49 protein-coding genes and 4 riboswitches (1 of these 53 running past the window's edge) are annotated in these 57,671 nt (G+C 38.2%); of the genes, 14 read left to right on the top strand and 35 right to left on the bottom strand.

Features of this window, described 5'->3' with window-relative positions; all coding sequences use genetic code 11:
* Both J5G60_RS00245 and J5G60_RS00240 read right to left on the bottom strand, forming a co-directional pair.
* Positions 1-257: the 5' end (the start) of an amidohydrolase family protein gene (locus tag J5G60_RS00245; protein WP_236035002.1), read on the bottom strand. The gene continues 1,072 nt to the left of window position 1, outside the view; 257 of the gene's 1,329 nt are visible here — the first part of the coding sequence; the start codon lies at positions 255-257; its stop codon lies beyond the left edge, outside the window.
* A 56-nt stretch (positions 258-313) separates the two neighbouring features.
* Positions 314-1,489: a pyridoxal phosphate-dependent aminotransferase gene (locus tag J5G60_RS00240; RefSeq protein WP_150355531.1), complete on the bottom strand. Its 1,176-nt coding sequence runs from the start codon at positions 1,487-1,489 to the stop codon at positions 314-316.
* A gap of 190 nt (positions 1,490-1,679) precedes the next feature.
* Here J5G60_RS00240 and J5G60_RS00235 point away from each other — a divergent pair, with 190 nt between their 5' ends.
* Positions 1,680-2,378 (top strand): flavodoxin family protein, encoded by a 699-nt coding sequence (locus tag J5G60_RS00235; protein ID WP_150355532.1) that lies wholly within the window; start codon positions 1,680-1,682, stop codon positions 2,376-2,378.
* A gap of 111 nt (positions 2,379-2,489) precedes the next feature.
* On the opposite strand, the gene J5G60_RS00230 is transcribed toward J5G60_RS00235, so the two are convergent.
* The 5 genes from J5G60_RS00230 to J5G60_RS00210 all read right to left on the bottom strand — a co-directional run bounded on the left by J5G60_RS00230 (position 2,490) and on the right by J5G60_RS00210 (position 7,570).
* Positions 2,490-3,626, bottom strand: a complete 1,137-nt coding sequence (locus J5G60_RS00230) for a DUF1648 domain-containing protein (RefSeq protein WP_150355533.1) — start codon at positions 3,624-3,626, stop codon at positions 2,490-2,492.
* A 16-nt stretch (positions 3,627-3,642) separates the two neighbouring features.
* Positions 3,643-4,029, bottom strand: a complete 387-nt coding sequence (locus tag J5G60_RS00225; RefSeq protein WP_150355534.1) for a GntR family transcriptional regulator — start codon at positions 4,027-4,029, stop codon at positions 3,643-3,645.
* Between the two features lie 222 nt (positions 4,030-4,251).
* On the bottom strand, positions 4,252-5,424 hold the full coding sequence (locus tag J5G60_RS00220; RefSeq protein WP_150355535.1) for a pyridoxal phosphate-dependent aminotransferase: 1,173 nt from the start codon (positions 5,422-5,424) through the stop codon (positions 4,252-4,254).
* Between the two features lie 98 nt (positions 5,425-5,522).
* A riboswitch (SAM riboswitch) is annotated at positions 5,523-5,626 on the bottom strand.
* 52 nt (positions 5,627-5,678) lie between these two features.
* A complete protein-coding gene (locus J5G60_RS00215; protein ID WP_150355536.1) occupies positions 5,679-6,548 on the bottom strand; it encodes a DegV family protein in 870 nt (289 codons plus the stop codon).
* A gap of 65 nt (positions 6,549-6,613) precedes the next feature.
* A complete protein-coding gene (locus J5G60_RS00210; RefSeq protein ID WP_150355537.1) occupies positions 6,614-7,570 on the bottom strand; it encodes an AEC family transporter in 957 nt (318 codons plus the stop codon).
* Between the two features lie 152 nt (positions 7,571-7,722).
* On the opposite strand from J5G60_RS00210, the gene J5G60_RS00205 reads away from it, so the two are divergent.
* Positions 7,723-9,309: a glycosyltransferase 87 family protein gene (locus J5G60_RS00205; RefSeq protein WP_150355538.1), complete on the top strand. Its 1,587-nt coding sequence runs from the start codon at positions 7,723-7,725 to the stop codon at positions 9,307-9,309.
* 126 nt (positions 9,310-9,435) lie between these two features.
* Positions 9,436-10,308, top strand: coding sequence for a UTP--glucose-1-phosphate uridylyltransferase GalU (gene galU / locus J5G60_RS00200; protein WP_150355539.1), 873 nt, complete (start codon positions 9,436-9,438; stop codon positions 10,306-10,308).
* A gap of 85 nt (positions 10,309-10,393) precedes the next feature.
* Here the strand turns inward: galU and hemL are convergent, their stop codons facing one another.
* The 5 genes from hemL to J5G60_RS00175 form a co-directional block, all read right to left on the bottom strand.
* On the bottom strand, positions 10,394-11,668 hold the full coding sequence (gene hemL / locus J5G60_RS00195) for a glutamate-1-semialdehyde 2,1-aminomutase (RefSeq protein ID WP_150355540.1): 1,275 nt from the start codon (positions 11,666-11,668) through the stop codon (positions 10,394-10,396).
* A gap of 14 nt (positions 11,669-11,682) precedes the next feature.
* Complete coding sequence (gene hemA / locus J5G60_RS00190; protein ID WP_236034999.1) at positions 11,683-12,897, bottom strand: glutamyl-tRNA reductase; 1,215 nt, start codon at positions 12,895-12,897, stop codon at positions 11,683-11,685.
* Positions 12,898-13,014: 117 nt separating this feature from the next.
* A riboswitch (cobalamin riboswitch) is annotated at positions 13,015-13,193 on the bottom strand.
* Between the two features lie 49 nt (positions 13,194-13,242).
* Positions 13,243-15,525 (bottom strand): glycosyltransferase family 39 protein, encoded by a 2,283-nt coding sequence (locus J5G60_RS00185; RefSeq protein WP_150355541.1) that lies wholly within the window; start codon positions 15,523-15,525, stop codon positions 13,243-13,245.
* Between the two features lie 11 nt (positions 15,526-15,536).
* The gene (locus J5G60_RS00180) at positions 15,537-15,956 is read right to left on the bottom strand and encodes a GtrA family protein (RefSeq protein ID WP_150355542.1); all 420 of its coding nucleotides are present in this window, start codon (positions 15,954-15,956) and stop codon (positions 15,537-15,539) included.
* A 6-nt stretch (positions 15,957-15,962) separates the two neighbouring features.
* A complete protein-coding gene (locus J5G60_RS00175) occupies positions 15,963-16,907 on the bottom strand; it encodes a glycosyltransferase family 2 protein (protein ID WP_150355543.1) in 945 nt (314 codons plus the stop codon).
* Between the two features lie 181 nt (positions 16,908-17,088).
* Between J5G60_RS00175 and J5G60_RS00170 the strand changes: the two genes are divergently transcribed.
* Positions 17,089-17,766, top strand: coding sequence for a response regulator transcription factor (locus J5G60_RS00170; protein ID WP_150355544.1), 678 nt, complete (start codon positions 17,089-17,091; stop codon positions 17,764-17,766).
* A 2-nt stretch (positions 17,767-17,768) separates the two neighbouring features.
* A complete protein-coding gene (locus tag J5G60_RS00165; protein ID WP_150355545.1) occupies positions 17,769-18,989 on the top strand; it encodes a sensor histidine kinase in 1,221 nt (406 codons plus the stop codon).
* 26 nt (positions 18,990-19,015) lie between these two features.
* On the opposite strand, the gene J5G60_RS00160 is transcribed toward J5G60_RS00165, so the two are convergent.
* The 9 genes from J5G60_RS00160 to J5G60_RS00120 all read right to left on the bottom strand — a co-directional run bounded on the left by J5G60_RS00160 (position 19,016) and on the right by J5G60_RS00120 (position 30,836).
* Complete coding sequence (locus tag J5G60_RS00160; protein WP_150355546.1) at positions 19,016-20,383, bottom strand: MmgE/PrpD family protein; 1,368 nt, start codon at positions 20,381-20,383, stop codon at positions 19,016-19,018.
* Positions 20,383-21,138, bottom strand: a complete 756-nt coding sequence (locus tag J5G60_RS00155; RefSeq protein WP_150355547.1) for an amino acid ABC transporter ATP-binding protein — start codon at positions 21,136-21,138, stop codon at positions 20,383-20,385. The genes J5G60_RS00160 and J5G60_RS00155 overlap by 1 nt, the downstream gene beginning before the upstream one ends.
* A gap of 13 nt (positions 21,139-21,151) precedes the next feature.
* A complete protein-coding gene (locus J5G60_RS00150) occupies positions 21,152-21,823 on the bottom strand; it encodes an amino acid ABC transporter permease (protein WP_150355548.1) in 672 nt (223 codons plus the stop codon).
* 218 nt (positions 21,824-22,041) lie between these two features.
* Positions 22,042-22,842 (bottom strand): transporter substrate-binding domain-containing protein, encoded by an 801-nt coding sequence (locus tag J5G60_RS00145; RefSeq protein ID WP_150355549.1) that lies wholly within the window; start codon positions 22,840-22,842, stop codon positions 22,042-22,044.
* Positions 22,843-22,899: 57 nt separating this feature from the next.
* Complete coding sequence (locus tag J5G60_RS00140; RefSeq protein ID WP_150355550.1) at positions 22,900-23,418, bottom strand: GNAT family N-acetyltransferase; 519 nt, start codon at positions 23,416-23,418, stop codon at positions 22,900-22,902.
* Positions 23,419-23,450: 32 nt separating this feature from the next.
* Entirely contained in the window at positions 23,451-24,809 is a 1,359-nt protein-coding gene (gene purB, locus J5G60_RS00135) for an adenylosuccinate lyase (RefSeq protein WP_150355551.1), read from the bottom strand.
* A gap of 229 nt (positions 24,810-25,038) precedes the next feature.
* A riboswitch (SAM riboswitch) is annotated at positions 25,039-25,145 on the bottom strand.
* Between the two features lie 88 nt (positions 25,146-25,233).
* A complete protein-coding gene (locus tag J5G60_RS00130) occupies positions 25,234-26,430 on the bottom strand; it encodes a M20 metallopeptidase family protein (RefSeq protein WP_150355552.1) in 1,197 nt (398 codons plus the stop codon).
* 29 nt (positions 26,431-26,459) lie between these two features.
* The gene (gene carB, locus J5G60_RS00125) at positions 26,460-29,672 is read right to left on the bottom strand and encodes a carbamoyl-phosphate synthase large subunit (protein WP_150355553.1); all 3,213 of its coding nucleotides are present in this window, start codon (positions 29,670-29,672) and stop codon (positions 26,460-26,462) included.
* A 114-nt stretch (positions 29,673-29,786) separates the two neighbouring features.
* On the bottom strand, positions 29,787-30,836 hold the full coding sequence (locus tag J5G60_RS00120) for a carbamoyl phosphate synthase small subunit (protein ID WP_150355554.1): 1,050 nt from the start codon (positions 30,834-30,836) through the stop codon (positions 29,787-29,789).
* 350 nt (positions 30,837-31,186) lie between these two features.
* Positions 31,187-31,293: riboswitch (SAM riboswitch) on the top strand.
* A 110-nt stretch (positions 31,294-31,403) separates the two neighbouring features.
* On the opposite strand from J5G60_RS00120, the gene proC reads away from it, so the two are divergent.
* The 5 genes from proC (at position 31,404) to J5G60_RS00095 (ending at position 37,593) form a co-directional block, all read left to right on the top strand.
* Positions 31,404-32,246, top strand: a complete 843-nt coding sequence (gene proC, locus J5G60_RS00115; RefSeq protein ID WP_150355555.1) for a pyrroline-5-carboxylate reductase — start codon at positions 31,404-31,406, stop codon at positions 32,244-32,246.
* Positions 32,247-32,316: 70 nt separating this feature from the next.
* The gene (locus J5G60_RS00110; RefSeq protein WP_150355556.1) at positions 32,317-32,775 is read left to right on the top strand and encodes an L-2-amino-thiazoline-4-carboxylic acid hydrolase; all 459 of its coding nucleotides are present in this window, start codon (positions 32,317-32,319) and stop codon (positions 32,773-32,775) included.
* A 411-nt stretch (positions 32,776-33,186) separates the two neighbouring features.
* Positions 33,187-35,109 carry a PrkA family serine protein kinase gene (locus tag J5G60_RS00105; RefSeq protein ID WP_150355557.1) on the top strand — a complete coding sequence of 641 codons (1,923 nt, stop codon included), beginning with the start codon at positions 33,187-33,189 and terminating at the stop codon, positions 35,107-35,109.
* 4 nt (positions 35,110-35,113) lie between these two features.
* Positions 35,114-36,322: a sporulation protein YhbH gene (yhbH, locus tag J5G60_RS00100; RefSeq protein WP_150355558.1), complete on the top strand. Its 1,209-nt coding sequence runs from the start codon at positions 35,114-35,116 to the stop codon at positions 36,320-36,322.
* On the top strand, positions 36,274-37,593 hold the full coding sequence (locus J5G60_RS00095) for a SpoVR family protein (RefSeq protein ID WP_150355559.1): 1,320 nt from the start codon (positions 36,274-36,276) through the stop codon (positions 37,591-37,593). Before yhbH ends, J5G60_RS00095 begins: the two co-directional genes overlap by 49 nt.
* A gap of 47 nt (positions 37,594-37,640) precedes the next feature.
* Here the strand turns inward: J5G60_RS00095 and J5G60_RS00090 are convergent, their stop codons facing one another.
* From J5G60_RS00090 to J5G60_RS00080, 3 genes are all read right to left on the bottom strand, one after another.
* Complete coding sequence (locus J5G60_RS00090) at positions 37,641-38,477, bottom strand: HAD family hydrolase (RefSeq protein ID WP_150355560.1); 837 nt, start codon at positions 38,475-38,477, stop codon at positions 37,641-37,643.
* 70 nt (positions 38,478-38,547) lie between these two features.
* Positions 38,548-39,489, bottom strand: a complete 942-nt coding sequence (locus J5G60_RS00085) for a hydroxyacid dehydrogenase (protein WP_150355561.1) — start codon at positions 39,487-39,489, stop codon at positions 38,548-38,550.
* Between the two features lie 124 nt (positions 39,490-39,613).
* The gene (locus J5G60_RS00080) at positions 39,614-40,852 is read right to left on the bottom strand and encodes a dicarboxylate/amino acid:cation symporter (protein ID WP_150355562.1); all 1,239 of its coding nucleotides are present in this window, start codon (positions 40,850-40,852) and stop codon (positions 39,614-39,616) included.
* 157 nt (positions 40,853-41,009) lie between these two features.
* Between J5G60_RS00080 and J5G60_RS00075 the strand changes: the two genes are divergently transcribed.
* Complete coding sequence (locus J5G60_RS00075) at positions 41,010-41,861, top strand: AraC family transcriptional regulator (RefSeq protein WP_150355563.1); 852 nt, start codon at positions 41,010-41,012, stop codon at positions 41,859-41,861.
* Positions 41,862-41,933: 72 nt separating this feature from the next.
* On the opposite strand, the gene arcC is transcribed toward J5G60_RS00075, so the two are convergent.
* The 6 genes from arcC to guaD form a co-directional block, all read right to left on the bottom strand.
* The gene (arcC, locus tag J5G60_RS00070; RefSeq protein ID WP_150355564.1) at positions 41,934-42,884 is read right to left on the bottom strand and encodes a carbamate kinase; all 951 of its coding nucleotides are present in this window, start codon (positions 42,882-42,884) and stop codon (positions 41,934-41,936) included.
* 60 nt (positions 42,885-42,944) lie between these two features.
* Complete coding sequence (locus tag J5G60_RS00065; RefSeq protein ID WP_150355565.1) at positions 42,945-44,165, bottom strand: YgeY family selenium metabolism-linked hydrolase; 1,221 nt, start codon at positions 44,163-44,165, stop codon at positions 42,945-42,947.
* Positions 44,166-44,291: 126 nt separating this feature from the next.
* The gene (locus J5G60_RS00060) at positions 44,292-45,908 is read right to left on the bottom strand and encodes an N-acyl-D-amino-acid deacylase family protein (protein ID WP_150355566.1); all 1,617 of its coding nucleotides are present in this window, start codon (positions 45,906-45,908) and stop codon (positions 44,292-44,294) included.
* 123 nt (positions 45,909-46,031) lie between these two features.
* Positions 46,032-47,561, bottom strand: a complete 1,530-nt coding sequence (locus tag J5G60_RS00055) for a methyl-accepting chemotaxis protein (RefSeq protein WP_150355567.1) — start codon at positions 47,559-47,561, stop codon at positions 46,032-46,034.
* An 81-nt stretch (positions 47,562-47,642) separates the two neighbouring features.
* Positions 47,643-49,061: an NCS2 family permease gene (locus J5G60_RS00050; protein ID WP_150355568.1), complete on the bottom strand. Its 1,419-nt coding sequence runs from the start codon at positions 49,059-49,061 to the stop codon at positions 47,643-47,645.
* Positions 49,062-49,088: 27 nt separating this feature from the next.
* Complete coding sequence (gene guaD / locus J5G60_RS00045; RefSeq protein ID WP_150355569.1) at positions 49,089-50,372, bottom strand: guanine deaminase; 1,284 nt, start codon at positions 50,370-50,372, stop codon at positions 49,089-49,091.
* A gap of 260 nt (positions 50,373-50,632) precedes the next feature.
* On the opposite strand from guaD, the gene J5G60_RS00040 reads away from it, so the two are divergent.
* Positions 50,633-50,932: a hypothetical protein gene (locus J5G60_RS00040; protein ID WP_150355570.1), complete on the top strand. Its 300-nt coding sequence runs from the start codon at positions 50,633-50,635 to the stop codon at positions 50,930-50,932.
* Positions 50,933-51,010: 78 nt separating this feature from the next.
* Entirely contained in the window at positions 51,011-51,895 is an 885-nt protein-coding gene (locus J5G60_RS00035; protein WP_150355571.1) for a DNRLRE domain-containing protein, read from the top strand.
* A gap of 101 nt (positions 51,896-51,996) precedes the next feature.
* On the opposite strand, the gene J5G60_RS00030 is transcribed toward J5G60_RS00035, so the two are convergent.
* Complete coding sequence (locus J5G60_RS00030; RefSeq protein WP_150355572.1) at positions 51,997-52,650, bottom strand: HAD hydrolase-like protein; 654 nt, start codon at positions 52,648-52,650, stop codon at positions 51,997-51,999.
* 238 nt (positions 52,651-52,888) lie between these two features.
* Here J5G60_RS00030 and J5G60_RS00025 point away from each other — a divergent pair, with 238 nt between their 5' ends.
* Positions 52,889-53,458, top strand: coding sequence for a nitroreductase (locus J5G60_RS00025; RefSeq protein WP_150355573.1), 570 nt, complete (start codon positions 52,889-52,891; stop codon positions 53,456-53,458).
* 116 nt (positions 53,459-53,574) lie between these two features.
* Here J5G60_RS00025 and J5G60_RS00020 read toward each other — a convergent pair whose 3' ends face one another.
* From J5G60_RS00020 to J5G60_RS00005, 4 genes are all read right to left on the bottom strand, one after another.
* Positions 53,575-54,921: an aspartate aminotransferase family protein gene (locus J5G60_RS00020; RefSeq protein WP_150355574.1), complete on the bottom strand. Its 1,347-nt coding sequence runs from the start codon at positions 54,919-54,921 to the stop codon at positions 53,575-53,577.
* A gap of 26 nt (positions 54,922-54,947) precedes the next feature.
* Positions 54,948-55,664, bottom strand: a complete 717-nt coding sequence (locus J5G60_RS00015) for an alanyl-tRNA editing protein (RefSeq protein ID WP_150355575.1) — start codon at positions 55,662-55,664, stop codon at positions 54,948-54,950.
* A gap of 153 nt (positions 55,665-55,817) precedes the next feature.
* The gene (locus J5G60_RS00010; RefSeq protein WP_150355576.1) at positions 55,818-56,189 is read right to left on the bottom strand and encodes a P-II family nitrogen regulator; all 372 of its coding nucleotides are present in this window, start codon (positions 56,187-56,189) and stop codon (positions 55,818-55,820) included.
* Between the two features lie 90 nt (positions 56,190-56,279).
* Positions 56,280-57,509: an ammonium transporter gene (locus J5G60_RS00005; RefSeq protein WP_150355577.1), complete on the bottom strand. Its 1,230-nt coding sequence runs from the start codon at positions 57,507-57,509 to the stop codon at positions 56,280-56,282.
* Positions 57,510-57,671: the final 162 nt, after the last annotated feature.

The raw sequence follows: 57,671 nt of genomic DNA, 5'->3' as shown, positions 1-57,671 counted from the left end.
TCTGTAAAAGGATTCCCATCCCCGAAAAGATGCACATGAGCATCTATAAGTCCAGGAACCACATATTTATTCTTTAAATCAAATACCTTACAGTCCTTAGGTATACCAACCTCCATTTTATTCCCCAGAGATTTTATCTTTCCTATACCATCTACATTCTCTACTAGCATTACACCTTCATTTATCATATTGCTTTCAAATCTGCCATCAATTATATTACAGTTTATAAAAGCACAAACTTCTTTTTGCTCATTCACAATAATTATCTCCCTTTTTTTAGGGGTCTGACCCCCTGACATTTTTTGGAATGGGGTCAGACCCCTAGCTTATCAAAACTATCCAGTGATTTTTCTATTTTATCATATGAAATACAGTAAGAAAGTCTGAAATAGCCCGGACATTTGAAAGATGATCCCGGGACTATAAGAAGATTGAATTTTTTTGCCCGCTGTGCAAATTCAACATCATCCGGTATCAACGATTTTGGGAACAGATAAAAGGCACCATCTGGTTTGACACAGGAGAATCCTATTTTTACAAGATGGTTGTACAAAAGATCCCGATTTTTTTTGTATATGTTCACATCCACTTTTGAATCCACACATTTTGCAATGACCCTTTGAAACAGTGAAGGCGCATTTACAAATCCCAGGATTCTGTTGGCTACATTCAAAGATTGCATTATGTTATCAAAATCATCTGCATCACTGCTGCAGACTACATATCCTATTCTCTCTCCGGGAAGAGAAAGTGATTTGCTGTAAGAATATCCGACAAATGAATTTCTGTAGTAATTCAATATATAGGGTACTTCCACTCCGTCATATACTATTTCCCTATAGGGTTCGTCGGAAATCAAATATATACTGGTATTAAACTTCTGCTGTTTTCTATTCAAGACTTCTGCCATGCCTTTAATGAGATTTTGCGAATATACAACCCCCGTCGGGTTATTTGGTGAATTTATTATTACAGCTTTAGTCCTGGAATTCACTTTGTCCTCCAGTTCATTTAAATCGGGCTCAAAAGTTTCACTGTCCGAGGGTATAATGACAAGCCTTCCATCAAAATTTTTTACATAGTTTTCATATTCCCCAAAGAACGGCGAAAATACAATAACTTCATCTCCAGGATTTAAAAGAGTTTTCAAAATAATATTTAATCCGCCTGCAGCCCCGCAGGTCATTACTAAATTGTTTTTAGTGAGTTTCACATTATATTTTTTGTTGATATTTTCAGCAATTTTGGCCCTTACATCTTCATAACCGGAGTTGTTCATATATCCATGGACTAAATTAGGAGGCTCTTCCCTCAATATTTCATATACAGCCTCTCTTATAGATTCAGGCGGTTTTACATTGGGATTGCCCAGACTGAAATCAAATACATTTTCTTCTCCATAAATTGAAGAGAGCTTTTTTCCCTCCTCAAACATAGCCCTTATTATGGAGCTTTTAGATACATATTCCTTCATTTTATCAGATATCACCTATTTTACCCCCTACCTCAATAATTTTAAATTATATTTGATTAATTATATAAAATATTCTAACACAACCATTGCCAATTCACAATTCACAATACACAATTTACAATTATGCTTGCAATTAAACTGTAATATTGGTAAACTCACTTTATAGTTTTTGAGATCAATCAATATATAAAACAAGGAGAATCTTATGAAAATTGCAGTGATATACGGTACAGAACATCGAGGAAGTACTTATAGTATTTGCCAGCTATTTTTAGAAAGACTACAACCGGAGACAAGTGAAATTACAGAATTTTTTCTGCCAAAAGATATGCCAAATTTTTGCCGCGGATGCAGTTCATGTTTTACTATAGGTGAAAAAGCATGTCCTCATTATAATCAAGTCAATCCAATAAGAGAGGCAATTGAAAAAGCAGATTTAATTATTCTTACAAGTCCCGTATATGTATTTCACGTGAGCGGGCAGATGAAGACATTACTGGATCATTTCGGCTTTCAGTGGATGGTACACCGTCCTAATAAGACAATGTTCTCCAAAATGGCCTTAGTTATTTCAACGGCTGCCGGCGGCGGAATGAAATCTACAATTAAAGATATTGTGGACAGCTTGACCTTCTGGGGAACAGGTAAGATATTTACCTACGGCAGGGCAGTTGCCGCCGTAGACTGGGAGGGTGTAAGTGAAAAGAAAAAAGTAAAAATTCATGGGGATGTAAAAAAATTATCCGATAAAATCCTGCACAGATGCGGTAAGGTAAAACCCAGCCTAAAAGTAAAGGCCCTCTTTTACGCTATGCGCTTTGTCCAGAAAAAATTTACCTTCAATGCTGTTGATAAAAAATATTGGGAAGAACAGGGATGGCTAGAACATAACCGTCCCTGGTAGTTTTATTCAATGAACAGTGCACAATGCACAACTGACAGCACAAAATGCACGATGGGCAATTGACAGCGCACAACACACAACTGACAATTCATGGTGCACAATTGGCGGTTTTTAATTTTGGGCAAAGATTGAAAAGCCTATAACTGCTATTATAAATACAATCAGACCTATATATATGGCCATTCCTGCAGGTCTCCCTGCATTTATTGTCCAGCCTATGCCAAACCTCTTTTCCACAAAGAGGGATGGATCATCAGGGTTGTAATATATGGTGTTCGCCAGCTTCCAAAAATTATCATCATCTTTATCCGTAAATTCAGATTCGATTTTCCCAAAGTCCTGTTTTCCTATTTCTATATTGCTTCCTCCCTGTCCTATCTTTATAGACAGCACCACGCTGATCAAAGTTATAAATATGACAAAGACTATGGTGAAGATGAGCACAAACAGGTGTGAAATTTCAATTATATCAAATATTTGAATGGTTCCAACAGTCAAAATCAAATTCACCGCTACCGCAGAAAACACCGCGTATATGGACCATATTCTCCTGAATCTCCTGTTTTTTTTCACGGAAATTTCAGGGTTTGAAACATTTGTCTGCTGTTTTGACCAGCCTATGATCTTATACACTATGAAAAGCATGAGAGTCACTGCCATTTCAGTAAGAGGCATTTCCCAGATCAAAAATATGGATTTGGTCTGATAACCGTTGATATTTCCTGAAAGATCCCAGTGAGTGGGCACCCTATTGGGCAAAGGTGCATAATTTGCATATCCCAAAATTATATTTATCAAAATTATTGATACGGGAATCAGAAAAAACCATGGCGATACCAGAGTTTTTCCCTTGTCCCTGGAGTAACCTACATCCACTGCCACAGCCTGCTTTTTTCCCTCAAACCAGGAATTCTTCAATTTAAGAGCTTTAACAGCCCTGTTGGATATCATATATACCAGAAAATCTATAAAGACAAAGGCAAAAACAGTAAACAAAATCACAGCTGCACTCAGGAATTTGTAATTTAGAAAACTAAACAGCAGCATAAATGGAATCCCTATTATCAGATTATTTTTTATAAACTGCCTTTTTATATCTTTGATTTCAGCACTGTCCATTTTATCTCCAGGTATTCTTACTCCAAATACAATTTCCTTTCTGGTAAAATTCGGTGTCAGCATGTTGATGACAAGTATCAATAAAAATATAAAGCACAAATATATACATAAAAATAAATTTTCCTTCATTAACATTCACCTGCCTTTATTTATTTTGCAAATCGTATTTTTGATATATACCGGAACATAATTTCAATATATCTTCCAATTTATCATCCCTCAAATAGGCTTCTGCCAGCAGATAGGTCAATTCCCTCACCAGCTTTTCATTAAATTCCTCACTATTTTTAGGATAGTTTTGATTTATAACAGCTCCTGTTCTTCTGTCTATATTCAAGTATCCATCAGATTTCAATATATTATAAGCTTTATTCACGGTGTGCAAATTTATCCCTATATCCTCCGCCATCTGTCTCACAGAAGGCAGGCTTTCCCCCGGCTTCAGATCTCCAGCTGCCATTCCCTCTATAATACTCCTTTTAAGCTGTTCATAGATGGGCATTTCAGATTCAAAATCAATTTTAATTATCATAACTACCCTCCTATTCTATTTGTTATATATAATATATAACAAATAGAATAAAATTGCAACATTTATTCAATTGACAATTGACAATGAACAATTGACAGTTGACAATTCACAGTGCACAATTCACAATCGACAAAAAAACAGAGTTCAAAGCATAAACATCAGATGATGAGGTTTGATATTTAAGCCTTGAACTCTGTTTATTACCCCCGGGGATAACCTGGACTACTCTTTATAAAATCTGGCTTTTTCCCTCAGGGTTTTCAGCTTTTCAATGGACTTTAAAAGTGTGTCATCCTTCTTTGCAAAATGAAGCCTTATCAGATAATTCACATCTTCTTTAAAGAAGCTTGACCCAGGAACCGCCCCTATTCCAACTTCTTTTGCCAGCCACTCACAAAATTTCAAATCATTTTTTACATTAAATTCCGAAACATCTATGAGCACATAATAAGCTCCCTGGGGCTTCACATATTTAAGTCCTGCCTCGCTCAATCCCTGGAGAAACAAATCTCTCTTTTTCGTATATAAATTCTTCAGCCAGTCATAGTACTCCATAGGCAGTTTAAGCCCGGCCACAACTGCTTCCTGAAGAGGTGCCGCCGCCCCCACCGTAAGAAAATCATGTACTTTTCGCACATTTTCTATTACCCTCTCGTCACCTATAACATAGCCTATTCTCCACCCGGTTATGGAATAAGTCTTGGAAAAGGAGCTGCAGCTCAAGGTTCTGTCAAACATTCCCGGAAGTGAAGCAAAATAGACATGTTTATGGGGATCCATTACAATATGCTCGTACACTTCATCCGTTATTACGAAAGAATCATATTTTTCTGCTAGACGGGCTATGAATTTCAATTCCTCAAGTGTAAACACCTTTCCTGAAGGATTTGACGGGTTACAGAGTATAAGGGCCTTCGGCCTTTGCTTAAAGGCATTTTCAAGTTCAGTCTTGTTGAAAGAAAAATCAGGCGGATAAAGAGAAACATATATGGGCTCAGCTCCGCTCAATATGGCATCTGCAGCATAATTTTCATAAAAAGGCGAGAATACTATTACCTTATCTCCCGGATCACAGACAGTCATGACAGAAGCCATCATAGCCTCAGTACTGCCGCAGGTAATTACAATCTGGGTATCCGGATCTATGTCAAGTCCCATGAATCTGGACTGTTTTTCTGCAAGAGCTTCTCTCAAATTCTGTGCGCCCCAGGTGATGGCATACTGATGAGGTCCCTTGACTGCTGCTGTTCTAAGTGCTTCCTCTATCTCCTTAGGAGGATCAAAATCAGGAAAACCCTGAGACAAATTAATTGCTCCATATTTGTTCGATATTCTCGTCATTCTTCTTATAACAGAATCGGTAAAATTAATTAATTTTCTGCTCAATTCAGGCACTACAGCCACATCCTTTCAAATTATCAATACATCAAATAACATCTGAGAATAAAGTAAAAGTCTGGGGATATACCTCAGACTTAAAATCGCAAAATATATTCTCATCTTTCAGCTTCCGCTGCAGGACTTAGCACCAATATACAACAACGTACTGGTTGCCGGGTTTCAAAGGGCCTGTTCCCTCCACCTCTCTTGATAAGTTCAAGATTTATATTAAATTATGCTATTAATTATAATCATTTAGATATGTCCTGTCAATATACCTGATTTTCCCCATTTCGTTCTACATAGCATACACCGACAGTTCCCGGTCCTGAATACACACCTACTATAGGACTTATCTGACCTATCATGTATATATTTTCCACGTTGGGAAGTCCAGAAATCCTGTTATAAATATTTTCGGCTTCTTCTCTGGCATTGCCGTGAACTACATATACGTCACAGGGGGATTTAGCTAAAAAATCATTACCTATGTCTATCATTTTACTTAAAGATCTCTTCCTTCCCCTCACCTTATGACGGGTAAAACATATGCCCTGATCATCGTCAAAGTACACTATTGGCTTTATATCCAAAATCTCACCTATTGTACCCGACAGTCTCCCTATACGCCCTCCTTTTCTGGCATACTCCAGAGTGCCGAATACGAAAAAAAAGTGCATCCTCTTCTTTATCCCAGGTATGCAGTTTACAATTTCACTAAAACTTCTGCCCTGATCCAAAAGCCTTCCACACTCTTTTAAAACTATACCCTCTCCCAGGGAAGTGGATTTGGAATCATAAACATACGATGACAGTTTATTATGTTTTTTGCTTACCATTTTCAAAGCATTATATGTACCTGAAAGTCCGCTGGAAATCGTAACAGCTACCACATGAGTATAGTTTTCCCTTTCCAGCCTGTCAAAAACACTTTCCATATCGTCTATTGAAGGTAGAGAAGATTTTGGAATTTCATATTTCATGCTGTCATATACTTCTTTTGGAGTGATCTCAACTTTATCTATATATTCCCTATCCTTATATATAATCCTAAAAGGCAATATTTCTATGCTGTACTTTTTTATGGTTTCATCATCTATGTCACAAGCAGAATCTGTCAAAAGTGCAATTTTTTCCATAAGGTTTCTCCTCCTACTCATACTTACCATAAATTATATCATACCGAGGGAAAATTATTCAAATTCTACAAAAGAGACAGGCTTTTAAGCAGATATATGCCTATAAATATAGTAAACATTGAGAAAAAAGTGGTCAAGATCACAACATCTCCCGTGAGCTTGTAATCAGAATTCATTTCCTCAGCCATTACATAACAGGAAATAGCAGAAGGTGAAGAAAACAATATAAATATGGCACCTAGATCATATTTTCTAAATCCCATTAAAAACGCCAATGTGACAACTATACAGGGAACTACTATGAGCCTCCCCACAGAAGCTGTTATGGAGTATTTCAAATTTTCCTTTACACTCTTAAATTCCAGCTGGGCACCTAGTGTTATAAGGGCCAGAGGAGTACCAAGGGAAGCAACATCGGAAACAGCCCTTTCCATAAACAAAGGCAGTTTTATGGAAAACAGCTGAAAGACTATGCCCAGAAACGATGCTATGATAAGCGGGTTTTTCACTATTCCTACAAGAGTATACTTTATTTTACTTCCTATACCGCTTTTGTCACCTCTTTCGTCAAAAGCCGCAAGTACCAGCACCGCAAAAAAATTATAGGTGGGAATGACTATGGGCAGCAAAAGAGAAATAGGTCCCATATGGGATTTTCCAAGCATGTACATTCCCATGGGAACTCCAAGGAGCACAAAATTGCTCCTATATATAGTATGTATCACAGCAGAAGCCCTTTTCCTGTCCTTAATAAACAACGGTACAATAAGCCAAAGTACCAATACTGAACCGAATATACATAAAAATACAAATATCATGAGTTTAGTGTTGGCTATATCGCTCAATTTGGAGACATATATATTTTCAAAAAGCAGTGTGGACAATCCAACTCTAAAATTAAATTTGACAGCAGTATTTATAAACCTGTCATCTATAAGTCCTACTTCCTTTATGAAATATCCCAGTGCAATTACAATAAATATAGGCATTATCACGTTAAAACTAAATATTAAATTATCCAATTGTCCAACCCCCAAGTCTGTTAAGAAAGCTAGTCCTATCAATCTGAATCAACAACCATCTGGTTATTTTTAAGATTATTTTAAGCTTTATCCTAGAAGATATATATAATTATATTCCCATACTAGATTTTAGGAAAGGAGTTTCAAGATATATGAAAAAAATTTTTTCAAAAAACAGTCTATTGAAAATAATCCTAATTTTTTTAATGTCATTATCATTTTTACTATGCATCTACAGTGTAAAAAACTACAAGTCAAATTCCTATCCACAAAACAGGACAGGACAATTCAGTCAATTTAATAGACAAAATGGACAGACAGGAAATAAAAATTGGAACCACAGTGTGAAGCAAACGCCGCCCGGCAGCAATGCAAACACTCAGAATAACCACAACAATACGATAAACTCCGGTAAGAATGGATTTAATTCTTCAAATAACAAGTTTGCACCGCTTCTCACCGTATACCTGGCAGTATTTCTTGCACTGTGTATCGTAATATATCGCAATTTCATACAGAAAAATATGAAGATAAAATCTGTAAATACCAAAATGCTTATTTTTTCGATGCTTTTTACGAGTCTGTTCCTCAAGATCACATTGTCGACTTTTATGGAGGGATACGGAGGAGATGTGAGGCTGTTTGAAAGCTGGGCATCTTCTGCTGCAAACAATTTTTCTCAATTTTACATAAATTCCAGTTCCAGCGACTACCCTCCACTCTATATATACGTACTGTTTTTTATAGGCAAAGCAGCAAGTTTAAGTTCATTAAACCCATATTATATTCTGCTCCTGAAGCTGCCCTCAATAATAGCGGATATGGCCACAGCTTATCTAATATACAAATTGGCCCAAAAATATCTTTCTGCAGAAATGAGTGTATTTCTAAGCATATTCTATATCTTCAGCCCGGCTGTATTTATAGATTCGGCCCTGTGGGGACAGGTGGATTCATTTTTTACATTACTCGTTGTACTTTCACTATTTCTGCTGTCAGAAGGGAAAACTGCACTTTCTTCAGTATTTTTTGCCAGCTCGGTACTTATGAAACCCCAGGGAATCATCTTCCTTCCCGTACTTTTCTTTGAACTCATAAGGAAAAAAGATTTGAAAATATTTATAAAATCGGTAATTTCAGCCGGAATAACTGCCCTAGCAGTGATAATACCCTTTTCCGCCAGCCAAAATATAATGTGGATCTTTAAATTGTACTCAAATACCATATCGGAATACCCCTATGCTTCTGTGAACGGATTTAATTTCTTTAACTTGATGGGAGCAAATTATGAAAACAGTTCAAATACATTTCTAATATTCAGTTATAAAATCTGGGGATTGGCCGCAATCATTACAATTACAGTGCTTTCCTGGATAATTTATATCAGACGGAAGAGCAAAACCCTGGCATTTTCCTGTGCACTTGTTCAAATTTCTGGAGTCTTTGCTTTTTCCACAGGAATGCATGAAAGATATCTGTTTCCAGCTACTGCACTGTGCATTTTGGCATTTATATACTTGAAGGATAAAAGATTCCTCACACTGCTCATGGGGTATACCATAACCATCTACGGCAACATATACTATATACTCTTCGGAACATTAAACCGCATGAATTCCAACTCCCACAGCATAATAACCGACGGAATATCTCTGCTAAATGTGCTTTTGTTCTTCTATCTCGTAAAAGTGCTCATGGACAGGGACAAGCAACTTCCGGCAATAGTGAGCAAATTGTAAACAAAATGGCATTGTTCAAATTCAATTTACATTTGATAGGAGTTTTTTTAAGAACTTTTTAAGATTAAAAGACAAGAATTGATATAGGAGAAACCAATAAAGGTATGGAAAGGAGTAAACATTCATATGGACATTAAAAAAGCAGTAATTCCTGCAGCAGGATTGGGTACAAGATTTTTACCAGCTACAAAGGCACAGCCCAAGGAAATGCTTCCTATAGTAGACAAACCAACTATCCAGTACATAGTTGAGGAAGCAGTGTCTTCTGGAATTGAAGAGATTTTGATAATTACAGGTAAAAATAAAAGATCCATCGAAGATCATTTTGATAAATCAGTTGAGCTGGAAGATGAGCTTGAGAAAAACAACAAGACAGATTTGCTGAAGCTGGTCCAAAACATATCAAATATGGTGGATATATATTATATAAGGCAGAGAGAACCCAAAGGACTAGGACATGCCGTAAGTCTGGCTAAGAATTTTATACAGGATGAACCCTTTGCGGTCATGTTAGGAGATGACATAGTTGACAACAGAATACCCTGCCTCAGGCAATTGATAGACTGCTACGAGAAGCACAGAGGATCAATTTTAGGAGTTCAGCCGGTAAAAAAGAGTGCAGTTTCAAAGTATGGCATCGTAGACGGGACAAAAATAGGTGACAGAATTTACAGAGTAAAAAGTCTGGTAGAAAAACCTGATGCCAAAGAAGCCCCCTCAAATATGGCAATTTTAGGGAGGTATATAACAACTCCTAAAATATTTGAAATCCTAGAAAGGACAATACCGGATAAAAACGGGGAAATACAACTGACAGATGCTTTAAGAGCTCTTGCAAAAATAGAACCCATGTATGCCTACAATTTTAAAGGCAGAAGATATGATGCCGGAGATAAACTGGGATTTTTGGAAGCAAACATATACTATGCCCTAAAGAGACAGGATTTGAGAGAAGATCTAATTGACTACCTGAAAGACATAGAAGAAAAAGACATATAAAAAAATAAACCTACTGTATTAAAGTGCAAATGCCGAATTTAGTGGACTTCCGGTATTTGCACTTTGACAACGCAGACATGCAATTTTAAATTTCAAAGGAATTAAATGCCTGCAGGAATCTGTCAACATCTTCTTCAGTGTGTTTTACATTCAAAAATACAGCTTCAAATTGTGAAGGTGCAACATAAATGCCCTTTTTTATCATATGGGTGAAGTATTTCGCAAAAATACCTGTATCACATTTTTTGGCATCGCTGTAATTTTTCACTTTGGAATCCTCTGTGAAAAACAGTGCAAACATGGCACCGCACCTGTTTATCACTACAGGCAGTTTTTTCTGCTCAGCTATATTTTTCACTCCATCTTCCAATTTCTTTCCCAATTTTTCGAGATGTACATAGTACTCAGGATGATCATGAAGCTTTCTCAGCGTTGTAATTCCCGCAGCCATTACAAGGGGATTTCCAGACATGGTACCTGCCTGATACACAGGTCCAAGAGGCGAAAGCTTTTCCATTATATCTTTTCTTCCGCCGTAGGCTCCACAGGGAAGACCCCCTCCTATGATCTTAGCCATAGTTGTAAGATCAGGTTTTATTTTATAGATGCTCTGGGCACCCTTATAGGCAACCCTAAATCCACTCATCACTTCATCAAATATGAGAAGAGCCCCATTTTCATCACACAGTGCTCTAAGTGATTTCAAAAAATTCTCATCCCCTGGAATCACACCCATGTTGCCTGCCACAGGTTCCACTATAACTGCAGCTACGTCACTGCCCTGCTGCTTAAAAATATCTTCTACACTTGAAATATCATTGTACTGGGCTACCAGAGTATTTTTTATACTGTCCTCAGGCACACCTGCACTTCCCGGAATACCCTCCGTCATAACTCCAGAACCTGCTTCCACCAGAAAATCGTCAAAATGTCCATGATAGCAGCCGGCAAACTTTATTATTCTATTTCTTCCCGTATATCCCCTGGCAAGCTTCACGGCACTCATAGTAGCCTCTGTTCCGGAATTGACCATTCTAAGCATTTCCACATTATCCACAGTAGTGCATATATATTTTGCAAGCTGAAGTTCAAGTTCTGTAGTGGCACCAAAAGATATGGCCCTTTCACTGGTATCTTTTATGGCCTTCACCACATCTTCATCACAATGGCCCAGTATCATGGGTCCCCAGGAACAGACAAAGTCTATATACTTATTTCCGTCTTCATCGTATATGTAAGCCCCACTGCCGCTTTTTATCACAGGCGGATTCATCGGCACATCCTTAAAGGCCCTCACCGGACTATTGACTCCCCCGGGCATATATAATTTGGACTCGTTGAATATATCATCGTTTCTCATTTTAATCTGCCTCCTCATTGACAAAATATTTTATTTATAAGTTTCATGTATTCTTTTTCCCTGCCTTCAAGCTTTCCCTCTTTTAAAACCTTTATGGCCCTATTTATATACACCTTGGCGGTGCTCTCTATCATAGTTTGTACAAGTTTTTCATTGTCCTTGGTATATCTTTTATTTTTGAAGGTCTTTATCCTCTTTTCACATATCCGGCTGCCAAAATCCTTTATTTTCTGTATTTCAGGAGAAATCTCATCCAGGGACTGCCACTTCACAAACTCATCTATGTGCTCATCTATAATATGCCTGCACTTTTCCATTTTTTCTTTTCTCATGATTTTATTTTTCTGATCAATAGCACTTATACGGTCTATATCATACAACTCAACATTTGAAAATGTCATTACATCCCTGTCTACATCCCTTGGCACTGCCAGATCAAATATAAGCAATTTTTTATCAGGAAGTTCATCCTTTGAAATTACGGTATGAGGTGCAGACGTACAGCTTATTATGCAGTCCACATCTTTATAATAGTCCTTCCTCCGGTCAAAGGCTATAAATCTAACCCAGCTGCATTTTTTATATAGTTTGTCCACTTTATCCAGATTTCTAACTGCCACGTATACAATTTCCGTACTCAAAGAATTCAAATATTTAAGAACAAGCTGTCCTATTTCGCCAAAACCCAGCAGCATATATTTTTTCATCTTTCTCTTTTCTGATTCTCTCACCACTATGGAAGGAACCGATACGGGTATCTTATATATTTCACAGGTGTTTTTAAATTTTTTGCCGCAGGTTACAGCACTCTGGAACAGCCTCTGAAGCTGTCCTCTAATGGTTCCAGTTTTAAGAGCAGCACTATAGGCGGTTTTAATTTGTCCCAATATCTGATCCTCGCCCAAAATTTTGGAATGAAAACCACAGCTCACCTTCATGAGATGTCTGATTGCATTTTTATCCTCTACATAGAATATATAGTTCTCAAGCTCTCTATCCCATCCCAGGCGATCAAATACAGCACAGATCAGATCTTCCCTCTGTAAATCAGAGTTCACGTATATCTCCGTTCTGTTACAGGTACTTAAAATCAGCACATTTCCTGTAACATCATATATGTCCCTCAATTTGTCTACAAGCCTTGCCGGTATAATGGAAAACTTCTGCCTTATTTCAATATCACATTCACTTTTCACTCCAATAAGTTGTATAATTTTTATCACCTCCATTTATAAAAATGATCCTTTCAACCAAGCTGGCAAAAGGATCATTTACAATCAGATATAATTACACATTACCGTAAAAGTAACTCATTAATATACAGCCCCCCCTATCGCCTGTAGAGTTAAAGGTGCAAAGCACAGGCAGGTCTTCTGACTCAAGATTCATCATCTAAAATACGCCTTCCCAGTTTCCAAGTGGCTCATATAAATTAGATTCATCTAATACAGCTACAGGATAGCTCAGGACTTTCACCTGATTCCCTTTTAATCAATCATATCAAACCCGTACTTATTATCAAATTTTACTTAATTATAACATTATTATAGAAAGATTCAACTAATATACACAAACTATTTTACAGTACCTTTCAAATCATATAGCTGCTGGGAATTCATTCCCATTCCTCCAAATCCATTCTTTCCCAAATTCTCATTTTCTGCACTGCTGTCTTCCCTGGCTTCACCGGTTTCATTTGTATCGGTAGATGTGGTATTTTTCCACTGGCTTTCTGGAACAAGTTTGCCGTTTTTCTGAACCCAGCTCATTATATCCTGTGAGTCCCTTCCCATTCCACCTGTGAGTACATATCTTATTTCGCCCTTTTTCACCAGCTCTTTGAACTGATTCAAAGAAAGTATTTTGTCAGAGCCCGAGAACCCTCCCAGAGGCATTATACTTTTACCGCTCTCGATTATCATGCCAGCAGCAGCGTTGGAACTGGACGCCACAAGAGCATATCTTTCATTTTTAACATGGCTGTCAAGGAATTCTATCAATTTTTTATTTTCACTAGAATATCTGCTGTCATTTCCTCCCGCAGTCCCCATTCTGAAATTTCCGGATCCGGTGTTCGACAAGAGCTCCAATCCGGCAGCAGGCATGCTCCCGTTTACGCCATGGGTTACAGCAGCTGCAGATCCCAGAAAAGGTGTTACAAGTATTCCTACAAAAGCAAGGCTGGCAAGTACTTTTGCAAAATTTATATTTCTTCCAAGGTTCAAATCATGCTTCTTTATTATCCTGTAAATTACAAGAAGCACAGAGGATGCAAAGCTCAATACAGCTGCAGCTATTATCATGCCTTTAGCTGCCGCAGGTATGGAAGAATAGAAATAGGATAACATCATCAGATGAAGTGCTCCCTCTACAATAAAGGATATCGGCAGCAGCCACGCCTTTATTCCGCCTTCCTGCCTATACAGCTTCCACATAGAAACAAGACCTATGCCGGACAAGGCTGCAGCAGGAGGTGCCATCATTGTCAGATAGTACTGGTGAAACAGTCCTTTAGTATAGCTGAAGTATATGAATTCCGGTAAAAGCCACAGCATCCACAATGCCAAATCCAATTTTCTTCTATTATCAAAAGGAAATCTCAGCTTTTCCACTATTGCCGCTGCAATAAATCCCAATATGGACAAAGGCAGGAACCACACTATCTGATCGGACAGCACATTTTTGGAGAACAATCTTGTAATACCAGCCTCAGTCTGACCGCCAAAATTTCCTGAAAGCCCACCATTTCCGCCGGGTCCGCCATTTCCCCGTCTTTGCTGCATTCCTTCCCCATTCTGCCCTGCTCCCTGGGGCATCTGTGCCGGATTCACCCCATTTTTCTGGGAGCTGCCTCCCTGAGAACTGCCATTTTGCTGGCTGCTGCCCTGAGAGCTGCCTCCGGAGCCTCCAGGGAATCCACCCGGTGCCTGCATCATTCCACCGCCCTGGCCGCTTCCATTTGCTCCTGAGGTCACATTCTGCGTATCTGAAGAATTTCTGTTTCTCTGAAAGTAAGCCATATTTCCTCCCTGTCTGTTTCCGCCAGGTCCGCCGCCCATACCTCCACTGCTGCTGCTCAGCCTCTCAAGTCCATTGTGTCCAAATATAAGCTCCATAACGGTGTTATTAGTACTGCTGCCTACAAAAGGCCTGTTCTGAGCAGGAACCAGATCCACAACAACTGTCCAGGAAAAAGATACTACAGCAAGTACAACAGTACTTATGACAAGATGCTTTAACCTCTTTTTCAAAGGTGCGGCAGCAGAGATCAGATAAGTAATATACAGGGCAGGAATAACCATATAGGCCTGGAGCATCTTTATGTTGAACCCCACACCTACAAGGACAAGACTTATAAGAAGATACTTAAATCTGCCTTTTTCTGCCGCTCTGGATAAAAACATGCAGGCAAGAAGCAGCGTCATCACCAAAAGATTATCCACAGTGTTATTCCTGCTGGTTGCTACAAAAACAGGGGTTATTGCAAGACACAGCGCAGAAATAAAGGCTGCAGCTTTTCCAAAAGATCTCTTAACCATATAATACAAAATCCCAACGGATATTACTCCTGCCAGAGCCTGTGGAAGCAGTATGCTCCATCCACTGAACCCAAATATCTTGGCAGATAAAGTCTGTATCCAAAAACCCAGGGGAGGTTTGTCAATAGATACAAATCCCCCTGGATCAGAGGCCACAAAAAAGAAATTCTTGAAATTTACGAGCATACTTTTTACACCTGCTGCATAGTATTCATTTCCGTATCCTTCCACACCTAAATTTGCAAAATTCAATACTGCAGATACGGCCATTACTGCAAATAAGGCAAGTTTTTCTTTTGTAAATTCTATCTTTTTCATAATTTCACTCCTCAATTAAACACCCATAATTTATATGACACAAAATTTATCACCTGGGCTGCAAGCGTTATAACTACCTTTGATACATATACATTAAAATTAAAACTGTCTATCAAGAATTTCATAAGCACAACTGTTACAAAAAGAGATAACACATTTACCAGAACAAATTGTATTACTTCGCGGACAATATTTTTATCCGGATTATCGTATTGAAAAGTCCATTTCTTATTGAATACAAAACTATTTATCACCCCACAGCTGTAGCCTATGATCTGGCTTACAGTGTAATATAACCCAACTACACTCTGACACAGGGTAAATACCAGAAAATCTATTATGGTATTCAACACACCGGTGGTAGAAAATCGGCTCAATAATTTAAGTCTTCCATTGAAAATAGAATCCATGGTTTTGATCAGCTGATTCATATTTTTCTACTCACCTCTTTTATTTACTATGTTTTCAATAATATAATTGGGTCTTCCCCTGCATTCATCAAAAATACGTCCTATATACTGGCCTATTATACCTATACAAAATAGTACAATTCCAAACATAATCAGATCAACGGATATTAGAAATTGAAAATTTATCAGCTCCAAGCCCTTAGCTGCAGAATTTATAAGGCCCATTATAAGCATGATTATCCCTATAAAAAACGATATTCCCCCCAAATAGCCTGACATTACAAGGGGCTTGTAGGAAAAAGAAGTTATACCGTCAAAGGCCAGTTTGAACATCTTTTTAAGAGGATACTTGGTATCTCCTGCAAATCTTTCCTGTCTTATAAACTCCACGTAGGTCTGCCTGTATCCAATCCAGCTGACAAGTCCCCTTACATATCTGTTTTTTTCAGGCAGGGAATTTAAAACATCACATACTTTCCTGTCTATAAGCCTGAAATCTCCGGTATCCACGGGAATGTCAATACTGGTCATGCTCTTTAAAAGCCTGTAAAAAACTCCTGCTGTAAGTTTTTTAAAAAAAGATTCACCTTCTCTTTTAGCCCTCTTTCCATACACAACATCATATCCCTGTTTCCACTTTTCAATCATCTCAGGTATGACCTCAGGTGGATCCTGGAGATCAGCATCTATTACAATAACCGCCTCTCCTTCTGAAACTCTCATACCTGCAGTTATAGCCGGCTGATGCCCAAAGTTCCTGGAAAAGTTAACAAGTTTTATATTCTTATCTGTACTGCATATTTTTTCCGTCTTTTCACGAGTCCTATCCCGACTTCCATCATTTACAAATATGATTTCATAACCCTCCGAGGTGGTATCCATAATTTTTTTAAGTCTTTTATAACTTTCATCTATCACCAATTCCTCGTTATACAGGGGCACCACCACAGAATAAACAGTATCTTGCTGCATTTTATTCACCTCAGTTTTCTAGGAATTTGATCTATTATAATTCTGTAGTTTTAACCTTAAAAAAGTCTTAAAAAAGCAACAATAAATGTAAATTAAATTTGAATATCAATAATTGAACAAACTATACATCTTTAAAATTTGAAAGCCATATCGTATAATCATACTATAAAGAGGTGAAATTATGAGATTGCTTTTAATTGAAGACGAGGTCATGCTTTCAGATGCCCTGGTGTATATTCTCAAAAAAAACAACTACAGTGTAGACGCGGCCTATGATGGAATCGAAGGGGAGGAATTGGCTGAAACCCAAATATATGATGTGATAATACTTGACAGAATGCTTCCCGGGAAAAACGGCATAGATGTACTGAAAGACATCAGAAAAAATAAAATTCAAACTCCGGTTATAATACTAACCGCCATGGATTCCATCTCCAACAGAGTGGAAGGCCTTGACAACGGTGCAGATGACTATCTGATAAAGCCTTTTTCTACAGAAGAGCTTTTAGCCAGGATAAGGGCTCTTGGAAGAAGGCACGTGGATTTCATACAGGACGGCAATATAAAATTATCTTCCCTGATTTTCGATCCAATGAAAGGTGAAATTGAATGCAATGGAAATAGAATGAAACTCACTGCAAAGGAATCCCAGCTTCTGGAACTTCTGGCACGAAATAAAAACCAGGTGATTACAAAGGATCAAATACTGGACAGAGTATGGGGCATTGATTCCAATGTGGAGATGAACAACAATATAGAAGTATATTTTTCCTACTTGAGGAAAAAATTGAGGGAAATTAACTGCAGTGTAAAAATTGAGACAATAAGAGGTATGGGGTACTGCCTGAAAGAGGTTTGATCATGTTTAAAAAATTGAAGATAGAACTGGTTTTAATTAATTTAATACTTACAAGTCTGGTACTCATAACTATATTTTCGGGAATATATATACTGATGGACAAGAGCTTCACACATTCATCCTTTACAAAGATGCTTAAAACAGCTGAAATGGATAAAATACCTCCTCTTGAGCCTCACAGCAGAAATATGAACCCCATGGAAAGTTTTTTTGTGAAGACGGACAGCAGTGGAAATATAATTGAAATATCTCAGAACTCAAATCTCAATAAAAATTCCTATGAAGCCATACTGTCGAATATCTTTAAAAGCAGTGATTCAAGTGGCAGCATAAGCTATAAGAACTACAATCTAAGATATCTGAAAGTTCCAAAAGAATATGGCTTCATAATAGTCTTTATGGACAGATCCTCCGACAACGAAATACTACACCGGCTAATAATGATATCAGTCATGATCTGTATAATAAGCCTCATACTGGTATTTATCATAAGCCTGTTTCTTGCCAACATATCCCTAAAGCCAATCATAAGTGCCTGGGAAAAACAGCAGGCCTTTGTAGCAGATGCATCCCATGAACTGCGCACACCACTGGCAGTTATAACTACGAACCTGGATATAGTCCTCGGCAACCGCAGTGACACCGTAGAGAGCCAGGGCAAGTGGCTTGGAAATATCAAACTGGAGGCGGGAAGAATGACTAAACTCATAGAGGATCTGCTGTACCTCGCCAGAGCCGATTCCCACCAGAAGGCATTAACTTTTTCCAATTTTGATCTCAGCGGCGCAGTTACCAAGGCAATTGTTCCCTTCGAGGCTTCTGCGATAAAACATGAAATACTCATGACATCCAACATAGAACCTGGGATAAATTTCTTAGGAAATGAGGGACGCATAAAACAGCTCATGGCGATTTTGATCCACAACGCCATAAAACATACACCTGCTGGAAAATCCATTGAAATAAGTCTGGGCAGAGTTAAAGGCCGAATTCAGATAACAGTTCAGGACAGAGGGGAAGGCATAGCCCCTGAACACATAGATAAAATATTTGACAGATTCTATAAAGTGGATAAAGTCAGATCAGGAAATAACGGAAATTTCGGTCTGGGGCTTTCAATCGCCAAATCCATAGTTGAAGAACACAAGGGTGATATAAGTGTATCAAGTACACTTGGTGAGGGATCCACATTCAAGGTGATTTTAAGGGGTCAGACCCCCTGACAAAAAATGTAAGGGGGTCTGACCCCTTAAAACAACTTCAGCAGTCTATTTAGATCTTCTCCTGTATCCAGTTTCAATATCACCTCTATAATTTTATCGGCTGCACTCTTTGATACGGGGGAATTCCTCAGTTTATTCTTTAATTCATCTAGAGAAAGGCCATTGCCGGGAGCACCTCTGGGACAGTCAACACGGGCTTCGTATATCCTTTTATCTTCAGTTGTCAGCTGGACTATCGTAAACCTTCCATAGGGAACTGAATCCTTTGCAATATCAATGGATGAATCATGATACCTCCGTGTCTTTGCCATTAATTTTCTGATATCTTCAGGTATATTGGAACTTTTAAATTTGTCTCTGCTTAAAGGCTGTCCACTCAAGGCAAGAGCCACAACATACTCAGCACTGAACATCCCTTCCCTGCAATTTTCCGGCTTTGAATAAATCAGCGCAGAATCTCCATCTGGCGGAAAAATTATCTTAACTTCTTCGATATCCTCAGTACTTATTTTGTATTTATTAAACAATTCCAGAGCAGCATCAATAGCATGGTGGGAAGCCGAACAACAGGGGTATTTTTTAAACCACAGTCCAGGTTCAACTATTTCCCATGATCTATTCCAATTCTCTGTCAAAATATTTTTTGCATAATCACACCCCTCGCCATATACAGAAAAAAATCCAATTTTTCCGTCTAAAACCGACGAAGTTCCACTGATACCACATTGTACAAATTTTACTGCCCTTACCGCTGCCTGAGCGGCCAGGCCTGCATGAAGAGGCTTGGTTTCCGTACCAAATTGAATTCTAAGGCCAAAGGACTGTGTAGCAGCAAATCCAATAACTTTTTCCATTTCACCAACACTAAACTTCAGCAAATATCCTCCTGCAGCAGCTGCTGCTATGGTTCCCAAGGTGCTTGTATTGTGCCACCCCTTTAAATAATGAGATTTTCCTACGGCTCTTCCCAATCTACACATAACTTCCAATCCCACAATATATGCAGCTATAAATCTTTTTCCACTGACATCATAATTTGCCGCCAGGGATATAAGAGTTGGAAATATAACCGTACTTGGATGACCGCGCACATCGGAATGTACGTCATCAAAATCAAGTATATGCCCAGAATAGCCATTGACCAGGGCTGACTGCAGCATGGATGCCTCAGTTTTTCGCCCGATTACAGGAACATCTTCACTGCCCCCTTCATCCTCTATAAGGGAAAGCAATTTATCTACACTATCCTCCCCTGCACCCATAAAAGCTGCAGACAGATAGTCAATCAAGGCATATCTGGCATTTATTACAGCTCTGTCACAATTTAAAGGCTCTGCATTGACTATTTTCTCAGAAAATCTGTAAGTTAAAGTTTTTAAATGTTCCTCCGCCATCAACTATCCCCTTCTTTTCTGTCACTTAATATTTGTTTTAGGAACTGCCTGGTACGGTCATTTTTTGGTGAATCAAATATTTCTTTTGATATTCCCCTCTCTACAATATTTCCATTTACCATAAATATGACTTTATCGGCAACTTCACGTGCAAACTTCATTTCATGTGTAACTATGATCATAGTGGTGTCCTTATGGGCAATTGCCCTAATTACTTCAAGTACTTCTGAGACAAGCTCCGGATCAAGCGCCGAAGTTGGTTCATCGAGTAAAATAGCATAGGGATTAACAGCAAGAGCTCTTGCAATAGCCACTCTCTGCTGCTGCCCTCCTGATAATGTAACAGGATACTTATCTGCTTTTTCAGAAATATTAACTTTTTCCAGCAGCTTCAACGCAGCTTCATTAGCTTCTCTGACTTTCATTTTTTTATTCAGTATTAAAGCCTCTGTAACATTCTGCAAAACGGTTTTATTTTTAAAAAGATTGTAATGCTGAAAAACCATAGCTGTCTGCTGTCTCAATAATTTAACATCCCTGCTTTTATAGTTTTTAGCATCAAATTTAACATCTCCTATTTCTATAAATCCATCATCGGGTTTTTCAAGTAAATTGAGACACCTGAGCAATGTAGACTTTCCAGAACCTGAAGGCCCTATAATTGCAACCACTTCACCATTATTGACTTCAAAATCCACATGATCTAAAGCCACAAGATCATCGAATTTTTTATAAAGATTCTTTACCTTAATCACTACGGATACCCTCCTACACTAAATATGGACGACTTAATTTCTTTTCCAACAACCGCAGTAAAGCTGAAGCTACACCAACCAGCAGGCAGTATATGATTGCAACAATAAGATAGGTTTGAAAAAAGTTCATGGAGGCTGCTGCCAGTATTTTACCCTGGGCAAACAGTTCCGTAACACCTAAAGTAAATACCAGAGAGGTTTCCTTTATCAGACTTATAAAAGTATTGCTGGTAGCAGGCAGTGCATTTAATGCCGCCTGGGGTAATATTATCCTTCTGTAGGCATTAAATTTGCTTATTCCCACTCCTAGACATGCTTCCAGCTGTCCCTTATCCACTGAATTCAGCGCTGCTCTGAAAATTTCTCCCAGATAAGCTGCTTCTTTTAAACTCAATCCTATAATCGATGCGGTAAATGCATCCATGCTACTAAAGCTCTTAATTAATTGCGGCAATCCATAATAAATCAAAAACAACTCAACAAGAGTGGGGATGGATCTAAAAAATAATACATACAGTGTGGCTATACTTGACAATACAGGAACTTTATTATTTCTTATCAATGCAATGAGCAACCCCAGCAATACAGCAAAGAACATGGATGCTACAGCTATGGATACATCAAGCGGTGTATATTCTATTATGGATACGAAGGAATCTTTTATATATATTAAATTGCTACTCATATAAATACGCTCCCGTAATAAATTATTTTATCCGACCGCTACCATTGGCTAATACTCCCAGCTTTTCAAAGTGGGAGATAAGCACTGCTACGCGCCTGGATAAGTTCTGCCCCTAAAGGATAACGTATTCTAAGTCCTGAAGACACTAAGAATACTGTTAATAAGGTTCAGATGGAGAAAAGTATTCCTTATAAGCAAACTCCATCTGAACCTAAGAATCACTTGATCTCAACGGAAATATCCTCATTATTAAAATACTTTTGAGAAATTTTTTTCAAGGTTCCATCTTGATGCATTTTCTTTATTTCCGTATTAAATTTCTGGACAAATTCCTTGCCCTTTTGAGTTTTGGCAAATGGATATGCTATGGTCTCATACTTTATTGGATCTCCTACAAATTTTAAAGGCAGATTTTTCTTTTTTATTGCTGCTATCAAGAAAGGCTTTGAATTTATATAGCCCTGTATACGGTTCTGGGATACATCATTTTCTGCTCCCTCTCGAGTCTCATAGGTTTTAACTATAATTCCAGCTTTTTTCTGATTGTTATATTCTTCAAGATCCTTAGTATTATTCGACCCAAGCACCCCTCCTACGGATTTTCCTCTAAGATCTGCCAAACTGTTTATGCTGCTGTTTTTATTTGTGACAATCTGTGCTCCAGCATAAGAATAGGCATCTGTAAAATAATATTTCTGCTTACGTTGATCTGTAACAGCTACTGCATTGGCAACTGAATCTATCTTACCGGATTCAAGCTGTCCCATTATTCCTGTAAAATCAGACAATGACCACTGAACTTTATAACCCAGCCTTTTGGCAACTTCCTCCGTAACTTCCACATCAAAACCCTTCAGTTTGTCCCCTTCCTTATAGGAATTAGGATAGCTCTGACCTGTCGTACCTATTTTGATTACTTTCGACCCGGATTCAGATGAATTACCTGCAGTTTTACTACCGCATCCAACCAATCCAAGCAATAGAATTGCAGTGACGATAAATATTGACAATTTTTTCATGATAATTTCCTCCTAAACTTTAGACTAAATCTATAAAATATTGGATATAAAAATTGACTATTTATTTTTCAACTTCTCAAATAACTCTGGTATCAAAATTTTTCTCAAGTATACAGTAATATGCCCCCTCCCAAGATCCGCAGTTCCAATCTTCCTGTAGCCCCTTCTCTCATACATGTCAACAAGCCATGGATGGTTTTCTGCAGTTCCCAGCGTAACAGCAGGTGACTTCAATGTATCCCTCACTACACTTTCCTCAACCCATTTTAATAAAGATGATCCGACATTTTTCCTGGTTATATCTGGATTTACTGCAAACCATCCTATATGAGGGAAGCCGCAGGGGCCGGGGTTTATTCCCCAGGGCATGCGAAGTGCTATGGTAGCTTTTAATTTACCGTTTTGTTCCATTACATAACACATGTTGTTTATTATGTGTTGCCTAACCAACTCAATATCTGCTGTAGCAGCGGCAAAATTAATTCCAAGTTTCCGTATTGGTTCATATGCCTTTAAAACTAAAGTCAAGAGTTCAGGCGCATCCTCCAGCACTGCTAAACGAATCTTACTTTCCATCATTTTACCTTCCTTCACAATTTATAGGAACATCACAATATTCCGGATTTTTCAATATTGGACAATACCTGGTCCACCTTCTGCGGCGCCAATCCCAAATAGGTTTTTGGGTTGAGCAGTTTGTCAATTTCATGTTCTGAAAGTATGGACATAACTTTTTCATCGCCAATAAGCACATCTCTAAATTGTTTTTTGTTTTCAAATGCATCCATGGCCAATCGGTATACAAGATGATGGGCTGTCTGTTTCCCAAGTTTTTTCCCTAAGGCAAACAATATTCTCTCGGATAATATCAACCCTCCCTGGATGTTTAAATTCTTCAGCATATTTTCGGGCTTTACCACCAGGCCTTTCAGAACTGATTTCATAACAGCCAATTGGGAAGAAATATAAATGCAGATTTCCGGCAGGGCAATCCACTCGGCACGCCAGGATACGGCATCTCTCTCATGTTCCACAATCAAAGATTCATGAATCAGCGAAACGCTGTGAAATATAGGTCTTGTCAAACTAGCAAGGCCTTCAAAGGCAGCTGGATTACGCTTTTGGGGCATTGTCGAAGATCCTATTTTCCCCTTAGAAAAAGGTTCTTCAATTTCATTTATCTCTGTACGCATCAGATTATAAAATTCATTTCCAACTTTGCCAAGGGTCCCGCTTATCAATTCTATAATATCTGCATATTCCGAAATTCTGTCACGGGACGAATGCCAGCAGATTTCCGGTACATTAAGTCCTAATTTTTCAAGTGTCAACTTTTCCACCTCTGTACCTTTATCTCCAAAAGAAGCATAAGTACCTACTGCTCCAGCTATAACCCCGACAAAAACCCTTGGCTCTGCCTGCTTTAATCTCTCAAGATGGCGAACAATTTCACTGAGCACGACAGTCAGCTTAAATCCAAATGTTGTGGGCAGTGCCTGCATTCCATGAGTCCTTCCCACCATGGGTGTGTCCCTGTACTTTTTTGCCAGAGATATCAATTCTCTGCATATATCTTTTAATTCTCTGACAATAATTTTATTTGCCTCCTTTAGTTGCAAAATTGCTCCAGTATCTACGACATCCTGAGTAGTCACACCATAATGGACATACTCACCATTCTTCCCGCACAGCTTCTGAAGGGCTCCAATGGTAGGTGTCAATGAATGCTTGACCCTTTGCATCTCCAGTGCTATCTCTTCAATATCAAACATACCAACATCAGCATGCCCGGCAATTGTATCCGCAGCTTCCCGGGGAATAATTCCAAGCTCACCTTCTGCCTGCGCAAGGGCAGCTTCTACATCTAAATGTTTTTGAAGTCGATTTTCATCAGACCATATCTTCCTCATCTCTGAAGTACCAAAATTATTTTTCAGCATAATCATGTCAATTACATGTGATGCCATTTGTCATTCCTCCTATTTAGTTAGTATTAAAGGCAACAAAAAAACTAGAGTCAAAGTTCCCCTAACGTAAATTTAATATGTAAACACAGAAATTTACGCATAAATAAAACTTAACCTCTAGTTTGTCTAGTCAGTTAATTGCTTTTTTGTTGTTCAATTTTAATTTGGAATATAAAAACAAACAGCCATTTCTCAAATAAAAAAAATAGCTGTTGAATTCATTACCATTTTCTTATCTCCCAAAAATCAACTTGCAGGAATTAACACCATACATAAAATAGTAATGCTGGTTGTTGGGCTTCGCAGGGCCAGTCCCTCCACCTCTCTTGATAAGATATAAATTTATTATACCATTTTAATCTCTGATGTCAAGAACGAAGAACGGGGTCTGACCCCCTGACATTTTTTGTCAGGGGGTCAGACCCTATTCCAGCAATTTCAAAACTGCATTACTTATAACTTCCATACCATAGAGCATGGCATTTTCATCTATATCATACTTGGGATGATGCTGTGGATAGATGATTCCCTTTTCACGGTTGCCCACACCCACAAAGATGAAACAGCCGGGTATTTTCTGCAGATAATATGAAAAATCTTCACTGCTCATAAAGGGATTTATGGGATGAGCTTTGCCATCTATCATTTCTTTTCCCGCTTTCAAAACAATGGCTGTAACTTCGGGATCATTGTCCACTACATAAGTACAGGTATTCTTTTTGATATTGCAGTGAGCTCCTGTCATTTCACTTATATGCTCCACAATTTTTTTAATGTGAATAAATACCTGTCTGCGCACCTCTTCATCCAGAGTCCTGATAGTTCCCTTCAATATAGCCTTTCCTGCTATGGCATTGTATACACTTCCTGAATTGAAGACACCTACAGATACAACCGCCTGCTTCATTGGATCCACATCTCTTCCCACAATCGTGTTCAGGGCGACTACCACTTCAGATGCAGTCAATATGGAATCCACTGTCTGCTGGGGCATGGAAGCATGGCCTGCTTTTCCCTCGATTGTTATTTCAAATTCATCACTGGCTGCCATCATAGGTCCGGCAGAAATTCCCACAATTCCACTTCTGACAGGCTGCCACAGGTGGGCTCCTATAATGGCATCTACGCCTTCCAGACCACCATCTTTTATAATGGCTGCCGCCCCTGAACCATCCGCAACTTCTTCCTCACTGGGCTGAAATATGAATCTTATATTTCCACTGATACTGTCACGGGTATCATATAAAATTTTTATCACTCCCAGCAGCATGGCTATGTGACCATCGTGACCGCAGGCATGACATGCACCTTTATTTTGAGATTGATATGGTCTGCCGCATTCATCATTTATAGCCAGTGCATCCATGTCTGCACGAATTGCTATAGTTCTGCCAGGATTTTTGCCCTTTAAATCTGCAATAACACCGGTTCCCCCTGCTTTTCTGATTTCAAGCTCCTCCAGATTTTCCAGTATCTGAATGATTTTTTTCTGGGTACTAAATTCTTTTTTGCTCAGTTCAGGATGAATGTGAAAATACCTTCTCAACTCCACTACACCGTGATAATTCTGTTTTGCCAGTTCTTTTATATTCTCTATCCTATTTAATTCTACCGACTTCATAATATGACTCCTCCTACTTATTTTAAAATTCAATTGATACCGCAATTACAAAATACCTTGAGTTCATTTTCATTCACTTTTTCCCCTTTTATCTGAACCAAAATTCTAAATGTGTCAATAGATGTTATAACCTCTATATTTCTTTCCACTGCTGCCCTTCTTATATGAAATCCGTCTCTTGTGGAATCATTTCCCTTAGTGGGCGTATTTATTACCATATCAACCTGTTCATTTTTTATGACGTCTATTATATTTGGATGTTCTTCTTTCATCTTCCTGACTTCTTCCACTTCAATGCCATTATCTCTCAACAATCTTGCCGTGTTTTTGGTAGCCATGAATTTTATGCCCATTTTATCAATTTCCCCTGCTATAGGCAGAAATTCATTCTTATCGTGATCACCTATAGTGGCAAGTATGACGCCTTTTTTCATGGACGCAAACATCCCTGCAGCTACAAATCCCTTATAAAGCGCTCCAGACAAAGTGCTGGAAATTCCAAGTACCTCACCGGTGGATCTCATCTCAGGTCCCAGGGAAACTTCTACATTGGGGAGTTTCTGTGTGGAAAATACAGGAACTTTCACAGCTACTATAGGCGGCTCTTTTGAAATCCCCACTCCATATTCCATATCCCGAAGCTTTTCACCAAGCATCACCCTGGTGGCAATATCAACTATGGGAATCCCGCTGACCTTGCTTATATATGGAACTGTTCTTGAAGCCCTCGGATTTACTTCTATCACATAGAGCTCACCATTGTATTCTATAAACTGTATATTTATCATGCCCCTTATGCCTATGCCAAGTGCCAGCTTCACAGTACAGTCCAGTATCTTTTTCTTCATTTCATCACTTATATTCTGGCTCGGATACATGGTTATGCTGTCTCCAGAGTGAACTCCGGCTCTTTCCAGGTGCTCCATGATTCCCGGCAGGAGTACCTCGCTGCCGTCACATATGGCATCTACTTCTATCTCCCTGCCCATGAGATATTTGTCTATCAATATGGGATTCTTCCTGTCCTTTCTAAAAGCCATGGAAAGGTAAAACTCAAGTTCGCTTTCATCATAAGTTATCTCCATTCCCTGTCCTCCAAGTACATAAGAAGGTCTTACCAGAACAGGAAATTCAACTCTCTTCGCCTCCTCAATTCCCTCTTCAACAGACCATACACCTTTTCCACGGGGCCTTTTAATATTTAATTTTTGAAGAAGTGCATCAAATTTCTCCCTGTCTTCCGCCGTGTCTATCTGATCAGCAGTCGTGCCCAAAGTAACTATTTCCTTTTCCTTTAAAAATTCCGCCAGTTTTATGGCAGTTTCCCCGCCAAATTGAAGTATCACTCCGTAGGGTTTCTCTTTGTCCAGTATATTCAATACATCCTCTTCGGTTATAGGTTCGAAATAAAGTTTATCTGAAATGTCAAAATCAGTGCTTACAGTTTCAGGGTTGTTGTTTATTATTATAGTCTCTATGTGAAGTTTCTTGAGTGTCTTTATACAGTGCACGGAGGCATAATCAAATTCTATGCCCTGACCTATTCTTATAGGTCCTGAACCTATTACCACAACTTTCTTATTGGATGAAACCTGAACCTCGTCATATTCCTCGTAAGTGGAATAATAATAGGGTGAAAGAGCTTCAAACTCCCCTGCACAAGTATCCACCATCTTATAGGAAGGTGTTATATTCCATATCCTCCTGAGCCTGTATATTTCATCGGGAGAAATCCCCATCATGTCTGCTATTCCCTTATCTGAAAACCCCTTTCTTTTAAGCATTTTAAGCCAGTCTTTGTTCAGCTCACCTATACTGCTGGATTTTAATTTTTCCTCTTCGTCTATTATCCATTTGAATTTGTATATGAAAAATTTATCCATACCGGTGATCTCCGACAGTTTTTCTATTTTGTATTTTCTCCTCAGGAGCTCCGCCAGTGCAAATATTCTCTCATCATCAGGACGCTTTATTCTATCTTTAAGTTCCTCTATGGTGAAACCCCTAAACTTTTTATAATCCAGTGAATAAGCACCAATTTCAAGGGATCTTATTCCCTTTAAAAAAGCAGCCTCAAAATTGCTTCCTATGGCCATTACCTCGCCTGTAGCCATCATTTTTGTACCGAGCTCTCTCTTAGCATTCTCAAATTTGTCAAAGGGCCATTTGGGGATTTTTATCACCACATAGTCCAGGGAAGGCTCAAAGCAGGCATAGGTCTTTTTAGTAACAGCATTTTCTATCTCATCCAAGTTGTAGCCAAGAGCTATCTTAGCCGCCACCTTTGCAATTGGATAACCTGTTGCTTTGGAGGCAAGAGCCGAGGAACGACTTACCCTTGGGTTTATTTCTATAACTGCATACTGGAGAGAGTCCGGATTCAAGGCCAGCTGCACATTACAGCCGCCCTCTATCTTGACTTCATTTATTATGTCAATGGAGGCAGTTCTCAGCATCTGGTATTCCTTGTCCGATAACGTCTGGCTCGGAGCTACAACTATGCTGTCTCCTGTGTGAATTCCAACAGGGTCCACGTTTTCCATATTGCACACAGTTATACAATTGCCGGCACTGTCCCTCATTACTTCATATTCTATTTCCTTCCATCCCTTTATGCTCTTCTCCAGGAGTACCTGACCTATGGAACTGAGCTCAAGTCCCGACTCGAGTACGGTTTCAAGTTCCTCTTCGGTATAAGCTATTCCGCCGCCGGTTCCGCCAAGGGTATAGGCAGGTCTGACTATTACGGGATATCCTATTTTAGCTGCAAATTCTTTTCCACTTTTCACATCCCTTATGATCTCACTTTCAACTACAGGCTGACCTATCCTGTTCATTGTCTCTTTAAATAATTCCCTGTCCTCACCTTTTTTTATGGATTCTATGGAAGTCCCTATTATATTTACACTGTATTTTTCAAGTATTCCACTCTCATGCAATTTCAATGCAAGGTTCAGAGCTGTCTGGCCTCCCATACTGGCCAAAAGGCTGTCAGGTCTTTCTCTGTACATGATTTTTTCCACAAATTCCACCGTGAGAGGTTCTATATAAACCTTGTCCGCCACTTCCCGATCAGTCATTATAGTGGCAGGATTGCTGTTTACAAGTATCACCTCAACCCCCTCTTCTCTCAGGGATTCGCAGGCCTGGGTTCCTGAATAGTCAAATTCAGCCGCCTGCCCTATGATTATGGGACCGGATCCTATTACAAGTACTTTTTTAATATCTTTATTTAAAGGCATAATGCCGCTCCTTTCTACAATTCACAATGCACAGTTCACAATTATTGATGGATTTTCGGCCGGCGGCGAAAATCTTCATCAACTATTCATCTTTCACTTCTAACTGCCAATTGATTAAAGTGCATATTTCATAAACTCATCAAATATACAGCTGTTGTCTTCCGGCCCGGGACATGCTTCTGGATGGAACTGTATTGAAAATATCGGCAGTGACTTATGTCTCATTCCCTCTATAGTTCCGTCATTTAAACTTATATGGGTTACCTCCATGTTCTCAGGCAGTTCATTTACATAATATCCATGGTTCTGGGAGGTTATTCTGACTCTGCCCTCTGCAAGATCTTTTACAGGGTGATTGCACCCCCTGTGGCCGAATTTAAGTTTTGCCGTAGTTCCTCCAAGAGCCAGTGCCAAAAGCTGATGTCCAAGGCATATGCCTACAATTGGCTTCTTACCTATGAGCTTTTTTATATTCTCTATTTCAAAATTCAAATCTGCAGGATCTCCAGGTCCATTCGATAGAAATATCAAATCCGGATCAATTTCAAGAACATCTTCCGCCCTGGCAGCTGCCGGAAATACCGTAACAGTACACTTCCGATCCAAAAATGCCTTTATCATGCTTTTTTTGATGCCAAAATCCAAAACCGCTATATTCTTTGCACCATTTCCCACCGTGTATTCATTTTCTGCAGTCACTTGAGATACCGCATTTTTATTGGAAAAGGATTCAATCGTACTTTTTACAGTGGAAAAATCCAGGTTCTCCACGGTTATGATTCCCTTCATAGTGCCCTTTGTCCTAAGTGATTTTGTAAGTGCCCTGGTGTCAATTCCTGAAAGACCTGTCACTTTATTTATCTTAAGATAGTCGTCAAGTTCCATTTCCGATTTAAAATTACTGGAGTAATGACATATCTCCCTTACAATAAGTCCCTTTACTTTTGGCGAAGTTGATTCCAGATCACTCAAATCAACTCCATAATTTCCTATAAGAGGGTAGGTCATCGTCACTATCTGTCCATAATAAGAAGGATCCGTCAATATCTCTCCATATCCTGTCATTCCAGTATTAAATACCACCTCGCCTATGCTGTCCTTGAGATATCCAAAGGCTTCACCCTGAAAGACACTTCCATTTTCCAGTATAAGTTTTGCTTTCATAAATTACCTCCTGTATTTTTACAAGCAAAAATACACTCAACCAACTTTAAAAAATAAAAAGGCAATGAAAAAATTATCTATAAAATAATTTTTCTATTGCCAGAATTTCTAAAAATGTTCACTTTTTTAAACACATAAAAAAAGCTATCCAAAATAATACATTCCTTTCTGGCCTCACAGGACCAATTTAAAGTGCATTTTTTACTTAAAATTCTATTTTAATTAATTTTAATTAAAATATCAGCTTATGTCAAGTATCAAAAAATGTATTTTGCATACAACTTTGGAAAGTTGACAAAAAATTTATTTGCCGGTATAATTTAAAATAATATAACTACAATTAAATACTTGCTTTATCAAGAGAGGTGGAGGGACTGGCCCTTTGAAGCCCGGCAACCAGTATTTGTGAATAATACATTGGTGCTAAATCCTGCAGTATAGAACTGAAAGATGAGGATATTTTGTTTGATTAGCTCAAGATTTCCTTGAGTTTTTGTTTTATCTGAAGATTATCAAATTTAAGGTGCAAATATTAATATTAAATAATAAAATTTTAGGAGGACAGATATGGGAACATTGAATAAAAAAATCGGTTTTATCGGAGCTGGACAGATGGGAGAAGCCATAATTAGAGGACTGCTTAAATCCAAACTTTTTTCTCCTGAGGATATCTATGCTATGGACATTTTGGACAGCAGACTGGAATATCTCAAAGAAAATTTTGGCGTGACCAATTCCAGCAGTGACAAAAGTACCGGTTATGATTACCTGGTTGACAATTGTGACATTGTAATATTGAGTATAAAACCCCAGGTACTAAAAGAAGTTTTAGGATATATTCAAAAATCCAGGTGGAATGGAGAAAAACAATTGGTTATATCAATTGTGGGGGGTATGAATACCTCCGTTATTGAAAAATATCTAACTGAGGTTCCCCTGGTTAGGATAATACCAAATACTCCAATGTTAGTCAATGCCGGAGCAGCAGGAATTGCACCGGGGAAAAATGCTGAACAAAGGCATACCGAACTGGTAATTAAAATTTTTAAGGAACTGGGTATAACTTTCCTGGTACAGGAAAATCTAATAGATTCCGTAATGGCTATAAGCGGGTGCGGCCCTGCATATATTTACATGCTGATTGAAGCCATGGCCGACGGAGGAGTTGAGCTGGGACTTCCAAGAGATATAGCCCAGACACTTGCGGCACAGACAGCTTTAGGAGCAGCTAAAATGGTCCTTGAAACCCACGAACATCCTGGTGCACTGAAAGACAGAGTCTGTTCTCCGGGCGGATCCACTATAGCAGGTGTCAGAACTCTAGAACAGGGAGGTTTCAGGGGAACTGTGATCAATGCTGTAGAAATCGGCAAAACCAGTATGGAAAAGGTAGCTAAGAAATCTGAATAAAGCGGTTCTCGGATTCAGATTCGGATAAATTTTACTTTATCAATATAACTGGAGAGAGGAAGGTAAAAACATGGGTAAAATAAAAAGTACTGATGAACCAGTTGGTAGAATGGCAAAACTTATGGCTGAGCTCCATTATTTCATGGCTAAGGAAATGATAGACAGATTAGGCGAGGAGAAGGGAAAAGAAGCTGTCAGATCCGCCATAAGAAAATTTGGTGAAGCAAGAATAGAGAGCATGCTGGAAGAAGTCCATGAAAAGGGTCTTGAAATAAGTCCGGAAACTTATGCCAGGGTAAAGGATATGCCTTCTATTTCCTGGGAAAGTGATCCTGACAATCCCTGTGATATAACCTACTGCCCCATGTATGACATGTGGCATCAGCTGGGCGCAGAAGACATAGGAGCACTGTATTGTGAAATAGACAGTATAATGTACGATAAATTCGGAATAGGCTTTGAAAGACCCCTGTGCAAAACCAAAGGAGATAATTGCTGTAGATTTTTAGTCAGGGACAAAAAACATTAAAATTTTTGAACATTTGAAAACACTTTATCATAAGATCTCATAAAGGCAGCAACATTATAGTTTGGAAACCTGGCCCATATTTTGACAGCCGAGTTTTCAAACCATATTTTACATCTTTAACCTGAATTCACAATATACTGTGTATTGACAAAATTGAATTAAGACAATATAATAAATTTCAATAACCAAAATCAAAACAGTCTTATCATATACTGATACCCTCTACTAATGCTGAAACCTCAACTGCTCTTCAAAATATCTTCTTAAAATTTCGGATATATTTTTCTGAGTATTACTTAAAATTTAGTACATATTAATTTATCCCTCTAAGTCGCAGCATTTTCAACTATTATACATAATAATAATTCATCCTGCGTAAGTATTTAAATATAAGTTAAAGGAGAGATAACTATGAATTTTAAGGAAATAATTGAAAGAGATAGAGAAGTTCGACAAAAGCATGAGTTTGAAGGTACTTTTCTCGAATATCTGCAAATCGTAAAAGACAATCCCCATATAGTAAAATTGGCACACAGGAGAATGTACGACATAATAATAAGCAAAGGCTATGAGGTATTGAAACCTGAGAAAAATCCAAGAATCAAAAAACTATATGGCAATGAACCAATCAGAAAATACAATTTTTTCAAAGATGATTTTTTTGGAATTGACAAGGTAATAATGAAACTTGTAAATTACTTCCACTCTGCAGCAATGAAAGGTGAAGAATCAAGACAGGTGCTTTATCTGGTAGGTCCCGTGGGAGCAGGCAAATCCTCTCTGGTGGAATCAATTAAAAAGGCACTGGAAACTTCAGAACCTATTTATTCTCTAAAGGGCTGCCCTATGAGGGAGGAACCGCTTCACCTGATACCAAACCATCTAAAACCTGATTTTGAAAAAATGCTGGGTGTGGAAATTGAGGGGGACCTGTGCCCCGTATGCAAATACAGGCTAAAACACGAATACAAGGGAGAATATGAGAGATTTCCCGTGGTAACCAGTGATTTTTCCATTCGGTCGAGAAAGGGCATTGGAGTAGTACCTCCAGTTGATCCAAATAACCAGGATACGTCAGTCCTCACGGGTTCTATCGATATATCAAAGATGGATATGTACCCTGAAGATGATCCAAGAATATTTTCATTAAACGGTGCATTTAATGTGGGAAACAGGGGGCTTGTAGAATTTATAGAAGTTTTTAAAAATGATGTGGAATACCTCCACACAATTATTACGGCCACTCAGGAAAAATCTGTTCCATCTCCGGGAAAAGGATCAATGATTTATTTCGATGGAATTATTCTAGCTCATTCAAATGAATCGGAGTGGAACAAGTTTAAGTCCGACCATACCAACGAAGCAATACTCGATAGAATAGTAAAAATTGAAGTACCCTATTGTATGGAATTAAATGAAGAAGTCAAGATATATAAGAAAATACTCGGCAAGAGCCAGTTCAACGCCCATATAGCTCCCCATACTATTGAAACTGCAGCTATGTTCGCAATTCTCTCAAGGCTTTCTCCTTCCAACAAGGTGGATCCTGTGACAAAATTAAAGATCTACAATGGGGAGGATATAGTTGAAAAGGGAAGCACTAAAAAAATCGACTTTGCGGAATTAAAGGAAGAAGCAGGCATGAGAGAGGGCATGACTGGAATTTCCACAAGATTTATCATCAAGGCTCTGGATGATGCACTTTCCAATTCCGAATACAACTGCATAAACCCGCTGAGCGTAATGGAGAGCCTGATAAAATCGGTAAAGGAGCTGGATATAGCCGAGGACGATAAAAAAAGATATTTGACATTTTTAAAGGATTCTATCAGAAAAGAATACAACAAGATACTTGAAAAGGAAGTGACCAAGGCATTTATACACAGCTTCAAAGAACAGGCAGAAAGTCTTTTCGACAATTACCTGGATCATGCTGAAGCCTATGTAAACAGGAACAAAATCAAGGATCGCTCTACAGGTGAAGAGCTTGAACCAGACGAGGTGTTTATGAGATCCATAGAGGAACACATAGGCATTCCTGAAAGTTCTGCAAAGGGGTTTAGAACAGATGTTACCTCATATATGTTCTACGTTATAAGAAACGGCGGCAAAATCGACTACACCTCCTATGAGCCCCTTAAAGAAGCTATTGAGAAAAAGCTCACTGTATCTGTAAAAGAACTGTCAAGAATTATAACCAAATCCAAAGTAAGGGACAAGGATCAGGATGAAAAATACAACTCAATGGTGGAGGAAATGAAAGCAAACGGATACTGCGATCACTGCTGCGACGTAATTTTGAAATATGCTGCAAACAATTTGTGGAAGGATTGATATTATGGCTATTTTCAGAGAATTCGATACCGGCGGACATCATGATAGATCCTTAGAAGATAGAAGACGTCACAGACAGCTTGTAGAGAAATCAATTAAAGACAACCTGGCGGATATAATATCGGAAGAAAGTATTATAGGTCAGAGCGGAAACAAAAAAGTGAAAATCCCCATAAAGGGCATTAAAGAATACCAATTTATATATGGAGACAACAGCCAGCAGGGTGTTGGAAGCGGCAACGGCTCCCAGAAAAGAGGAGACAAAGTTGGAAAAGCTTCCGGTAAAAAAGGCTCCGGTGCCGGAAACACAGGAGCCGGAAATGAAGAAGGGGAAGATATCTACGAGACAGAAATAACCATAGAGGATCTCATAAATTACCTTCTGGAAGATCTGGAGCTTCCTTTAATGGACAAGAAAAAATACTCGGATCTGCTGTCAAAACATTCGCTTAAAAAGACTGGCTACCAGAAAAATGGTATAAATCCAAGGCTTGCTAAGAAAAGAACCGTCATCGAAAAGCTTAAAAGACAGCAGAATATAAAAAGGGACCTCAAAGAAGCGGAGGAACAACTTCCGGATACCAAAATACAGGAATATAAAGAGAGGAAGTCAAAATTTCACTTCAGACAGGACGATCTAAGATATTTCAGGGTGAAGGAAAAACCAAAACGCGAATTAAACGCCGCCGTCATCTGTGTGATGGATACCTCGGGTTCCATGGACAGTACGAGAAAATTTCTGGCAAGATCTTTTTTCTTCATTTTATATCAGTTCATAAAGATGAAATACAACAACGTGGAAGTAAAGTTCATTGCTCATTCCACTACAGCTAAAGTAGTTACGGAAAGTGAATTTTTCCACAAGGTGGAATCTGGAGGGACTTATATATCGAGCGGACTGCAGAAAGCCCTGGAGACAATCGAGGAAAACTACAATCCTGCCTACTGGAATGTCTATACATTCTATGTAAGTGACGGTGACAATTGGAGTGAGGACAATGCGAGAGCATTAAAATGCGGTGAGGAGCTGTGTAAAATATGTAATCTTTTCAGCTATGCTGAAATCATGCCCAGTTCTTACGGCGGCAATATAAAAGAAATTTTTAAAAATGGAATCAACAACAGTAATTTTACTGTTGTCACCATCAACAAAAAACAGGATTTATGGAAATCCCTAAAAGAAATTCTACAAAAAGATCTGGAAAGAAGGTGATTTCCCTGGAATATACAAATATGGATTTAAAAAATTGGTGCGATATTATAGAAAATGCTGCCAAAAAGCTAGGGCTTGATTTTTATCCCCAGGAATTTGAAATTGTGGATTACAAGGATATGATAGGGTATGAGGCATATTCAGGTATGCCTTCCCGATATCCTCACTGGAGTTTTGGAAAATCCTATGACAAGGCGGATTCACTTTACAAGTACAACATCTCGGGTCTTCCCTATGAAATGGTGATAAATTCAGATCCCTGCCTCGCCTACTTGATGAAGGACAACACCCTGCTGCTGCAGATTCTGACCATGGCCCACGTATACGGGCACAATGATTTTTTTAAGAATAACAGATTGTTTAAAGAAGGAACCAGGGCATCTTACACTATTGAATTTTTTAAAAACAATGCAGATATAATAAGGGAGTATGTAAATGATCCAAGTATAGGGTATGAAGAAGTGGAAAAAGTTTTAAATGCAGCTCATTCCATAAGATTCCAGATAAACAGAACCATCGGCATGGGAAAATCAGATGAAGAATCCAAAGAGGATCTCATAGCTTTTATCATAGAGAAGGGCAAGCTGGAAGAATGGCAAAAAAATATTCTAAATATAGTTAGAAGAGAGACTGCCTATTTCATACCACAGATTGAAACGAAAATCATGAACGAGGGGTGGGCAAGTTACTGGCACTATAAAATTTTAAATTATCTTAAACTTCCGCCTTCCCTTCATCTTGAATTCATTAAAAGACACAATGACGTGATTTCGCCCCTTATGGGAACAATAAACCCATATTACCTTGGTTTCAAGATGTTTGAGGATCTGGAAAAAAGGTACGGAAAGGATAAAATATTTGAAGTAAGAGCTCTTGAACGAGATGAATCCTTTATCAGGAGATATTTAACGGAGGAATTATGCAGTGAGATGAATTTATTTGAATATATAAAGAAAGGTGACGACTATGTTGTAAAGGAAATTTCTGATGAAAGCGGTTGGACTCAGATCAGAAGCACCCTGTGCAGCAACTGCGGTGTCAACATGATTCCCAGCATTGTGGTAGATGATATATCAAAAAAAGACGGTGCTCTTGTATTAAAGCATATTTATGAAGGAAGAGAATTAAATTCAACTTACATGGAGGCAACTTTGAAACACATCTATGATCTTTGGAAACATCCTGTAGAATTAAATACTGTCATATATGAAAATAAAACAAAGGTCTGCTGTGAAGAGGATAAAAAAATTTCCTACACCAATGTAAAGTGATCCAAAATGTAAGCTTAAAAGTGATAGATTGTGCCAATCGCAATCTATCACTTTTTCAGTAAAAAGCCGCGTTTTTGAAGAAATTTAGCCACACCGTCATCATTATTTGAATCTATAATACCTGTGGCTAGATTTTTCAACTTCTCATATGCATTTTTTACCGCATACTTTTCATCTGCAATTCTAAAAAGAGGTTCATCATTTAAATTGTCCCCAAAACAAATCATTTTATCCATTTCCAGATATTTCTTTAAAAATTCAGCTGCCCATCTTTTATTGCCCTGTGGATTCGTAGCCTCCAGCCAGAAAAAACCTCTGGAATATATCTCTTCAGTATAGTGACAGCTTACATCCAGGTTATTTTTAAACAATTCATAGGTATTGTCAAGACATCCCTTTTTTTCTATGGCAAAAATATTTATCACCCTGTAATTCACAAGAGATAAAGGCCCATCCACCAGGGTAAGTCTTTTATCTTTCTGTGCCCTTCTGGAATCCACATATATTTTCTGGCCGCTGTTAAATATTCCCCTGTAAAATAATTTTTTACTTCCCTCTGAATCCACTGCTGATATAAAAGGGTGTATGCCCTTAGATTCATAGTATTCCAAAATAAATTTCACAGAGGTTTTATCCAGATAATTCCCCACAATATTTCTACCTGAAACAGGATCATATATAAATACTCCATTGTTCAAAATCACAGGCAAATTCAAATTCAAGGGTTTCAATATATTTTTTGAAGCCTCATAGGATCTGGCTGTAGCAACGGTAAATTTCATCCCTGACGCTATAAGATCATTTATAATTGCAGCTGAGCTTTTACTTATAACCTGCTCTGAAGTCAGCAGTGTTCCATCTAGATCCGATATATATAGATTCAAGGTTCTCCTCCTTTTAGACAATACACAGTTTACAATTTACAATGTACAGTTCACAATTAATGTTAATAGGCTACTTTACAGGCCAGGATGGTTTTTTACCACTCAAAACCTGATGTATGCCAAGGGCAGAATGAAGGGACATTCTCTTCACAGCTTCTTCAGTATGAGCTGCAGTATGTGGAGTCACAATAACATTGTCAAGTTTAAAAAGCAGGTTATCCTGTGATGGAATTTCCCCGGTAAACACATCAACAGCAGCTCCTGCAATTTTTTTATTCACCAGAGCATCCACCAAGGCACCTTCATCAACCACTTCACCCCTGGCTGTATTTATAAGAAAAGCTCCCGGCTTCATAAGTGAGAATTCCCTCTCTCCTATAATATTTCTGGTAGAATCACTCAAAGGTACATTCAAGCTTACAAAATCAGAATTTTTAAGAACATAATCCAAATTATCCGTAAGTTCAACATCTTCCATCTTCACAGAATCAATGTGCCGTCTAAAGCCTATGACATTCATCCCAAATCCTTTAGATGCCTTGGAAGCGACAAGTTTCCCTATACTGCCTATACCTATGATTCCAAGAACTTTTCCTTCAAGATCCCAGCCGAGAGTCTTTCTTATACCAAAATTTCCATCTCTCAATTCCCTGTCATATACAAAAAACTTTTTAGCCAGTGCCAGAATAAGCCCAAGAGTATACTCCGCCACTGAATTTCTATTTGACTCAGGGGAGTTGGTGATCTGTATCCCCCTTTTAGCTGCAGCTTCAATATCTATATTGTCCACACCAACTCCAAATTTTGATATGACCTTCAATTTAGGTGCAGAATTTATGATATTTTCTGTAATAGAAGCCATGCGGACCAGCACTGCATCACAGTCCCTGACCTCCCTTGCAAGCACATCCTCTCTTACACTAGAGGCTATCTTTATATCATAGCCGCACTTTTTAAGATATTCTTTGCCTTCACTGCCTATATTTTCAGTCAGCAAAACCTTATAACCCATATTAGTATCACCCCCTTAGACAATTCACAATTTACAATTTACAATTCACAATTTACAATTTACAATTCACAATTTACAATTTACAATTCACAATTTACAATTACAGTGCACAATGTGCATTGAATCAAAGCCACTTTTTTCCCTCTACGAGCCTGGATATCATCATACTTGATACTGTATTCCCCGCAGAATTCAATACAGTAGCCGGTGCATCTATTATAACACTTATAACTGCAATTATGGGAAGCAATTCTGGAGGAAAGCTATATACACTTAAAATGAGCATTTCACCAATCATACCGCCGCTTGGAATAGCCGCCATTACAGCTCCTACCAGAAATGCCACAAAAATTATGGACAATACAGCTGAAGGACTGGTCATGCTTTTTCCAAAAAGTGCGAACAAAAAGGTTATCTTCATGACACCTCCAATGGCAGATCCATCTTTGTGTATATTGGCGCCCATTGGAATTACAGTTTCCGCTACATCATCAGGTACCCCCATTTTTTTTGTGAATTCCAAATTAACCGGAATAGTTGCCGCACTGGAGCAGGTAGCCAGAGCAGTTATAGTGGGTGTTATCACGTTTTTCCAGAATATATTGATTGCCTTTTTTCCACCGGACATAAAAGCATATATGGTAAAGAATCCAAAATAATAGACTACGGCCAGAACCACATAGAGGATGAAAACCCGCAGATAGCCTTGAAGTATTTGAGAGCCAAGAGAGCCTATTACTGCAGCAAAATAACATCCAAGACCTATGGGAGCATAATACATCACTATTTTTACCATTTTCATAGTGACTTCTGAAGCTGCCGTCAAAAACTTTGTTACAGGTTCCGCCTTTTCCCCCAATAAAGCCGTGGAAATTCCAAAAAGTACTGAAAATACAATGAGCTGGAGCATATTGCTCTTGGAAAGCAATGAAGCAAAATCCGAGACAGTAACAGTATTCACAAGCTGTTCCAATATCCCTCCCTGCTTAACCTGCTGTGCTGCATCTCCGCCAGTAGATACGATCTTCTTCAAAGTATTATAATCTATACCTTTAGCTGGATTTACAATAAGTGCGCCTATGAACCCTATTACGGAAGCTATAAGAGCTGTACAAAGGAAAATAAAAAACGTACTGGCCATGATCTTCCCAAGTCTTTTCATTCCCTTCATATTGGCTATGGCAGAAGTAACGCTGAAAAACACCAGCGGTATTATTATCATGAACATCAGATTTAAAAATAAGTCCCCAAAAGGTTTTAATACCACAGCTTTAGGTCCACCCAAAATGCCTACCACTGCACCTAAAATTATTGAACCAAGCAATAGAGCAGAAAATTTGTAATTTTTCAAAAACGACTTCATCAACTAATACCTCCACAATTTCGTTTATATCGTGAAAACAAAATTCACCTATATTTTATTATATTCTAATTTTTTGCGGTTTTTAGTGCTAAAAATGCTTGAAACATTGCAAAAAATGCTTTAACCTATAATTATAGTAACTGAGGGGAAAGAGTAAATGTGTGAAAATAAAATTCTAAAAATAAAAAAAGGTTATCTCAACAATGATTTTGAAATATTTCATCTAAAGAATAGAGAATCCATTGATTTTGAATTTCATTATCATGAATTCAGCAAGATAGTGATCTTTCTGTCCGGTGATACCACCTATTTAATTGAGGGCAATTCCTACAAATTAAAACCCTGGGATATACTTCTTATAAACAGCAACGACATACACAAGGCCGTAATAGATCCAAATAAAATTTACGAGAGGATAATTTTCTGGATCAACCCGAATTTTCTAGCAAGACACAATGACAAATGCAATCTGTCAAGTTGTTTTGAAATGGCATCGAAGCAGCGTTTCAACCTGCTCAGGCTAGAAAATGCACACCTCGGTAACATAAAAAAATTGCTTTTTAACATGGAATCATCTTTAAAACACAGAGAATTTGGCTATAAATTGCTTGTAGAATGCTTTTTCATACAGTTCATGGTATACGTAAACAGATTGTTCTTAGGTCAAAAAAAACCAATGGAATTACCCGATATAAAATATGACGAAAATATAGGCAATATCTTAAATTATATAAATAAAAACTTAAATGGGAATCTGTCCATAGATTATATTTCCTCTAGATTCTACATGAGCAAATATTATCTAATGCACAAATTTAAGGAACAGACAGGGTATACAATACACAATTATATACTTCAGAAAAGACTTATTATGTCCAACCTGTTGATAAAAAAAGGCATGAGTATAACAGACGCCTGCCTGGAATCGGGCTTCAATGATTACTCAAATTTTCTAAGGGCATTTAAAAAAGTATTCGGCCTCTCTCCCAGAGAATATTATAAAGGCTAAAAAATTTCATGAGACAAAGGATCTTCTTTGTCTCATGAAAACACCATTGAATAATTATGGACTGCATAGGCATTATTTATTTAAAGTGATGATGGTACCTGTTTTATCTTCCAGGGCATCTACTGCCTTATACAGTGAAGTGATTATCGCCTTATGAGAGGGATTGGCTTTTGCAAACATAACAGCAGCCTCTATTTTAGGCAACATGGATCCTGCTGCAAAATGACCTTCTCCCATATATTTTTCAGCCTCTGCCACTGTAATATGACCCAGATCAACCTGATTGGGTTTATTAAAATTAATTGCTGCCTTTTCAACCTCTGTCAATATCATGAGTATGTCAGCATTCATATCTTCTGCTAATCTTTCAGCTGCCAGATCCTTATCTATAACAGCTGCCACACCCTTTAAAGAGCCATCCTCTTGTTCAACTACAGGAATACCGCCCCCGCCAGCCGCCACACATATGGTTGAATCCCACAGCACCTTGACGGCAGGAAGTTCTACTATCCTCTTCGGAACCGGTGAAGCTACGACCCTTCTCCATCCTCTTCCAGAGTCGTCTTTCATCACATATCCCTTTTCAGTCTTAAGCTTGTCAGCTTCCTCTTTGGTATAAAAGGCTCCTATAGGCTTAGTGGGATTTTTAAAGGCAGGATCATCCTTATCAACTACTGCCTGAGTTATAAGAGTCACTACAGGTACTTTCTTGTTTCTCTTATCAAGTGCCCTTCTCAGGGACTGCTGTATATGATATCCTATATAACCCTGACTCATGGAGCCACATACATCAAAGGGCATAGGCGGTGTGATATTTTCCGCAGCTTTGGAAGCCATGAGAATTCTTCCAACCTGGGGACCATTCCCATGGACTATTGCAATTTCATATCCCTTGCAGCTTATATCTGCAATATATTCACAAGTTTTTTTTACCACTTCCAGTTGTGCCTCAGCTGTGGCAGGAGCCCCGGCTTCCTGAAGTGCATTTCCCCCTAATGCTATAACCAATTTACAAAATCCCATTATACATATTCCTCCACAAATTTTATATTTAAATTAATATGTGTCCTACAAGTTATAATTCTATTTATCAGCAAATTTATTCACATAAGTTACCGGGATAAGTGCATACATGGCAGCACATTTTACCAGTTCATCCTTCCATGTCTTTTCATTTGGTGCATGGGCTTGATCTTCGTGACCAGGTCCAAATCCAATACACGGTATATTATACCTTCCCATTATTGAAACTCCATTTGTAGAAAACGTCCACTTGTCTACTTTTGGTTCGCTTTTAAATAAATCCCTGTAGCAGTTCACCGCATTCTGACATACCTTGTGATCTTCCGGCAGCACCCAGGTTGGGAAGAAACATTCAGTTGGGTATTTAAGCCCCGTATAGGAAGGTCTTTCGTAAGTGTACATTTCTACATCAGCTTTTGCAGCTTTAACAGAGGGCAGCTCCTTGATTTGTTCAATTGCATATTTCCAGGTTTCACCGTTGGTAAGCCTTCTATCTATGGAAATTGTACATCCATCTGCCACAGCACATCTTGAAGGTGAGGAGAAGAAGATTTCAGATACAGTCAAAGTTCCCTTTCCAAGGAATGGATCATCTATAAGCCTTTCATTTAAATCCTTCAATTCATTCAATATAGGAGCCATTTTGAATATTGCATTGTCTCCCCTTTCCGGTGCGGAACCATGACAGCTTACACCGTGGGTAGTAACTTTTATCTCCATTCTTCCCCTGTGACCCCTGTATATATTAGTTGAAGAAGGTTCTGTAAGTACGACAAATTCAGGTTTTACCTTGTCCTCATTGATTATATACTGCCAGCAAAGCCCATCACAATCTTCCTCCTGAACAGTACCTGTTACTATAAGGGTATAGTCATCTTCCAGTCCCAGTTCTTTAATTATTTTCCCTGCATAAACCATGGAGGCCATTCCACCTTCCTGGTCAGACACACCTCTTCCAACTATGATCTTGTCGTCTTCATATCCCTCATAGGGATCATAGTCCCAAAGATTTCTGTCCCCTATTCCAACCGTATCTATATGGGCATCCATAGCAATAATGTGTTCCCCATGTCCTATATATCCAAGGACATTTCCCATAGGATCTATTTCCACCTTGTCAAATCCTACTTTTTCCATTTCCTCTTTTATTCTGAGTATCACCTTTTTCTCTCCACAGCTCTCACTTGGAATTGCAGCCATGTCCCTCAAGAACCTGGATATTTCAGGTTTATATTTTTCTGCCAACTTTAATATTTTTTCACTATTTACATTTAAAGCCATATTAAATCTCCCCCATCCATCTATTATATTTTCCAACCTCAGCCTTTACAGGTTTCAGTTAAGAATTATTTTAATAAATTAACTAGTTAATCTAATATTATAATATCATCTTTACTTTGTCAATATTTAAATAAAACATTTACAATGTCTGATAACCCGACCATAATCCCTTTTGCATAAGTTTCCATTTTCTACAGCAACTTTGCCATTCAGTACAACATATTTTATGCCCGCAGGCTCTTTCCTGGAATTGTTATAATCCTCATATCCCTCAATTTCATCAAAATCAAACACAGTTATATCAGCTGTTTTCCCCTCGGCAAGCTTCCCCCTGTCCTTCAATCCCAGGGTCACTGCCGGAAAAAGGGTACATTTATATATCCCCTGCTCAAGACTCAGGACCTTCTTATCCCTTATAAATTTGCCTATGAAGAGGGGATAATTCCCATATAGACGGGGATGGGGCACTCCTGCAGGTATGCTGTCGGATCCCACCATCTGAAGAGGATGTTTTATAAGTTCAAGGGTATCCTCTTCTGAAAATATATTTAAAGTCACTATCCCAACTCCTGCATTTTCTTCAATAATAAGCCCTGCTATAAAGTCCACCGGATGAACATTTAAATCTCTGGAAATTTCCCCTACAGTTTTTCCTATATATTTCAGGTTCCCAGGTTTTTTCACCGAGGTAATGAGTATTCCATCCCAGCCTGCTACTGCGCTGTAATTATCCCAGCCTGCATAGCTGACGGAAGTATCCTCAATTTCACTTTTTACTCTATCCAGACATTTCTCATCCTTTAACATGTCAATGAGCCTGTCTTTTCCCTTTTCCGTAATCCAGGGCGGCAGAAGCTGGGTCATCAAGGTGCTCCCCGAAAGGTAAAGATGTTCGTCAAAAGTAATATTTACTCCTGCTTTAACTGCTTTTTCTACAATTTCAATGAGCGACCCTGCACTGCATCCAAGCTCTTTGGATGCATAAGATCTCATATGAGAAACCTGAAGCCTTACCCCTGATCTCAATGCTATGTCTATAATTTCCCTCAAAGCATTCTTCATGGTATTATCGTGGTTTCTGACATGAACCATGACAATTCCATCATACTTTTCTACAACCCTGCACAGGGCAATCAACTCATCTTCGCGGCTGAAAATACCAGGCACATACTGCAGTCCAAGAGACATTCCAAAGGCACCTTTCTTCATAGCATCCTCTACTATATCACACATCTGCTGAAGTTCACCGGTATCAGGTATTTTACTGCTGAATCCGACGGTATTTACTCTTACGGCACCCTGTGAAATAAGCATACCATAGTTGTTTTTCAAGCCCCTGGAAGAAATCTTATCCATATATTCATCGACATCATGAAAGCTCCATTTCAAATCGGGATCTCCCACCACTCCCTTGATATAACTTTTCCACCCACGGTCTTTCCCGTGTACACAGGGTACAACTCCCAGACCGCACTGTCCTACAAGTTCCGTGGTAACTCCCTGCATCAGTTTCAAGCCTCGAATTTTCTCACTCATAAAAGTCACCAGATCATTGTGACTGTGGACATCAATAAAGCCCGGAGCCACTATGAGTCCAGAGGCATCGATAATTTTATCTGCAGAATCATGTATATTTTCTGATATTTCCACTATTTTGTCATCTAAAATTCCTATATCCGCATTATAGGCATCATTGCCCGTTCCATCTACAACAAGTCCATTTTTTATGAGAATATTCAGCATCCCTATTACCTCTTTTCACGATTTTTACTAACCAGTTAATCTATTTTCATTATAATTTTCCACACATTCTGTGTCAATAATGGCTATTGATCGTGAAATGATTCTCGGGCTAAATCAAAAAAATCAATCCAGTAACTTGAACAGGGAATCATAGGACAGTGCTACCTGATAGAGGAGCCTCCTCTCATAATCCGGAACAATCATAAATTTAAATAACTTTTTAGTCTGGGCACTCATTTCCAGGGGAGTAACATAATATTTATTTTTATCCTCAAATAAATATTTTCTGATATCCTGTTTTTTATTCTCAAGTATCAATTCATATAAATTAAGATCCAGCGCACTTTCTATATTGGAAAAACATATCACTCCGTCACTGCTGCATACATCGATCTCATCCACTCCAAGCTCCCCTGCCAGTTTGTCCATGGTATCAACATTTTTCTCATTCAGCTCATTATATTTTTCTTTTAGCTGAAGTGTCTTTTTATACATAAGTTTATCCATTACTGCAGAAGCAACATACTGTTTGGTCTCTTCCGAAAGTTGGGTTATTACCTGAATACTGCTGTTTATTTCTTCTATAGAGGCGTTTTGCTCCTGTGAAGCCGCAGAAATTTGCTCTGTGTCAGAGGCAGTTTTATGTACCATCTCCTGATTTCTCTCCGTAATAGAAAGCACCGCCTCACAGTTTTTATCTATCTGTTGAATTATACTTTGAATATGCTGTATATTTTCTGCATTTATCTCAAAAGCCTGGAACATTTCATCTAATGATTTTTTCATATTACCTATGACATCGGCACCTTCTGCAACATAATTCGTAACCTGAAAAACAGAACCTGAGGAAGATTTTATGTCTTTTTTGATCTCCCCAATGATGCCGTTTATTTGAGAAGCTGCATCATTTGACTGCTCCGCCAATTTACGAACTTCATCTGCCACTACTGCAAACCCCTTCCCGTGTTCACCTGCCCGGGCCGCTTCAATAGTAGCATTCAATGCAAGCAGATTTGTCTGTTTAGCTATATTTGTGATAAAGACTACAATATCTCCTATTTTTTTGGATCTATCATCTAACATTTTCATTTTGCCCCGGGTATCATAAGAAGTACTTTTTATCTTGTCCATAGTATTGACCACATCTTTTACGGACTCACCAACCTCTTTGGAAATTTCCCTGGAGTGCTGTACTGTTTCATTTGTCTTTTTTACAAATGAGGATGAGCTTATAACCATCTCTCCAATTTTCTTGAATTTATCAGTTGTCTCATCAGCCACATCCATCTGAGAGCCATTTTGGTCAACAATACTCTGGGTATTTTGAGCAACCTGTTCCGCTGCTTTTCCACATTCTTCAGCAGATGCCTTGATGTTCTGCAAGGTATTATTCAGTTTTACAGAATTATATAAAATATTTTTAAAATAATCTTTTATCTCATTGTCTTCCATATAACGTTCAGAATTCACTGTAACATGCTCACTGCCATCATTGTTTGAATTATTTTTTTTCATAAAATAAATTCCAAGTAAAACAAATATCGAATCCAGTACACCAAACAGCAAAATGCCGCCAATACCGGATATTCCAACAATGGTAGTAATTATAAAAGCTATTAAAAATGAAACCACAATTATTATAATACTACCCATCAAGACTCCTTCTTTCCAAGAAATAAAAATAATTTCCGGGGAAAGTTATGTCTTATTCCCCCTAAACTGCCGTACACGCCATCATTCAAAAGGCAGCATTATAAATCTCAGTACAAACAATATTCCAAGTATATACACTATGGGATTAAGCTCCTTATACCTGCCAGTAGCTATTTTTACCACAGGATAAACGATCATGGCAACTGCAATTCCATTGGCTATACTATAACTGAAAGCCATAAGTGAAATGGCAAAGAAACACGGAAGTGCCTCTGTAAAATCATTGAAATCTATATTTTTGATTACACCCATCATCAGAGCTCCCACTATAATAAGTGCCGGTGCCGTAGCCTGTGCAGGAACTACACCTACGAGGCCTGAAAAAAACAGCGAAAGTATAAACAATATACCTACTGTTACAGCCGTGAGTCCAGTTCTTCCACCTTCTGTGACACCTGCAGTGGATTCTACATAAGTTCCCACAGTACTCGTCCCTAGAAATGAACCTGCAGTTGTAGCTACAGCGTCACATATAAGGGCTTTTTTCATCCTGATCACTTTTCCATTTTCATCTATCATTCCAGCTTTTGTAGCAGTTCCAACAAGGGTACCTATGGTATCAAAGAGATCCACAAGGCAGATGGTTATTACAACCATTACAAAGCTGAGTATTGCACTGGCTACAGTAGTTCCACCTTTTGTCAGAAGGCCTGCAAAGTCAAATGAGGCAAAAGTAGGGGCCAGTGAAGGAGGAGCACTGAATACATGCAGATTCGCAAGTGAAGTGATCTTAAAGGGTATACCCAGAATAGTGGTTATAACAATACCAAGTAAAATAGATCCTTTCACATTTCTAGCCATGAGTACTCCAATTACCAGAACCCCTATTATAGTAAGGAGAGTACCTGGATCTGCAAAATTTCCAAAACCAACGAGGGTCGATTTATTTGAAACTATTATTCCCCCGCTCTTCAGTCCGATAAGTGCAATAAAGAGTCCCACACCTGCTGACATGGCATATTTCAAATTCTCCGGTATGGCATCTACAATCTTTTCTCGTATGGAAGTAACAGTAATAATTATAAACAAGATACCTGAAGTAAGTACTGCAGCCAATGCCTGACGCCAGGTAAATCCAAGTGTAAGACATACAGTGTAAGTAAAGAATGCGTTGAGCCCCATTCCCGGAGCCTGCGCGAAAGGCAGATTGGCATAGAATCCCATTATAAAAGTTCCAATAGCAGCAGCCAGACAAGTTGCCACAAATACAGCAGACACAATAGGATCACTGCCTACAGCAAATTTTGAAGCTGCATCACCCACCACACCAGCTGAATTCATGCCTGCCACCCTCAGCACACTTGGGTTTACAAATATTATATAGGCCATTGTAATAAAGGTGGTAATTCCCGCAATGATTTCCGTCTTAGCATTTGTATTGTTTTCTTTCAGTTTAAAAAACGACTCCAGAAAAGATTGTCTTTCAACGTTGGTTTCCATATAAAATTCCCCCTAATAAAATTATAATTAATAGAGTATTGGTTCCTTTACCTCCCTTCCGCTTACATATCTCACTTTTATATTTCTGTCATCCCCTGTATAGATAAACTTCTGCAATCTTTCCTCTAAAGACAAAGATCTGAATATAGATAGATTGCTGTCATCAATGACAAGGGCATCAAATTCATATCCCCTTTCAAAGCTTCCTACCCTTCCAAAAAATTTTCCCCCTCCCTTAGTGGCCATGTAGAACAATTCCGCCGTAGTAAGAGGTTTATCTACTCTGCTGCTTTTAAGCCATTTCAGGTTGGACACCTGGCCGCTGTTTACGATTACATTCATCATGGAAAGACTATTTCCAGCGGATATGTCACTCCCAAGCCCTACAGGAATGCCTCTGGAAACAAGCCTTCTAATGGGTGCAATACCGCTTGACAAATTGCAGTTTGACAGCGGGCAGTGAGCTACAAATACGTTATTTTTCCTCATCAGTTCAATTTCATCTTCATCTACCAGAATGCAGTGGGCCATGACAGTAGGCATCTCTCCAAAAAGTCCAGCACTTTCATATACGCTTGCATAGTTATCATGATCGGGATGCAGTTTTCTTACAAAATTGATTTCATCACAATTTTCAGACAGATGAGACTGCACCGGTACCCTGTACTCCCTGGCCAAATTCCCCAGACTCTTTAACAATTTAGGACTGCAGCTTGGAACAAATCTCGGAGTGATAATGGGTTTTACAAGTTCATATTTGCTTAAATACTCTTTTAATATTTCTTCTGTATCCTCTATTGAATTTTTCGTGTCTTCCACCAGATATTCGGGAGAGTTTCTATCCATATTCACCTTTCCCACGTAAGCCGACAATCCAGATTGTGCGAGCAAATCCATAAGGAGTTTAGTGGAATCCTTATGCATAGTTGCAAAGATACAGCATCTAGTAGTGCCATACCTCCATAATTCCCTTATCAAAGCTGAGTACACTTTTTTCGCATATTCTATATCAGAATACCTTGCTTCTTCAGGGAACGTATAGGTTTCAAGCCACGGCATCAACTCCTTGTCAATTCCAAGTCCCAGATTGCCATACTGGGATGCATGTAGATGGAGATCAACAAATCCCGGAATTATAAGTGAGTCCCCATAATCCACAATCCTCACTCCGCTGAATTCTTCAGGAAGATGTCCACAAACACCTTTAACAAGTTTACCCTCGACAACAATATATCCATTTTCAAGCACTTCAAATTTACCAAAGGCTTTGGTGAAAATAATATTACCTTTAACTGCATACACGTTTTTCATTAGATCGCCTCCTATGAGCTTTTTACGTTCAGGCAGTTAAATTAGAATAAAAGATCTTCAATTACCAAATGTTTAACAATCAAATTTTTATTAACTAGTTAATCTATTTTTATTATAATTTTGAATTTTCTCTCTGTCAATAGGACTGTGATATTTGCATTTAAATTTACCCAGTAACAATTTCATAAATTCTAAATACTATATTTATTAGACAAAAGTTTATATCTATAATAAATGAAAACGAAGGAAGTGAATAATATATGGCTGCATTGCCAGTAGATTTTGATACACCACAGACTGCTTCTGGGCAATTAGTTACAGTAACAGGGACTGTACCCGCAGGAACTAGTTTCGTTGAAGCAATTCAATTAGATGTTCTTAGGACTGACTCAAGTCATGAGTACTTCTCTATTGCTACTGTTTATGACAATTCAGCAGGTACAACTCCATTAGATGTCAATGACACTCTTAACCTTGCAATTGTTCCAAAATTAGAAACAGGCGAAACTGTAACGTTAACAAGTTATGGGTCATTAAAAGCTGAAATAGTTCAGTCATAATATAATAATATAGATGGCCAAGGCATGAAAATGTTATTGGTCATCTATCATATTCATTTTAGATTGGAGGTAATATCCTTGGATACATTTATGATTCCAGCAAGTAAAAGCCTCACATTAACTGATAAAATTCCAAATGGAAATATTCAAGACTACAGGATAATTGTAGGATGTGATGGCAATTTTGAGTATCATGGTTTACTTTATTTCAATATCTCTTCATTACCAAATAATATTATAGCAACCAAAGCTGAATTAACATTATTTAAATGTGATAGTTTTCATAACGATAAAAGTATTGAATTTATAATATATCCAATATATGACCATTTTAGCTTATACACTACTTATTCTAGAATTCCATCAGCAGATAAATTTAACGGAATTAAGTTTTATCCAATGACATCCAAATCAGCAGTTACTATAGATATAACTCATATAGTTTCTCCATGGATTAAAAACGCTTCATCAAACAAGGGTATAATGGTTTCCAGTATATGGAACAACTCTGTAGCAAGTTTTGGCTCGGCATTATCAACAAAACAACAGATAGTTCCTTTTATAACTATCACTTATAAACATAACGATACCACACAAAATGACAAACCGCATTGCAATCATGATTTCCATCTATCAGTACAAATAGTTAATAGCCATAACCCTGTTACTTCTCCAGTTCCTTCAAATCCCAGCCTAACCGAAGTCACAGCAACCGGAGCAACTGAACGGCATTCCATATTCGTAGTAATGATAGAATTAGTTATAACAAGAAGTAATGGTACCATTGATAAATATTATGTTTCAGATGAATATATTAATTCGACTGACGAATCACTGAATATTAATAAGACATATTCAATTCCTGTAGTACCTGCACTTAATACAGGTGATTTAGTAACAAGTGCCAATATCTACGGTGCTTATAGAGGTATCGCCAACATTTCCCGGCAAACCTCAATCTAATATATAAATTAGCTATTTTAAGCCTTTAAATATGGTAATATTTTTCAAGTTTTTTCGGTACCATCCAGGCACTGCAGATCTAAATAAAATAGAACTATTTCCTACACGGAAATAATTCTTTGAAATAGTTCATTCACATCATGAACAATATAAGCTGCCTTTGCATTTCTAAGTTCTTCAACAGAACCATATCCATAAGCAACTCCTATACAATCTATGCCATTTTCCAATGCCCCTATGACATCATGCCTCCTGTCACCCACCATAACTACCTGCCGGTTATCGCCTATATTATACTTATCTATGATATACCCGATCACTTCCCCTTTTTTACATCTTGTCCCATCTAAATTGCTGCCGACAACAGTGTCAAAATATGAATATAAATTAAAATGCTTCAATATCCTTTTGGCAAATTCCGTGGGTTTTGAAGTAGCTACTATCAAATTCAATTTCAACTTCTTCAGCTTTTTCAAAAGGCCTTCAATGTTTTCATACACTTTATTTTGAAATATTCCCTTTGTCTCAAAATATTCCCTGTAATATCCAATTGCATGAAGCGCCTGTTCTTCACTAAAATTGTAATACTGCATAAATGAATCCTTAAGCGGTGGGCCTATGAAGACTTCAAGTAAATCCAAATTCTCTACAGCAATATTATATTTTCCCAGGGCATATTGTACCGACTTTGTTATCCCCTCTTTGGAGTCCGTCAGAGTTCCATCTAAATCAAAAAGTACATATTTATATCTCAATTCATCTTCTCCCTTTCTTTAACGTATATAATACATTTCAAATATACAAACTTGCAGAAACTGAAGCTTTAACTTTTTCACTCACAATATGTATTTTATCATATATAATGCTATCAATCTATAATAAATGGGGAGCAGCCAAAACCCTAAGGTGTTTAAATAGTTGACAATGGTTTCATATTTAAGTATCATTCAATATAAGAAGAAACTGTTTTATACCATGGAGAGGAGTCCTATTATGAATATCATTGAAAGAATAAATACAAGAAGAAGTACAAGATCCTTTAAGGATCAGGAGGTGGATTCAAATACAATTCATGAATTAATCACGCTCGGGACAAAAGCTGCTACCGGTTCCTACGGCCAGCCCTGGGGATTTGTAGTCATAACAGACAAAGGGGAAATAAAATCCCTATCGGATGAAATCAAGAAATATCTGGTGGAAAACATAGCAGATTATCCTTATTTCAAACAATATGAAAACTGGCTTAAAGATGAAAACTTCAGCGTTTTTTACGGTGCTCCCTGTGTAATAGTAATTTACGGTGACACATCTTCACACTGGTGTACTTATGACTGCTCCCTGGCAGCAGGCAATATCATGCTCTCTGCCAAAGAATTCGGTCTGGGAACCTGCTGGATTGGATTTGCAGAATGTATATGCAGTACTCCTGAATTCAAATCAAAACACAATGTACCCGATTCCTACAAACTGGTAAGCACCATGATAGCCGGCTATCCCGATGAGAAGCAAAAAAATCAGAAACCTCCCAGAAGAAAACCAGCACTTATTTTCTACGAAAAATAAAGCAGAGTACTTGAAAATCAAAAAATCCCTGTGATAAGCGGGCTTTTTACTTTCAAGTACTTTTATTACAGAGATTCACCACAAAAGCCGGAACTGAATTCCAGAGACATTTTTTATTACCATCCCTTTATGGTATTCAGTACTTCATCTGGTATATTTCCCTGCAGATAATCTTCAATGGAGGATTTTATAATTTCCAGGGCTTTAAACATTTCATCCTTCGTAATAATCAGAGGCGGTTGAATTCTAAGTACATTTCCATTTAGAGATATGAGGATAACTCCCTTTTCATAACACCTGTAACATATCTTCAAGGTGGCTTCCGTATTTTTCTCCTTGCTCATTTTATCCTTGACCAGTTCCACCCCTATGGATAATCCAATCCCTCTCACATCTCCTATAATAGGACATTCATCTTTCAAATTATTCAAATAATTTCTTGCAAAATTTCCTATTTCATTAACATGTTCTAAAAATCCATCTTGGGAAATTACGTCTATAGCACTGACAGCAGAGGAACAGCATACAGGATTGGCAGCTGTTGTAAATGTATGGGCAGGAGGATCAAGGCTCTGCATTATCTCTTCCCTTCCTACAATCGCACTTAAGGGCAGTCCTCCGCCTATGGATTTTCCAAGAATAACTGCATCCGGGATTATGTCAAAATTTTCAATGCCAAACCACTTACCGGTACGGCCGAAACCCTGCTGGACCTCTTCACTTATAAACAAAATTCCATTTTGAGCGCACAGTTCATAGAGCTTTTTCATATATCTTCCGGGAGGAACTATAATTCCAGCATCTCCCTGAATGGGCTCAATTACCGCTGCCGCCACTTCATCAGAAGGCAAATAGCTGTCAAAGGCAATTTGAATCTGGTGGAGGCACTCCAAATTACAGCAGTTTTCTTTTTTGTCGTAATTACATCTATAACAGTTAGGATAGGGGAAGCTGTAAACCCCAGGTAAAAAAGGTCCGAGTTTTCTTCTCATCTTTGTGGTAATTGCAGACATGGACATGGATCCATAAGTAACACCGTGATAGGCTCCAATAAAAGTGATTATGGAGCTTCTTCCAGTATAAGCCCTGGCAAATTTAATAGCTCCGTCATTGGCATCTGAACCCGAAAGCCCAAAGGCAACCCTTTTGGGAAATTCCCCGGGCGTAATTTTTACAAGTTTTTCTGCCAAATCAATCATAGGTTTGTTGTAAAGATATGCAGGAGTATAGTGGACATATTTATTCACCTGTTCAATTATGGATTTTTTGACATTTTCATTGGCTCCCCCTACATTTATTGAACCGGCACTGCACAGCAGATCTATATATTCATTCCCATCTATGTCCTTTACAGTGGATCCTTCTATGCTTTCTACAACTAACGGAAAGTATGGAATTCTACAGGCCCTGGAAACAACTCTGCTGTCCCTTTCAACTTCCTTGATACACTTATCTATTTTCATAATCTATAACCCCCTTCTATTATATCTTAATCCTCTATCTCCACATATATTCTCTTATTTATTCTCCCCTTACTTTTAAACCTAACTACTTTTATACTGCCGACCTCTGCAGTATTTTTTACATGGGTGCCCCCATCCGCCTGAAGATCCAATCCTTCAATTTCAACAGTCCTTATTTTATCAATACCTCTCGGAAGAAGATCTTCTTTTGTTTTTATTAAATCTGGAATCTTGAGAGCTTCTTCTCTTTCAAGAAAATTAACCCTGATATCTCTCCTACATTTTATTTCTTCATTAGCTTTCTTTTCAATTTCATCCACTAATTCTCTGTTAAAATTTTCGAATTCAAAATCCATCCTCGCACTTAGGCAGTCCATATCTCCGCCGGTCACTTTAGCTTTATAATCCCTCCACGCAACAGCACATAAAATGTGCATGGCAGTATGTGTCCTCATAAGTTTATACCGGCGGTCCCAGTCTATCTTCCCCATACAAGTTTGACCGGGTTCTGGAAGTCTCCCATTTATATAGTGGTATACAGAATCCCCTATCTTTTTAGTTCTTTCAACAGTGTATACATTTGACTCTCCTTCTAAAATCCCTGTATCATAGGGCTGACCCCCGCCAGCAGGGTAAAATGCGGTTCTATCAAGTACAACTGCATTTTCGGTTTTATTTACTTCAGAAATGCTGCATTTAAATTCCTTCAAATAGCTGTCTTTTTGAAACAACAGTTCACTCATCCTTATCCCTCCCTATTTATATACCAAGTAATGGTATTATATCTATTGTATCAAAAGCAGCATTTATTTCAATACAGTACTCTGTCAAAATCCAGGGTAAAAAATAAAGGATTGTTTCAAAATTTTATTGAAACAACCCTCAGCTCTTCCACTTTATTTATCTTTATCACTGTACTGCAGAGCTACTCTTCCCTCGTCTCCCGTACTTATACGTATAACATTTTCCACATTGTAGACAAATATTTTTCCATCGCCCATTTCTCCTGTATGAAGCACTTTTTTAGCAGTTTCCACTACCAGATCCACAGGCACTTCACAGACCACTATCTCAATCTTTACTTTCGGTACTAAATTTATGTCCATGGTAAGGCCCCTATAATATTCCTTATGTCCCTTTTGCATTCCGCATCCTAACACGTTGGTAACTGTCATTCCCGAAATTCCAATGTCTCCCAGGGCTTTTTTCAGTTCTTCAAACTTGCCCTTAGATGTAATGATATCCACTTTAGTAAGTTTATCAGCCATTATTTTACCTCCTTATTAAACATAATTTACACCCATATATAAATTTTACATCATTCTGCCAAGGCCTATCAACTATATTCATAATATTTTCTACATCTGAATTCCGCCATAAGCCTCTTCACCATGTTCCGTGACATCCAAACCTACCTGTTCTTCTTTTTCACCTGCTCTTATGCTGCTCACGGCATTAATTACCTTTATTATAATAAACGTGACAACCGCAGAGTACACCACACTGGACAAAACAGCTATTATCTGAATTCCCAGCAATTTTGGATTACCATGAATCAATCCACTTGCACCAGCTGAATTGATTGCTTTCCAGGCAAATATTCCAGTGGCAATTCCTCCCCATATTCCACCTACACCGTGACAGCCAAAAGCATCAAGTGCATCATCATATCCCAATTTAGCTTTAACGAAAGTAATACATGAATAACATACAGCTCCTCCTACCAGCCCAATGATCAATGAAGCTAAAGGACTGACAAAACCAGCACCTGGAGTTATAGCTACAAGACCTGCGACTATTCCACTGGCAACTCCGAGAGAAGTTATCTTCTTTCTATAGGCAAATTCACAAATACTCCAGCTTATGGCCGAAGCTGCTGCAGAAGTATTGGTAGTGATAAAAGCATTCACCGCCACATCATTTATAGCAAGTGCACTTCCTGCATTGAACCCATACCATCCAAACCAGAGAATGGCAGCTCCCAAACAGGTTATTGGAAGATTGCTAGGTTTTCCCACATTTCTCCTTTTTCCAAGCATCAATGCTGCAATAAGTCCGGACACACCTGAACTTATGTGAACTACATTACCACCTGCAAAATCCAGTGCTCCAAGATTTTTCAGCCATCCTCCTGCACCCCACACCCAGTGAGCAATTGGATCATAAACCAACGTTGTCCAACATATTAAAAATACTATCCAGTGTGTAAATTTCATTCTTTCTGCAATAGAACCGGATATAAGTGCAGGAGTTATTATGGCAAACATAAGCTGAAACAGCATAAAAACCTGTTGTGGGATCGTACCTGCATAATCTGCATTTGGTGCAAAACCGACTCCCTTCAATCCTGCAAAATTAAAGCCCCCTATCAATCCACCTATATCTGTCCCAAAGCACAGTGTATACCCTATGAGTATCCATTGAATAGATATTACCGCCAATGCCGAATAGCTATGGAGAGTACTATCTAGAGTATTTTTCCCTCTTACCATTCCTCCGTAAAATAGAGCTAATCCCGGAGTCATTATCATTACTAATGCTGCGCATATTATTACAAACACAGTATCTGCTCCGTTTATACTATTCATAAAAAAATACCTCCTCAATTTTAAGATCTAATGTTATAAATATAAAAAACCTTACTCCCCGGGGTTTTAAAAAAAACTTATTTATATAATACTAAGTTTTAATCAATTTATCAATAGCAATATTAAAATTTTATTAATTTATTATTTTTTTCAGCTATATAT

Origin of the sequence: Clostridium sp. HV4-5-A1G (assembly GCF_900184915.1) — a bacterium.
Lineage (GTDB): Bacteria > Bacillota > Clostridia > Clostridiales > Clostridiaceae > Clostridium_B > Clostridium_B aromativorans.
Note: the sequence above shows the minus strand (reverse complement) of the source record. Positions and strands in the feature narration are given on the sequence as shown.

Coding starts and splice junctions, on each gene's coding strand:
- yhbH (WP_150355558.1), top strand. CDS start 35,114: ATGGCTATTTTCAGAGAATTCGATACCGGCGGACATCATGATAGATCC.
- J5G60_RS00080 (WP_150355562.1), bottom strand. CDS start 40,852: ATGAAGTCGTTTTTGAAAAATTACAAATTTTCTGCTCTATTGCTTGGT.
- J5G60_RS00075 (WP_150355563.1), top strand. CDS start 41,010: ATGTGTGAAAATAAAATTCTAAAAATAAAAAAAGGTTATCTCAACAAT.
- J5G60_RS00015 (WP_150355575.1), bottom strand. CDS start 55,664: ATGAGTGAACTGTTGTTTCAAAAAGACAGCTATTTGAAGGAATTTAAA.
- galU (WP_150355539.1), top strand. CDS start 9,436: ATGGACATTAAAAAAGCAGTAATTCCTGCAGCAGGATTGGGTACAAGA.
- J5G60_RS00120 (WP_150355554.1), bottom strand. CDS start 30,836: ATGAAAGCAAAACTTATACTGGAAAATGGAAGTGTCTTTCAGGGTGAA.
- J5G60_RS00025 (WP_150355573.1), top strand. CDS start 52,889: ATGAATATCATTGAAAGAATAAATACAAGAAGAAGTACAAGATCCTTT.
- J5G60_RS00160 (WP_150355546.1), bottom strand. CDS start 20,383: ATGGCGGAGGAACATTTAAAAACTTTAACTTACAGATTTTCTGAGAAA.
- guaD (WP_150355569.1), bottom strand. CDS start 50,372: ATGAAAAACGTGTATGCAGTTAAAGGTAATATTATTTTCACCAAAGCC.
- J5G60_RS00235 (WP_150355532.1), top strand. CDS start 1,680: ATGAAAATTGCAGTGATATACGGTACAGAACATCGAGGAAGTACTTAT.
- hemA (WP_236034999.1), bottom strand. CDS start 12,897: ATGGAGGTGATAAAAATTATACAACTTATTGGAGTGAAAAGTGAATGT.
- proC (WP_150355555.1), top strand. CDS start 31,404: ATGGGAACATTGAATAAAAAAATCGGTTTTATCGGAGCTGGACAGATG.
- J5G60_RS00205 (WP_150355538.1), top strand. CDS start 7,723: ATGAAAAAAATTTTTTCAAAAAACAGTCTATTGAAAATAATCCTAATT.
- J5G60_RS00055 (WP_150355567.1), bottom strand. CDS start 47,561: ATGGGTAGTATTATAATAATTGTGGTTTCATTTTTAATAGCTTTTATA.
- J5G60_RS00140 (WP_150355550.1), bottom strand. CDS start 23,418: ATGGAAAGTAAGATTCGTTTAGCAGTGCTGGAGGATGCGCCTGAACTC.
- J5G60_RS00225 (WP_150355534.1), bottom strand. CDS start 4,029: ATGATAATTAAAATTGATTTTGAATCTGAAATGCCCATCTATGAACAG.
- J5G60_RS00020 (WP_150355574.1), bottom strand. CDS start 54,921: ATGAAAATAGATAAGTGTATCAAGGAAGTTGAAAGGGACAGCAGAGTT.
- J5G60_RS00175 (WP_150355543.1), bottom strand. CDS start 16,907: ATGCAGCAAGATACTGTTTATTCTGTGGTGGTGCCCCTGTATAACGAG.
- hemL (WP_150355540.1), bottom strand. CDS start 11,668: ATGAGAAACGATGATATATTCAACGAGTCCAAATTATATATGCCCGGG.
- J5G60_RS00180 (WP_150355542.1), bottom strand. CDS start 15,956: ATGAATCAGCTGATCAAAACCATGGATTCTATTTTCAATGGAAGACTT.
- purB (WP_150355551.1), bottom strand. CDS start 24,809: ATGGCATCACATGTAATTGACATGATTATGCTGAAAAATAATTTTGGT.
- J5G60_RS00095 (WP_150355559.1), top strand. CDS start 36,274: ATGGAAATCCCTAAAAGAAATTCTACAAAAAGATCTGGAAAGAAGGTG.
- carB (WP_150355553.1), bottom strand. CDS start 29,672: ATGCCTTTAAATAAAGATATTAAAAAAGTACTTGTAATAGGATCCGGT.
- J5G60_RS00130 (WP_150355552.1), bottom strand. CDS start 26,430: ATGAAGTCGGTAGAATTAAATAGGATAGAGAATATAAAAGAACTGGCA.
- J5G60_RS00005 (WP_150355577.1), bottom strand. CDS start 57,509: ATGAATAGTATAAACGGAGCAGATACTGTGTTTGTAATAATATGCGCA.
- J5G60_RS00085 (WP_150355561.1), bottom strand. CDS start 39,489: ATGGGTTATAAGGTTTTGCTGACTGAAAATATAGGCAGTGAAGGCAAA.
- arcC (WP_150355564.1), bottom strand. CDS start 42,884: ATGGGATTTTGTAAATTGGTTATAGCATTAGGGGGAAATGCACTTCAG.
- J5G60_RS00110 (WP_150355556.1), top strand. CDS start 32,317: ATGGGTAAAATAAAAAGTACTGATGAACCAGTTGGTAGAATGGCAAAA.
- J5G60_RS00060 (WP_150355566.1), bottom strand. CDS start 45,908: ATGCTGAATATTCTCATAAAAAATGGACTTGTTGTAGATGGAACGGGC.
- J5G60_RS00150 (WP_150355548.1), bottom strand. CDS start 21,823: ATGAGTAGCAATTTAATATATATAAAAGATTCCTTCGTATCCATAATA.
- J5G60_RS00145 (WP_150355549.1), bottom strand. CDS start 22,842: ATGAAAAAATTGTCAATATTTATCGTCACTGCAATTCTATTGCTTGGA.
- J5G60_RS00105 (WP_150355557.1), top strand. CDS start 33,187: ATGAATTTTAAGGAAATAATTGAAAGAGATAGAGAAGTTCGACAAAAG.
- J5G60_RS00215 (WP_150355536.1), bottom strand. CDS start 6,548: ATGGAAAAAATTGCACTTTTGACAGATTCTGCTTGTGACATAGATGAT.
- J5G60_RS00050 (WP_150355568.1), bottom strand. CDS start 49,061: ATGGAAACCAACGTTGAAAGACAATCTTTTCTGGAGTCGTTTTTTAAA.
- J5G60_RS00170 (WP_150355544.1), top strand. CDS start 17,089: ATGAGATTGCTTTTAATTGAAGACGAGGTCATGCTTTCAGATGCCCTG.
- J5G60_RS00010 (WP_150355576.1), bottom strand. CDS start 56,189: ATGGCTGATAAACTTACTAAAGTGGATATCATTACATCTAAGGGCAAG.
- J5G60_RS00230 (WP_150355533.1), bottom strand. CDS start 3,626: ATGAAGGAAAATTTATTTTTATGTATATATTTGTGCTTTATATTTTTA.
- J5G60_RS00165 (WP_150355545.1), top strand. CDS start 17,769: ATGTTTAAAAAATTGAAGATAGAACTGGTTTTAATTAATTTAATACTT.
- J5G60_RS00185 (WP_150355541.1), bottom strand. CDS start 15,525: ATGAAAAAGATAGAATTTACAAAAGAAAAACTTGCCTTATTTGCAGTA.
- J5G60_RS00040 (WP_150355570.1), top strand. CDS start 50,633: ATGGCTGCATTGCCAGTAGATTTTGATACACCACAGACTGCTTCTGGG.
- J5G60_RS00065 (WP_150355565.1), bottom strand. CDS start 44,165: ATGGCTTTAAATGTAAATAGTGAAAAAATATTAAAGTTGGCAGAAAAA.